This window comes from Clostridium drakei (genome assembly GCF_000633595.2).
Taxonomy (GTDB): domain Bacteria; phylum Bacillota; class Clostridia; order Clostridiales; family Clostridiaceae; genus Clostridium_AM; species Clostridium_AM drakei.
Window position 1 is genome coordinate 1 of the sequence record NZ_JIBU02000008.1, and the last position, 57,671, is coordinate 57,671.

General features: G+C 30.4%; 51 protein-coding genes, 1 tRNA gene, 1 pseudogene, 3 riboswitches and 1 other annotated feature (1 of these 57 running past the window's edge). Of the genes and pseudogenes, 45 read left to right on the forward strand and 8 right to left on the reverse strand.

Annotated features, from left to right (window positions below):
* The first annotated feature begins 219 nt into the window (after nucleotides 1–219).
* Complete coding sequence (locus EG57_RS0204020; protein ID WP_032076000.1) at nucleotides 220–1,245, forward strand: branched-chain amino acid aminotransferase; 1,026 nt, start codon at nucleotides 220–222, stop codon at nucleotides 1,243–1,245.
* 138 nt (nucleotides 1,246–1,383) lie between these two features.
* Here EG57_RS0204020 and EG57_RS0204025 read toward each other — a convergent pair whose 3' ends face one another.
* Entirely contained in the window at nucleotides 1,384–1,983 is a 600-nt protein-coding gene (locus EG57_RS0204025; RefSeq protein ID WP_032076001.1) for a hypothetical protein, read from the reverse strand.
* 152 nt (nucleotides 1,984–2,135) lie between these two features.
* Between EG57_RS0204025 and EG57_RS0204030 the strand changes: the two genes are divergently transcribed.
* Nucleotides 2,136–2,630 carry a hypothetical protein gene (locus EG57_RS0204030; RefSeq protein WP_032076002.1) on the forward strand — a complete coding sequence of 165 codons (495 nt, stop codon included), beginning with the start codon at nucleotides 2,136–2,138 and terminating at the stop codon, nucleotides 2,628–2,630.
* Nucleotides 2,631–2,713: 83 nt separating this feature from the next.
* On the opposite strand, the gene fba is transcribed toward EG57_RS0204030, so the two are convergent.
* The 3 genes from fba to EG57_RS0204045 form a co-directional block, all read right to left on the reverse strand.
* Nucleotides 2,714–3,646 (reverse strand): class II fructose-1,6-bisphosphate aldolase, encoded by a 933-nt coding sequence (gene fba / locus EG57_RS0204035; protein WP_032076003.1) that lies wholly within the window; start codon nucleotides 3,644–3,646, stop codon nucleotides 2,714–2,716.
* Between the two features lie 193 nt (nucleotides 3,647–3,839).
* Nucleotides 3,840–4,220: a DUF4363 family protein gene (locus EG57_RS0204040; protein WP_032076004.1), complete on the reverse strand. Its 381-nt coding sequence runs from the start codon at nucleotides 4,218–4,220 to the stop codon at nucleotides 3,840–3,842.
* Nucleotides 4,221–4,236: 16 nt separating this feature from the next.
* The gene (locus EG57_RS0204045) at nucleotides 4,237–4,908 is read right to left on the reverse strand and encodes a DUF421 domain-containing protein (RefSeq protein ID WP_029159172.1); all 672 of its coding nucleotides are present in this window, start codon (nucleotides 4,906–4,908) and stop codon (nucleotides 4,237–4,239) included.
* Nucleotides 4,909–5,078: 170 nt separating this feature from the next.
* Between EG57_RS0204045 and EG57_RS0204050 the strand changes: the two genes are divergently transcribed.
* The 4 genes from EG57_RS0204050 (at nucleotide 5,079) to EG57_RS0204065 (ending at nucleotide 9,684) form a co-directional block, all read left to right on the forward strand.
* Nucleotides 5,079–6,734, forward strand: a complete 1,656-nt coding sequence (locus EG57_RS0204050; protein ID WP_032076005.1) for a nucleoside kinase — start codon at nucleotides 5,079–5,081, stop codon at nucleotides 6,732–6,734.
* A 440-nt stretch (nucleotides 6,735–7,174) separates the two neighbouring features.
* Nucleotides 7,175–7,855 (forward strand): L-serine ammonia-lyase, iron-sulfur-dependent subunit beta, encoded by a 681-nt coding sequence (gene sdaAB / locus EG57_RS0204055; RefSeq protein ID WP_032076006.1) that lies wholly within the window; start codon nucleotides 7,175–7,177, stop codon nucleotides 7,853–7,855.
* Nucleotides 7,856–7,859: 4 nt separating this feature from the next.
* Complete coding sequence (gene sdaAA / locus EG57_RS0204060) at nucleotides 7,860–8,732, forward strand: L-serine ammonia-lyase, iron-sulfur-dependent, subunit alpha (RefSeq protein WP_032076007.1); 873 nt, start codon at nucleotides 7,860–7,862, stop codon at nucleotides 8,730–8,732.
* 409 nt (nucleotides 8,733–9,141) lie between these two features.
* Nucleotides 9,142–9,684 carry a hypothetical protein gene (locus tag EG57_RS0204065; protein ID WP_032076008.1) on the forward strand — a complete coding sequence of 181 codons (543 nt, stop codon included), beginning with the start codon at nucleotides 9,142–9,144 and terminating at the stop codon, nucleotides 9,682–9,684.
* A gap of 12 nt (nucleotides 9,685–9,696) precedes the next feature.
* Here EG57_RS0204065 and pssA read toward each other — a convergent pair whose 3' ends face one another.
* Entirely contained in the window at nucleotides 9,697–10,218 is a 522-nt protein-coding gene (gene pssA, locus EG57_RS0204070; protein ID WP_032076009.1) for a CDP-diacylglycerol--serine O-phosphatidyltransferase, read from the reverse strand.
* 185 nt (nucleotides 10,219–10,403) lie between these two features.
* On the opposite strand from pssA, the gene EG57_RS0204075 reads away from it, so the two are divergent.
* The 4 genes from EG57_RS0204075 to EG57_RS0204090 all read left to right on the forward strand — a co-directional run bounded on the left by EG57_RS0204075 (nucleotide 10,404) and on the right by EG57_RS0204090 (nucleotide 13,425).
* Nucleotides 10,404–11,069, forward strand: a complete 666-nt coding sequence (locus tag EG57_RS0204075) for a TVP38/TMEM64 family protein (protein ID WP_032076010.1) — start codon at nucleotides 10,404–10,406, stop codon at nucleotides 11,067–11,069.
* A gap of 91 nt (nucleotides 11,070–11,160) precedes the next feature.
* Nucleotides 11,161–11,589, forward strand: a complete 429-nt coding sequence (locus EG57_RS0204080) for a CBS domain-containing protein (RefSeq protein WP_032076011.1) — start codon at nucleotides 11,161–11,163, stop codon at nucleotides 11,587–11,589.
* A 180-nt stretch (nucleotides 11,590–11,769) separates the two neighbouring features.
* Complete coding sequence (locus EG57_RS0204085; RefSeq protein WP_032076012.1) at nucleotides 11,770–12,675, forward strand: YegS/Rv2252/BmrU family lipid kinase; 906 nt, start codon at nucleotides 11,770–11,772, stop codon at nucleotides 12,673–12,675.
* A gap of 99 nt (nucleotides 12,676–12,774) precedes the next feature.
* Nucleotides 12,775–13,425 (forward strand): hypothetical protein, encoded by a 651-nt coding sequence (locus EG57_RS0204090; RefSeq protein ID WP_032076013.1) that lies wholly within the window; start codon nucleotides 12,775–12,777, stop codon nucleotides 13,423–13,425.
* 136 nt (nucleotides 13,426–13,561) lie between these two features.
* On the opposite strand, the gene EG57_RS0204095 is transcribed toward EG57_RS0204090, so the two are convergent.
* A complete protein-coding gene (locus tag EG57_RS0204095) occupies nucleotides 13,562–15,496 on the reverse strand; it encodes a YgiQ family radical SAM protein (protein ID WP_200880527.1) in 1,935 nt (644 codons plus the stop codon).
* Nucleotides 15,497–15,897: 401 nt separating this feature from the next.
* Nucleotides 15,898–16,067, forward strand: a riboswitch (M-box (ykoK) riboswitch).
* Between the two features lie 223 nt (nucleotides 16,068–16,290).
* On the opposite strand from EG57_RS0204095, the gene EG57_RS0204100 reads away from it, so the two are divergent.
* The 9 genes from EG57_RS0204100 (at nucleotide 16,291) to EG57_RS0204140 (ending at nucleotide 25,412) form a co-directional block, all read left to right on the forward strand.
* Nucleotides 16,291–17,553 carry a magnesium transporter gene (locus EG57_RS0204100; RefSeq protein WP_032076015.1) on the forward strand — a complete coding sequence of 421 codons (1,263 nt, stop codon included), beginning with the start codon at nucleotides 16,291–16,293 and terminating at the stop codon, nucleotides 17,551–17,553.
* 41 nt (nucleotides 17,554–17,594) lie between these two features.
* Complete coding sequence (locus EG57_RS0204105; protein ID WP_052037745.1) at nucleotides 17,595–18,794, forward strand: Nramp family divalent metal transporter; 1,200 nt, start codon at nucleotides 17,595–17,597, stop codon at nucleotides 18,792–18,794.
* Between the two features lie 128 nt (nucleotides 18,795–18,922).
* Entirely contained in the window at nucleotides 18,923–19,630 is a 708-nt protein-coding gene (gene sleB / locus EG57_RS0204110) for a spore cortex-lytic enzyme (RefSeq protein WP_032076017.1), read from the forward strand.
* A 90-nt stretch (nucleotides 19,631–19,720) separates the two neighbouring features.
* Nucleotides 19,721–19,956: a binding site (T-box leader), on the forward strand.
* Nucleotides 19,957–20,086: 130 nt separating this feature from the next.
* Complete coding sequence (gene cysK / locus EG57_RS0204115; RefSeq protein WP_032076018.1) at nucleotides 20,087–20,995, forward strand: cysteine synthase A; 909 nt, start codon at nucleotides 20,087–20,089, stop codon at nucleotides 20,993–20,995.
* Nucleotides 20,996–21,012: 17 nt separating this feature from the next.
* Nucleotides 21,013–21,603, forward strand: a complete 591-nt coding sequence (gene epsC / locus EG57_RS0204120) for a serine O-acetyltransferase EpsC (RefSeq protein ID WP_032076019.1) — start codon at nucleotides 21,013–21,015, stop codon at nucleotides 21,601–21,603.
* Between the two features lie 59 nt (nucleotides 21,604–21,662).
* Nucleotides 21,663–22,637 carry a tRNA epoxyqueuosine(34) reductase QueG gene (gene queG, locus EG57_RS0204125; RefSeq protein ID WP_032076020.1) on the forward strand — a complete coding sequence of 325 codons (975 nt, stop codon included), beginning with the start codon at nucleotides 21,663–21,665 and terminating at the stop codon, nucleotides 22,635–22,637.
* Nucleotides 22,638–22,675: 38 nt separating this feature from the next.
* Nucleotides 22,676–23,371 (forward strand): lysophospholipid acyltransferase family protein, encoded by a 696-nt coding sequence (locus tag EG57_RS0204130; protein ID WP_032076021.1) that lies wholly within the window; start codon nucleotides 22,676–22,678, stop codon nucleotides 23,369–23,371.
* A gap of 178 nt (nucleotides 23,372–23,549) precedes the next feature.
* Nucleotides 23,550–24,188, forward strand: a complete 639-nt coding sequence (nth, locus tag EG57_RS0204135) for an endonuclease III (RefSeq protein WP_032076022.1) — start codon at nucleotides 23,550–23,552, stop codon at nucleotides 24,186–24,188.
* 51 nt (nucleotides 24,189–24,239) lie between these two features.
* Nucleotides 24,240–25,412 (forward strand): NAD(P)-dependent malic enzyme, encoded by a 1,173-nt coding sequence (locus EG57_RS0204140; protein WP_032076023.1) that lies wholly within the window; start codon nucleotides 24,240–24,242, stop codon nucleotides 25,410–25,412.
* A gap of 86 nt (nucleotides 25,413–25,498) precedes the next feature.
* On the opposite strand, the pseudogene EG57_RS0204145 reads toward EG57_RS0204140, so the two are convergent.
* Nucleotides 25,499–26,026: pseudogene (locus EG57_RS0204145) on the reverse strand (nicotinamide-nucleotide amidohydrolase family protein); the annotation flags it as partial.
* A gap of 22 nt (nucleotides 26,027–26,048) precedes the next feature.
* Complete coding sequence (locus tag EG57_RS0204150) at nucleotides 26,049–27,041, reverse strand: alpha/beta hydrolase (RefSeq protein WP_032076025.1); 993 nt, start codon at nucleotides 27,039–27,041, stop codon at nucleotides 26,049–26,051.
* A gap of 275 nt (nucleotides 27,042–27,316) precedes the next feature.
* Here EG57_RS0204150 and EG57_RS0204155 point away from each other — a divergent pair, with 275 nt between their 5' ends.
* The 26 genes from EG57_RS0204155 to eno all read left to right on the forward strand — a co-directional run.
* The gene (locus EG57_RS0204155; protein ID WP_032076026.1) at nucleotides 27,317–28,465 is read left to right on the forward strand and encodes a VanW family protein; all 1,149 of its coding nucleotides are present in this window, start codon (nucleotides 27,317–27,319) and stop codon (nucleotides 28,463–28,465) included.
* A 179-nt stretch (nucleotides 28,466–28,644) separates the two neighbouring features.
* The gene (locus EG57_RS0204160) at nucleotides 28,645–30,114 is read left to right on the forward strand and encodes a VanW family protein (RefSeq protein ID WP_032076027.1); all 1,470 of its coding nucleotides are present in this window, start codon (nucleotides 28,645–28,647) and stop codon (nucleotides 30,112–30,114) included.
* 357 nt (nucleotides 30,115–30,471) lie between these two features.
* Nucleotides 30,472–30,553 (forward strand) — tRNA-Leu (locus EG57_RS0204165).
* Nucleotides 30,554–30,845: 292 nt separating this feature from the next.
* Nucleotides 30,846–31,592 (forward strand): N-acetylmuramoyl-L-alanine amidase family protein, encoded by a 747-nt coding sequence (locus tag EG57_RS0204170; RefSeq protein WP_032076028.1) that lies wholly within the window; start codon nucleotides 30,846–30,848, stop codon nucleotides 31,590–31,592.
* 321 nt (nucleotides 31,593–31,913) lie between these two features.
* Nucleotides 31,914–32,381 (forward strand): tRNA (cytidine(34)-2'-O)-methyltransferase, encoded by a 468-nt coding sequence (locus EG57_RS0204175; RefSeq protein WP_032076174.1) that lies wholly within the window; start codon nucleotides 31,914–31,916, stop codon nucleotides 32,379–32,381.
* Between the two features lie 14 nt (nucleotides 32,382–32,395).
* Nucleotides 32,396–33,235: a DegV family protein gene (locus tag EG57_RS0204180; RefSeq protein ID WP_032076029.1), complete on the forward strand. Its 840-nt coding sequence runs from the start codon at nucleotides 32,396–32,398 to the stop codon at nucleotides 33,233–33,235.
* A gap of 117 nt (nucleotides 33,236–33,352) precedes the next feature.
* Nucleotides 33,353–33,453: riboswitch (glycine riboswitch) on the forward strand.
* A 126-nt stretch (nucleotides 33,454–33,579) separates the two neighbouring features.
* On the forward strand, nucleotides 33,580–34,686 hold the full coding sequence (gcvT, locus tag EG57_RS0204185) for a glycine cleavage system aminomethyltransferase GcvT (RefSeq protein ID WP_032076030.1): 1,107 nt from the start codon (nucleotides 33,580–33,582) through the stop codon (nucleotides 34,684–34,686).
* Between the two features lie 64 nt (nucleotides 34,687–34,750).
* On the forward strand, nucleotides 34,751–35,134 hold the full coding sequence (gene gcvH / locus EG57_RS0204190; RefSeq protein WP_032076031.1) for a glycine cleavage system protein GcvH: 384 nt from the start codon (nucleotides 34,751–34,753) through the stop codon (nucleotides 35,132–35,134).
* Nucleotide 35,135: 1 nt separating this feature from the next.
* Complete coding sequence (gcvPA, locus tag EG57_RS0204195; RefSeq protein ID WP_032076032.1) at nucleotides 35,136–36,476, forward strand: aminomethyl-transferring glycine dehydrogenase subunit GcvPA; 1,341 nt, start codon at nucleotides 35,136–35,138, stop codon at nucleotides 36,474–36,476.
* Complete coding sequence (gene gcvPB / locus EG57_RS0204200; protein WP_032076033.1) at nucleotides 36,477–37,937, forward strand: aminomethyl-transferring glycine dehydrogenase subunit GcvPB; 1,461 nt, start codon at nucleotides 36,477–36,479, stop codon at nucleotides 37,935–37,937.
* A 391-nt stretch (nucleotides 37,938–38,328) separates the two neighbouring features.
* Nucleotides 38,329–38,496, forward strand: a riboswitch (glycine riboswitch).
* Between the two features lie 160 nt (nucleotides 38,497–38,656).
* Nucleotides 38,657–39,019 (forward strand): GrdX family protein, encoded by a 363-nt coding sequence (locus EG57_RS0204205; RefSeq protein ID WP_414629339.1) that lies wholly within the window; start codon nucleotides 38,657–38,659, stop codon nucleotides 39,017–39,019.
* A gap of 73 nt (nucleotides 39,020–39,092) precedes the next feature.
* Nucleotides 39,093–40,013 carry a thioredoxin-disulfide reductase gene (gene trxB, locus EG57_RS0204210; protein WP_032076034.1) on the forward strand — a complete coding sequence of 307 codons (921 nt, stop codon included), beginning with the start codon at nucleotides 39,093–39,095 and terminating at the stop codon, nucleotides 40,011–40,013.
* Nucleotides 40,014–40,035: 22 nt separating this feature from the next.
* Nucleotides 40,036–40,368 (forward strand): thioredoxin TrxA, encoded by a 333-nt coding sequence (gene trxA, locus EG57_RS0204215; protein WP_032076035.1) that lies wholly within the window; start codon nucleotides 40,036–40,038, stop codon nucleotides 40,366–40,368.
* Nucleotides 40,369–40,576: 208 nt separating this feature from the next.
* Entirely contained in the window at nucleotides 40,577–41,863 is a 1,287-nt protein-coding gene (locus EG57_RS0204220; protein ID WP_032076036.1) for a glycine/sarcosine/betaine reductase component B subunit, read from the forward strand.
* Nucleotides 41,864–41,929: 66 nt separating this feature from the next.
* Nucleotides 41,930–42,394, forward strand: coding sequence for a glycine/sarcosine/betaine reductase complex selenoprotein A (gene grdA / locus EG57_RS0204230; protein ID WP_082085123.1), 465 nt, complete (start codon nucleotides 41,930–41,932; stop codon nucleotides 42,392–42,394).
* A 74-nt stretch (nucleotides 42,395–42,468) separates the two neighbouring features.
* Nucleotides 42,469–43,776: a glycine reductase complex selenoprotein B gene (gene grdB, locus EG57_RS0204235; RefSeq protein ID WP_084572154.1), complete on the forward strand. Its 1,308-nt coding sequence runs from the start codon at nucleotides 42,469–42,471 to the stop codon at nucleotides 43,774–43,776.
* Between the two features lie 726 nt (nucleotides 43,777–44,502).
* Nucleotides 44,503–46,035, forward strand: a complete 1,533-nt coding sequence (gene grdC / locus EG57_RS0204245; protein WP_032076039.1) for a glycine/sarcosine/betaine reductase complex component C subunit beta — start codon at nucleotides 44,503–44,505, stop codon at nucleotides 46,033–46,035.
* A gap of 16 nt (nucleotides 46,036–46,051) precedes the next feature.
* A complete protein-coding gene (gene grdD / locus EG57_RS0204250; protein ID WP_032076040.1) occupies nucleotides 46,052–47,203 on the forward strand; it encodes a glycine/sarcosine/betaine reductase complex component C subunit alpha in 1,152 nt (383 codons plus the stop codon).
* Between the two features lie 312 nt (nucleotides 47,204–47,515).
* On the forward strand, nucleotides 47,516–48,586 hold the full coding sequence (locus tag EG57_RS0204255) for a BMP family lipoprotein (protein WP_032076041.1): 1,071 nt from the start codon (nucleotides 47,516–47,518) through the stop codon (nucleotides 48,584–48,586).
* A 365-nt stretch (nucleotides 48,587–48,951) separates the two neighbouring features.
* Entirely contained in the window at nucleotides 48,952–50,313 is a 1,362-nt protein-coding gene (rpoN, locus tag EG57_RS0204260; protein ID WP_200880529.1) for an RNA polymerase factor sigma-54, read from the forward strand.
* 133 nt (nucleotides 50,314–50,446) lie between these two features.
* Nucleotides 50,447–51,472 carry a sugar-binding transcriptional regulator gene (locus EG57_RS0204265; protein WP_032076043.1) on the forward strand — a complete coding sequence of 342 codons (1,026 nt, stop codon included), beginning with the start codon at nucleotides 50,447–50,449 and terminating at the stop codon, nucleotides 51,470–51,472.
* A 60-nt stretch (nucleotides 51,473–51,532) separates the two neighbouring features.
* Nucleotides 51,533–52,543, forward strand: a complete 1,011-nt coding sequence (gene gap / locus EG57_RS0204270) for a type I glyceraldehyde-3-phosphate dehydrogenase (protein ID WP_032076044.1) — start codon at nucleotides 51,533–51,535, stop codon at nucleotides 52,541–52,543.
* Between the two features lie 243 nt (nucleotides 52,544–52,786).
* A complete protein-coding gene (locus EG57_RS0204275) occupies nucleotides 52,787–53,980 on the forward strand; it encodes a phosphoglycerate kinase (RefSeq protein ID WP_032076045.1) in 1,194 nt (397 codons plus the stop codon).
* A 31-nt stretch (nucleotides 53,981–54,011) separates the two neighbouring features.
* Nucleotides 54,012–54,758: a triose-phosphate isomerase gene (gene tpiA, locus EG57_RS0204280; RefSeq protein ID WP_032076046.1), complete on the forward strand. Its 747-nt coding sequence runs from the start codon at nucleotides 54,012–54,014 to the stop codon at nucleotides 54,756–54,758.
* Between the two features lie 106 nt (nucleotides 54,759–54,864).
* Complete coding sequence (gene gpmI, locus EG57_RS0204285; protein ID WP_032076047.1) at nucleotides 54,865–56,388, forward strand: 2,3-bisphosphoglycerate-independent phosphoglycerate mutase; 1,524 nt, start codon at nucleotides 54,865–54,867, stop codon at nucleotides 56,386–56,388.
* A 233-nt stretch (nucleotides 56,389–56,621) separates the two neighbouring features.
* Nucleotides 56,622–57,671: the 5' portion of a phosphopyruvate hydratase gene (eno, locus tag EG57_RS0204290; RefSeq protein ID WP_032076048.1), read on the forward strand. The gene runs 246 nt beyond the window's last position; only the first 1,050 of its 1,296 coding nucleotides appear in the window; it begins with the start codon at nucleotides 56,622–56,624; its stop codon lies off the right edge, out of view.

Genomic DNA, 57,671 nt, shown 5'->3' on the forward strand with positions numbered 1-57,671 from the left:
TGAGCAAAGCTCCAAAAGTTATCCACATTTTTCAACTTTCAATTCTGCAATCATCTAAAATAATACTTTTAATTTGAATTATAACATAAAATTTTATTATATGTGTAAAGGTATTTATATAAATGTTGAAATTATTAAAAATTTAAATATTTATATAATATTGAGGAATAATAGTAGAGGATTTTTACACACTTATTATTTCTATTTGGAGGTGTTTTAATGAGTAAAGAAGCAAATATTGATTGGGGAAGCTTGGGATTTAATTATATTAAAACAGATTTACGATATATATCAAGATGGAAGGATGGAAAATGGGATGATGGACAGTTAGTTCAAGATAATATGCTTAGTATAAGTGAATCTTCTACGGCTCTTCATTATGGACAGCAGTGTTTTGAAGGATTAAAGGCCTATCGTACAAAAAATGGGAGGATACAGTTATTTAGACCAGATAAGAATGCAAAACGTATGCAAGATAGTTGTAGGCGTATTTTAATGCCTGAGGTATCTGTAGAAAAATTTATAGATGCATGTATTAAAGTTGTTAAGGCAAATGAACAGTATGTACCACCATATGAAACTGGTGCAACTCTTTATCTTAGACCTTTTGTAATAGGGGTAGGAGATAATATTGGTGTTAAACCAGCCTCAGAATTTATATTTTCTGTGTTTTGTATACCTGTAGGACCTTATTTTAAAGGAGGAATGATTCCTGTAAACTTTAATGTATCAGAATATGATAGAGCTGCACCCTATGGTACAGGTGCAGCAAAAGTTGGAGGTAATTATGCTGGTAGTCTTTATCCACATGAATTAGCAGTGAAAAAAGGTTTTGCAGATTGTGTTTATCTTGATCCAGCAACTCATACTAAGATAGAAGAAGTTGGAGCTGCTAATTTCTTTGGAATAACAAAGGATAATAAATTTATTACTCCAAAATCTCCATCCATACTTCCAAGTATAACTAAGTATTCATTATTGCAGATAGCAAAAGAATATTTAAAAATGGAAGTAGAAGAAAGAGATGTTTTGATTGATAACTTAGATGAATTTAAAGAAGCGGGTGCTTGTGGAACTGCAGCAGTGATAACTCCAATTGGTGGAATAGAATATAAAGGGGATTTGCATGTATTTCATAGTGAAAAAGAAGTAGGGCCTGTAACTAAAAAGTTTTATAATACGCTTTATGGAATTCAATTTGGGGATATAGAAGCTCCAGAAGGCTGGATTGTAGAAGTTAAATAATACTAAATAATATTTGAGCCATACTTTGATGATGCTTTAATATTTTAGTAAAAGATATTAAAGTATCATCAAAATATGACTCAATGTACTATTAAGTGATTCTTAAACTCAGGTAGAGTTTTCTTAAAGGGGATACTTCTAAGTATTAGAAGATAAAAAATTAGAACTAATGTCATTTTGTAAAATCTCTTTTAGTATTTTTTCAGTTATGGAATTAATACTGTCTTTAAAATCATTTTCGATAATAATATCAGCATTATGTATTACTTCACTTGCAGATTTTTTTACAATATTGTTTTGTGAGTTTTTCATCATTATAAAGATTCCAGGGTTAACAACGGTACGCAAGCTATTAGATTCACAGATTATTAAGGTATTCACAGGGACTTGTAATATAAATTCTTCAATAGCAGGTTTAATATGTGATTTTAAACATTTCAACCAATAGACTTTTTTGGCACCTGACGATAGTAAAAGAGAAGTATCTTTGTTAGCATTTATGTTTGTTTCTTCCAATAATTCAAAGCTTCCCTTCATATTAGAACAAGTTCCACAACCTTCTCCGCCTCTGGGACATTTACTATTTTTTTGTTGTATGGTAGTTATTTTTAATCCGATAATGGTAAATCTATTTTTTAATTGTTTAATTAGTTCTGTAGCAATAGCAGTTTTACCACTGTTGCGGCTTGATGAACCAATTAGGATCATCTGAGGTACACTTAGTAATTCTATATCCATTTTAACTCACTCCCTAAAATATGTGGTGTAGTTTAGATATTTAAGTAAATTTATTATACAATATTCAATGATAATTTATCAAATATCATTGAATAAATTGTGATACAATAATAACAGGGAATTATTATGTAATGTTTAGGGGAGGAGAATAGATGAATAATTATAAGCAATTGGTTGCTACTTATAAAACAGTTCAATATAAATCTTTATCATCAGTTACAGTTGTAGGACTTATATTAGCATTAATTATGGTTGTGACATATCAAATGATTCCAGCAGTGGTATTAGTAGTAGTATCCTTTGGAACCGCATATTTTAAAAGGTATTTATATGTTGAATATGAATATGAATTTGATAAAGAAGAAATAAGTATACATAAAATAATTGGCAAGGTTAACAGAAAAAAGTGTATAAATTTTAATATAAAGGATATAGAAATTTTAGCAGCACAAAATAGTAAGCATTTAAATTCTATTAATAATTTGCCTAAAAAGAAGATGAAGCTTTATCCATCTACTTCTAGAGAATTAATCTATTCAGCAGTCTTGAAACACAATGAGGAAAGAATTCAAGTAAGATTTGTACCAGATAATAAGTTTATAGATTTATGTTATAAGCATAATCCCAATTGTGTTAAAAAGAATTAGTAAATTTTCATAGTATGATTATATTTTGCAAATAAAAATTCCTTAAAGAAGAATTAAATCTTTCTTTAAGGAATTTTTCAGTATTATTTTAAAGAATCAGCTGAACCAAGTACATCAGAAATTTTGTTTTCAACAACTTTTTGAATATAATCTCTTCCAGCTCCACAATATTTTCTTGGATCGAATTCCTTTGGATTATCTCCAAAAGTTTTTCTTATAGCGGCAGTCATTGCTAGTCTTAAATCAGTGTCCATATTAATTTTACATACAGCCATAGAAGATGCTTTTCTAAGCATATCTACAGGAATACCTTTGGCACCAGCTATATTTCCGCCGTATTTATTACAAGTTGCAACAGCTTCTGGGTCAACAGCTGAAGCTCCATGAAGAACTATTGGGAAACCTGGTAATTTTTCTTGTATTTTTTCTAATATATCAAATCTTAGTTTAGGTTTAAAATCTAGTGGAAATTTGAAAGCACCATGTGAAGTTCCAATAGCTATAGCTAAAGAATCAACACCTGTTCTATTAACAAAATCTACAGCTTGATCTGGATCAGTATATATATGTTCAGCAGCAACGACATCATCTTCTACGCCTGCTAGAACTCCAAGTTCAGCTTCTACAACAACACCTTTAGAATGTGCGTAGTCAACAACTTCTTTTGTTTTGGCTACATTTTCTTCATATTCATAGTGTGAACCGTCAAACATAACTGAAGTAAATCCAGCATCAATAACTTCTTTTACAGTTTTAAAATCTGGACCATGATCTAGATGTAAAGCAATATCGATTCCAGTCTCTTCTATAGCAGCATCTACCATAGCTTTTAAATATTTTGCACCAGCATATTTTATTGCTCCTGCAGAGCATTGAAGAATAACTGCTGAGTTTTTAGCTTTTGCGCCTTTGACAACACCTTGAATTATTTCCATATTGTTAATGTTGAAAGCACCTATTGCATATTTGCCTTCATAAGCTTTTTTGAACATTTCCTTAGTAGTAACTAATGCCATTTTGTATTCCACCTTCCAAACTTTTAATATTTTAATGATATATGAATGAGAAAACATTCATATTCTTTAATAGCTAAACATTCAATGAATAGGGACAAATCAAGACCCGGCGGGACTTATTTGCTATGTATACATTATAATTCATTGAGTTTGTATTTGCCATAGTTTAATTATAAATTATTTTGTGAGATTTTTAAAATATATTTTGTATATTTACTTTTTCCATGTTAAGTATATGTTTGAGCAAAAATTTTATTACGTGGTTAGAAGCTAAAGCTTCATCTTTTGTATGGCATTTAGTATATTGGGTAAGTTTCCATATTTCATTGTTAATATTGTCTATCTCTGCATGGTTTACAAAAATAGAAATTTTACGAGTACAATTATCCCAGTTATCTAAGAGCTTTAAGGATTTGTTATAAGCTTCATCCCAAGAGTTAGATTCTATAGATTTTTCTATTTGTATGTTAAGAGTATCTAATTTACTACAAGTTTGATTTAAATAATTTATAGAAAATACTAATGATAAAAACATAGAAATAAAAATTACTAAAGCAGCAAATAAATTCCGCATTTAAACACATCCCTTTTTATACCTTTTTTTGATAATAAAAACTACCTTGAGAGTCTATAAGAGCTATAAAAACTTCTTTAGGGGAATCTATATTAAATCTCTTTAGTTTCTCATTAAGCCAGTTTTCATCTTTATTTAGTATTTTTAAATTATCATGATTTATGCTTCCATCTAAAATTAAAGTAACAGGAATTGTATCTTGCTTAAATGGTACCTTTAAATCACCTTTGGTAGCAGGGGCAAGGTTAGTTTTAGGTATAATAGATAATTGACCGCTAGTTTCAAGAATGGCAAAGTGTATATCATCCAAGTTAAAATAACCTTGAAGTCTAAGCTCTTCCATTAGATCATTTATATTAAATTGTTGACGTCGTAACTCCTTAATATCTATTTTTCCATTATTGATTAAGATACTTGGTTTGCCATTTAGAAGAAGCCTAATTTTTTCACTTTTAAGTTCGAATACAGATAAAATTGTTTGAATTAACAATAGTGTAATAATTGCTATAACTCCATGTATAATTGGGATTCTAGTATCTTGCATAGGAAAAGAAGCTAATTCAGAAATCATTATAGTAATAGCAAGTTCAAAAGGCTGCAATTCTCCTATTTGCTTTTTACCCATTAAACGCATAGATATAATAACCAAAAAATACAATATAGCTGTTCTGATAAGTACAGTAAACATTTAAATACCTCCGTTAGAGTTAGATTTTATTAAATTTTAAAGTTAAAATTTAATTTTTTTGATCCTGTAATATATTTTCTGTATAATATAAAAAAATATAACTGAATTTGAACATTTTTAGTAAAATGACGTATAATAATAGTACACAAAAAAAATGGGGGGCATGGAATATGTCTAAGTTAAAAGTTAAAATAAATGATAAAGAATTATCTATAGAAAAAGGAACAACTTTATATGATGCAATTAAAAAAAGTGGTTATGAAGAAAAAATTCCTATAGTACTTGGGAAAATAAGCGGAGAATATTATGAGCTCACATCTACCATAGAAGAAAATTCAGAAATAGAAGTTGTAAATATCACTGATAAACTAGGAAGTAAAACCTTTATAAGAACTTTGCAGTTTATTCTTATTAAATCTGTTTTTGATTTATTTCCTGAAGCTCAAATAACTATAGAGCATTCTTTGAGTAAAGGTTTATTTGGAGAAATCCATAAAGATACCCCACTAACAGAAGAAGATATTCATAAAATAAAGATAAGAATGAATGAAATAATACAAAAAAATATTGAGATAAAAAAGGTAAGTATGGATAGAAAAAAGGCTATAGAAATATTTTCTATGTATAAAATGGAAGATAAGGTAAGGTTGCTTAATCATGTAAATACAGCTACTGTTAAACTTTATGAACTAGATGGAAGATATGACTACTTTTATGGGTCCATGGCTTATTCCACAGGTATAATAAATTTATTTGATCTAGAATATTATGAACCAGGTTTTCTACTTAAGTATCCAATAGAGACAGATCCTTTTAATATACCTAGATCAGCAGAATATAAAAAGTTAAGTAAAATATTTCGTGAAACAGAGCAATGGGGAAATATATTGGATGTAGGAGATGTTGGATCGTTAAATGATAAAGTTGAAGACAATGAAATTATAGATATAATAAGAGTAGCAGAAGCGCTTCATGAAAAAAAGATAGCTTATATAGCAGATATGATAAGTGAGAGAAAAAATGTAAAAATAGTATTAATAGCAGGACCATCATCTTCTGGTAAAACTACATTTGCTAGAAGGCTTGGAATACAACTTAGAGTTAATGGGCTTATGCCAATTCCTATATCACTAGATGATTATTTTGTGGACAGGGAGCATACCCCTAAAGATGGTAATGGAGAGTATGATTTTGAGTCCATATATGCCTTAGATTTAAAGTTGTTTAATAAGAATCTAGAGCAGTTGCTTAATTATGAAGAAATAGAGATACCTTCTTTTAATTTTAAAACAGGAAGTAGAGAATGGACAAATCAAAAAATTAAACTTCCTAGTAATGGAGTACTGATAATAGAGGGAATACATGGGTTAAATGAAATGCTTACTAATGTTATACCAAAAGAAAGCAAATTTAAGATATATATAAGTGCACTTACACAATTAAATGTAGACAATCATAATAGAATAGCAACTACAGATGTGAGAATTATAAGAAGAATAGTAAGAGATTATCTTTCAAGAGGATATGGTGGAGAAGATACTTTAAAAATGTGGCCTTCAATAAAACGAGGAGAAGAAAAAAATATATTTGTATTTCAAGAGAATGCAGATGTTATGTTTAATTCTACTTTAGTTTATGAGCTATGTGTTTTGAAGCAGTATGCGTTAAAAGAACTGGAAAAGATAAGTTCTCAAAGTCCTGTTTATTATGAAGCTTTAAGATTAAAAAGTTTTCTTCACTTTTTTAAAAGTGTAGACATGGAATTAGTACCAGACAACTCTATACTAAGGGAATTTATAGGTGGAAGTTGTTTTTATAAATATTAATATGAAAGTCTAATAACAAACTCAAGTTTCCATTGTTCAACTGTAAATTAATTTTCCGTCGCAATTTGCTTATTATAAAGTTAAAATTTTGCTGTTTTAGCATATGAGAAGAGAACTTTATCAGAGTTCTCTTTTTTATGTACAGCAAATCTTAAAATTTATATAAATATGGTAAAAATAGAATAATTTAATTCAATGATCAAGATTTAATAAATCAATAAAGAATTTTTCCATTTAAATTTTATTAATTTATACAAAAAAACTTTCAAAAAATATATAAAAAAAATGAAAGTTATTGTATAATTAAGTTGTGATAAATTTATTATTACCGTGATAGATTTATTATTACTGTAATAAACTTTTATTGTTGTGATAAATTTATTATTATATTCAGTTTTATGATTTTATAGAAATAATTAAATGGAAGGTTGTGCTATAAAATGAGAGAATACAGTGCTTTTGATATTTTAGGACCTATAATGATAGGGCCATCAAGTTCTCATACTGCAGGAGCAGCAAGATTAGGAAAGGTTGCAAAGACTATAGCCGATGGCAAAATAAAGAAAGTAAAATTTTTCCTGCATGGATCTTTTGCAAGCACGTATAAAGGACATGGTACTGATAAAGCTTTAGTGGCAGGAATATTAGGAATGAATCCATGGGATGAAGGATTAAAAACTTCTATGGATAAAGCAAAAGAAAAAGGTATAGAAATAGAATTCATACCAACAGACCTTGGTGATGTACATCCTAATACAGTTAAATTTGAAATAACAAAAACTGATAATAAGGTAGTAGAGGTAATAGGTTCATCAATAGGTGGAGGAAATATAATAATAACAGGAATAGATGGAGAAAATATAGAATTTACAGGAGCATATCCTACTATATTAATAAATCATATAGATTTACCAGGAATGGTTGCTAGAGTAAGTGCTGTATTATATTATTACAGAATAAATATTGCTTTTATGAGAGTTTACAGAAGTGGAAAGGGATCAGCTGCAGCAATGGTATTTGAAGTAGATGATTTTATATCTCAAGAGTTAATAGATGAAATAAGAAAAATACCTAATATAAAAAATGCAAGAGCTATAAATCCTATAAAGGAGGATAAATAGAACTATGGTTAATTATGGACATGAACTTATAAAAGTATGTAAAGAGAAAAAATTAAGTATATGGGAATATACTCTTAAGGAAGAAGCAAAAGAAACAAATCTTACTGTTGAAGAAGTTTTTGAAAAAATGAGAAAAAATTTAGTTGTAATGCAAAATTCAGCAGAATATGGATTGAAAAATAAAGTAATATCAGTAAGTGGTCTTATAGGTGGAGATGCTTATAAATTAAATGATTATTCGCAGTCCGGGAAAACGTTGACAGGGGACTTTATGGTTAAGGCAATGGCAAGAGCTCTTTCCTGTTCAGAGGTAAACGCAGCTATGGGAAAAATAGTAGCAGCACCTACAGCAGGTTCTTGTGGAATAATGCCAGCAACTATAATAAGTGCTGGAGAAAAATTAAATAAAACAGAAGATGAATTAGTTAAAGCCTTATTTACAGCTACAGGCATAGGCATAATAATAGCTAAAAATGCTACTATGGCAGGCGCAGAAGGTGGATGTCAAGCAGAATGTGGATCAGCAGCAGCTATGGCTTCAGCAGCAGTAGTAGAAATGATGGGTGGAACTCCAGAACAAGCATTAAATGCAGCAGCTATAGTAATAAAAAATATATTGGGATTAGTCTGTGACCCTATAGCTGGACTAGTAGAAGTACCTTGTGCAAAAAGAAATGCTTCAGGTACAGTTAGTGCGTTAACTACAGCAGATATGGTCATGGGTGGAGTTTGCAGTAAAATACCTTTTGATGATACAGTATCAGCTATGTACAAGGTTGGAAAACAGCTTCCTTGTGAATTAAGAGAAACAGCGCTTGGAGGATTAGCAATTACAGAAACAGGCTTAAAGTTGAAAAAACAAGTACTTGGAGAATAAGAAGTATATTTTTTATAGATATTAAAACTTAAACTTTTGTATTATAAAAATAATGCGATGCAATATTTTTAAGAGGACAGAGGACAATTGACAGAGGACAATGAAGGATGGTTTTTCTCCGCTACACTACGAAAAATCTTCAATTAAATTTTTGATGGCTCGTTTCGCTAAAGCGAAACATTGCTGATTTATATAAATTTAAAGATTCTTTTGCGTTAGCAAAAAATCAACCTTCACTGTACTCTGTCCTCTGTCAATTGTCCTCTTAAAAAAGTTGCGTCGCATTATGCTTATATTAAGTGAAAATTTTCTATGTAAGAAAGTTTGGTTAAATTTCAATAGTTTGAATTAATTTAGTTAAAGTTAAATATATTAGTATTGGTATCAAATTTTACGTGGTGGAGTATTTATGACATGTAGAAAAGTTATGGAAGATTATTATAATGATATAAATAACTTGTCTGATTTTTTGGCGAAATTGGTCAATTCATACAGGCTTATAGTAGGGGGAGCAGGAGAACTAAATGGCATAGCATTAGCACATAAGAAGGATGTAAGAAACGCTATAAAAACGTCTAATGATCTTTTAAAAGTGATAAATGAAGTTATATGTATGTTAGAAAAGACAAGTTGTGGGTATATGGATTTTTGCAATGTAAGATCACAAGTAATGCAGTCCAGAATGCAAGTTCAATATATACAAACGGAAATTGATAATGAATTAAAATTACAAAATTCCCAAGGTGATACTCCAAATAGTAAAGAGGATACTGTTAGTGATGAAAGAGATGTTTTTAATGAGGAGAAAGATGATTCTAATAATGCAAAGGATGTTAGTAGTAACGTAAAAGATACCCAAGATAACAAAAAAGATAGTGGTAGCAGCGAAAAGGATTCTAGTGATAATGCAAATGATGATAACTCAAATGATGATAATGGAAAAGAGGTGTGAAAACCACACCTCTTAAAATTTCTTAAATCTGTGTTTACATACCATAAGGTAAGATAAAGCTATTATCAATATAACTGTAACTTGTACCGGTGCTAAAAAATTCATTGTAATTAAACAATAAATAGCCATAAACATACCTGCAAAAGTTATTGGTATACCGAAAAATTCTCCATCAAATTCAGTAACGTTAAATCTAGCAAGTCTATAAGCACCAGCTATAGGTAATAGTAATACTAAAGAATATCCTAAAAGTCCGAAATTAGTTAAACCATAAAGGTTAAATGCAAGGATAGAAGGTGCTACTCCAAAAGAAACTAAGTCTGCAAGAGAATCTAATTCTTTTCCCAAAGTACTAGATACATTTAAAAATCTTGCTACTCTTCCGTCATATCTATCAGCTAGACATGCAAGTAGTACAAAAATACCAGCCCATTTGTAATTTTCTTGGAAAGTCATCATTAGGGACATTACACCGCAACCTAAGTTTGCAAATGTAAAAATGTTAGGTACTGCACTTTTAGCTATTTTAGCCATTATAATCACTCCTAATATTATAATAATGTTAAATTGAACATAAAATCAAATTACGTATTAGAACTATTATAACTCATTTTTGTAAAATATTTAAGTGCATATTTGAGATTTTTGGTGGAAAAATTATAAATTTTTTGTTAAAATAGACTTACAAAAGAATTAAAAGTAGAGAGTTGAGGATCTTAATGAAAGAAAATAAAAAAAAGATACTGCAGTATTTCATTGGAGCACTATTGATCATTGTATTTGTGTATTTCATGATGAAGTATGGAAAAAGATTGACTCACTTAAGGATAAAACATGTTAGACATTATATTTTAAGTTATGGTAAATTTGCTTCTATAGCTTTTGTACTACTATATTCCTTAAAACCTGTAGCTTTAATAGTTCCAGTTTCACTTTTATCCATTGTAGCAGGAAGTGTTTTTGGACCTTATAAAGCACTTTTGCTTAGTATGATAGGTTGTTTTACATCAGGTACTTTAGCATTTTTTCTAGCAAGATTTTTAGGTAGATCTTTTGTAGATAAACTTTTAAAAGGTAAAGCTATGAAATTAGATTCGAGTATTGAAAAACATGGAACTGAAATAATGTGCATAATGAGGTTGTCATTCATATTTCCATATGATCCATTAAGCTATGCAGCAGGACTTACTAAAATGAAATATAGAAGTTTTATTATAGGAACTATGATAGGTGTTTTTCCAGAAATGGTTTCTTATTCATTTATAGGGAAGAGTTTGGAACACCCTTTTTCAATTAAGTTTTTTATTCCAATAATATTCATAGTAGTTGTAGCAGTAATTGCGTTAGGCATATACAAGTCGTCGAAAAAGACAAAAAGTTTATAAAAGCATTTTTTCTATAAATTTACGCTTATATTCAAGGAAATATAGGGACACAATAGTTTTACAGTGTAAATTTTGAAGAGAGGTGTTTTTTATGAAAGTTCAAGATATTATGACTAAATGTGTTGTTAGCTTAAATGCCGAAGATAATGTTGAAAGAGCGGCACAACTTATGAAAAAACATAATATAGGAGCAATTCCTGTATGTAATGGAGACAAAGTTATAGGAATAGTTACAGATAGGGATATAGCTGTAAGATCTTCAGCTGAAGGACAGAATTCTCAAAAGCAAACAGTTAGAGAAATCATGTCATCAAATCCAGTTGTAGGTGATCCTGGTATGGATATTGAAGATGCATCTAGAATTATGAGTGAAAGACAAATAAGAAGATTGCCTATAATGGAATCTAATAATCTAGTTGGATTAGTATCCTTAGGAGACATAGCTGTTGAGCCTAATCTTCAAGAAAAAGCAGAAGAAGCACTTAGTAATATTTCTGAACAGACTGCACCAGAAATTTAAAATTTAATAATTTATGAATAAATCCACAAGATTCTTTCATAATCTTGTGGATTTGTTGTATAAGGTGTTATAATATAGTAGGTAATCATAAAATTAGAATTTTTTAATGAATGTATTATATTTTATAATTTTAATATTACTTTAAGTAATAAGGTTTATTAAAAATAGGAGAGTTTTTGTATGAAGAAAGTAAGGTTTATATATAATCCGTATTCTGGAGAAAATACTATAATAAGTGGTATTGACAAGGTTATAAGAGTGCATCAAAAATATGGATATGAAGTTGTACCTTTTAGAATTAGTTTTGAATATAGTATAAGCGAAGCCTTTGAAGGTATAGATAAAACTTATGAATATATTTTAATAGCTGGTGGAGATGGAACAATTGATGAAGCTGTGAATCACATGAAAAATCTAGACCTTGATATTCCTATAGCAATACTTCCAGTAGGTACTGCTAATGATTTCGCAAAATTTATTGGAATTCCTGAAGATATAGAAGAAGCTTGTGAACAAATATTGAATAGTAAACCTAGAAAGTTAGATTTAGGAAAAATAAATGATAAATATTTTTTGAATGTGGCAAGTACAGGACTTTTTACAGATGTATCACAAAGAACAGATGTGAACTTAAAAAATACAATAGGAAAGCTTGCTTATTATATTAAAGCATTAGAACAATTGCCTAGTCTTAGAAAACTTAAAATAAGAGTATCATCTGAAAATGATGTATTTGATGATTATATGTACTTGATGTTAGTATTTAACGGACAGACTGCTGGAAATTTAAAGTTTGCATATAAAGCAGAGGTTGACGATGGAATGTTAGATGTAATAATAATAAAAGCAGGAATGATAAAGGATATGATATCACTTTTTATAAAAATGTTTAAAGGTGAACATTTAGAAGGTACAGAAGGACTTGTATATTTTAAATCTAATAGAATAGAGATAGAATGTCATGAAAATATAGTAACAGATATAGATGGAGAGAGAGGACCGGATTTCCCATTAGTTATAGAATGTATAAAAGGTGGAATAGAAATTTTAGGTATAAATATACCTGAGAAGATGCTTTTAAGTTAAGTATATGGAATCATATATTTAATTTAAAAGCATTTTTTAGTAATATAAATTTGAATTTTATAATAAATATAAGATAGTAGTAATGTATTAGGAGGTAGTATGTTAAAATTCTATATCTATATTTCTTTGCTACTTATTACAATAATGCTTTTATTTAAATGCTTTTATTTAGATTTGTATTCGCCTAAAAAAGTTAAGACAATAGCATTAATTACCATACTGGTTATGAGTTTAAGATATGCTGTACTTTTAATATTATTTTTGGTTAGTAACATAAAATATCTTTATTTGCTAAAACCTTTATTTTTTATGAATCTAATTGGTGTTCCCTTAATAATTTTGATTGTACTATATATATTTATGAAGGGTCATATTATAAATTTTTCTTATATTTTTATAATAGCAGGAGTGATAATAGCATTGTATATTGCTATAATGTTAAAATGTACATGCTTTCTTCAAAATTCTAATAATATTGGTTATACTATGGTATTTTCTCAAGATACTTATATATATTGGGTGTATATTGGAATAAATACTATAACATTTTTTTTAGCTATAAGTCTTATTAATAAAACTTATACAAATAGAATAGGGATGAGTATAGTGATTTTAGCTTCAATTGTAACTATAATAGAATATATAGTATGGATAACTGGAATTGTTTTGATTACAGAGAATATTATAGGAGATATGTTATGGATAATAGCGCTAATGTATGCTTTAAATAGGGTAAAAAAGAAAGCTTGAAAAAATGCGAAGCATTTTTTAGAGGACAATTGACAGAGGACAGAGGACAGTCAATATCCTCTGTCAATTGTCCTCTGTCCTCTAAAAAAGTTGCATCGCAATGTGCTTAAAAGATGAAAGCTGGAATAACATCAGTTTATTTTTTTAACTTATTTTTAAATGATTTTTTGGATGCTCCATTTAAATTTCCAATTTTATTTTTATGTTTATGAGAACTTTCATTTTTTGATTTAGCTGTAGTAGATGAATTATTATGAAAAGTTCTCCTTTTAGGTGCTGTTTCGTGAATAAGACAATTGGAACCATTTCCTATTAAATCTTCACGATGAGCCTTAATTAAAGCTTCTTTTACAAGGTTATAGTTTTCAGGAACAGAAAATTGAAGCAAAGCTCGCTGCATATTTTTCTCCTTTTGTTCCTTAGGAATATAAACTTTTTCATTGGTTAAAGGGTTAATTCCAGTATAATACATTGTAGTTGATAGACTTCCTGGAGTAGGATAAAAATCTTGAACTTGTTCAGGAATATATCCCATATTTTTAATATATAAAGCTAATTCTATGGCAGCATTTAAATCACTACCAGGATGGCTAGACATAAGATAAGGCACTAAATATTGTTTTTTATTTAATTTTTTATTTATTTCAAAATATTTTTTCGAAAACCTATCATATACTTTACTGCTAGGCTTTCCCATTTGCTTAAGAACTTTATCGCTTATATGTTCTGGTGCTACCTTAAGTTGACCACTTATGTGATGTTTGCAAAGCTCTTCAAAAAAATCAGTATTTTTGTCATAAATAAGATAATCATATCTTATTCCAGAACGTATAAAAACTTTTTTTATACCAGGAATTTGTCTCATTTGTTTTAAAAGATTTAAATATTCTCTATGATCAACTATTAGATTTTTACAAGGATTAGGTGAAAGACATAATCTATTTTTACAAACTCCGCGAGTTTCTTGAGCTTTACATGCTTTATGTCTAAAGTTTGCAGTAGGTCCACCTACATCATGTATATAGCCTTTAAAATCATTTAATGTAGTTAAAAGTTTTGCTTCATCTAAAATAGAGTTTTCACTTCTAGCTTGAATAGTCCTTCCTTGATGAAAAGTAAGAGCACAGAAGGAACAAGCTCCAAAACAACCTCTATGACTAGTAATAGAAAACTTAACTTCTTTTATAGCAGGAATACCACCTTCAGACTCATATATAGGGTGATATGTTCTAGTATAAGGAAGATTATATACTATATCCATCTCCTCTTCAGTTAAAGTAAATTGAGGAGGATTTTGAACAATGTAATGATCACCATGCTGTTGAATTAAGGTTTTTCCAATTATAGCATCCTGTTCATAGTATTCTGTTTTATAAGCTTCTGCATAGCTTTTTTTATCATCAGACACTTTCTCAAAAGAAGGAAGTTCTATAAAATCTTTTAAATTATCAATTTCTCTGCATGAATATAATGTTCCTCTTACATTTGTAAGCTTATTAATTTCCATACCATATTTAAGAAGGTTAGCTATTTGAACTACGGTCTTTTCACCCATTCCATACATTAAAAGATCTGCTTTAGAATCAACTAATATACTTCTTCTAACTTTATTATCCCAGTAATCATAATGAGCAAATCTTCTTAAGCTTGCCTCGATACCACCAATCATAATTGGTACATTTTTATAAGCTTCTCTAGCTCTGTTACAATATACAATGAGAGCTCTATCAGGTCTGTGACCACTTTTTCCACCTGGAGAATATAAGTCATCATGACGCTTTTTCTTTGAAGCGGTATAATGATTTACCATTGAGTCTATATTACCAGAGTTTACAAGAAACCCAAGCTTAGGTTTTCCAAGACGTTTAAAATCTTCGACATTATTCCAATCAGGTTGAGCTATGATTCCAACAGTGAAACCTTCATTTTCTAAAACTCTAGATATTATAGCGGTGCCAAAAGAAGGGTGATCAACATAAGCATCACCTGTAATTATTATAAAATCTAATTGGTCTATATTATGTTTTTTCATATCTTCTTTACTAATAGGTAAAAATTCTTTATTTATTATCATTTAAATGCTCCATTCAGTTACAATTTTTCTAAATCCTATATTAGCATAACCAGAACAAAATATGAATATGAAACTGAAAATACTTCTATTAACTTTTATATAAATAGAGCTCTTATATGTGAATATTTCAATGATTCATTTATGAAAAATATTAATTTTACATGGAATTCACATTAACTTAAGGATAAGTCAATGCATATAATATAATGTAATGATATATTATGTATATATGACCTTATGATTCTTTAGAAAATAGTAAAAATTCTTTAAAAACCATAGAAAAACGAATTAACAGAGAACTAAAATAATTAAACACTCAAATTTAAATAAATTTACTGTTTAATGGTTGCATTTTTATAAATTTGTACTATAATTAATAATGTAAAATGAAATTATAAGTTTACTTATGTTAGGTGAGGCTCCTATATAGATATACGCTACTGCCCGGAAACATCGAGAGATGCCAATGGGTCAACAGGTATTACCGAATCAAGGTTTTACTTAATGTAGCTGGACTTAATAAAAGTCTAAAGCTATATAGTGCTAAAACTCGTACGAAGAAGTTTTAGTTTATTGGAGGAGTCTTTTGGACTCCTTTATTTTATTTTAAGGTGGTGCGATACATGGAAAGTGGCCCTTATAGTGGTCGGTCAAATTCAAAAGTAAAACTAAATATAGTTGTATATAGAGGGACATTTATATTAAAATCATAATGAAATTAGTATTTTCATTTCTAAAATTCTTATGACTTTTCCGTAAATATCTCTCTATATGAGTGAGGAGGAATATTTATGAAAAAGTTATCTGCATTCTTTCTAAGCAAAATTCTTCATAAAAAAATTTATGATGAATTTAACGATTCGATAGGAAAACTTTGTGATATTTATGTAACTACTGAAGATGGACTTCCAAGAGCAATAGGTTACAAAATAAAAAAAGATGGAGAAGTTTTAAACTGTGAATTCAGAAATATTACATTTTATGAGGATGATGATAGGATAATAATAAAAGGTGAAGGTGTAAGAGAAATAATATTGCAAAGATATTCATATCTCCTATCTAAGCATCTATTGGATAGACAAATTGTAGATATCAATGGAAAAAAGCTTGTAAGAGTTAATGATTTAAGAATTGCTGAGATAGCAGGGGAATTTAGAGTAGTAGCAGTAGATACCGGAGTTTTAGCTTTAGGTAGAAGACTTGGTGTGGAAAATATGGTTAAAAGCTGCTATAAGTTATTTAATAAAAAACCAGCAGATAGTCTCATTATTTGGGATAATGTTGAGTCGCTAGAGATGGTCAATAACAATTTAAAGTTATCTGTTACCTATAAAAAATTATCAAAACTCCATCCTGCTGATTTAGCAGATATTTTTGAGGATATGGATATAAATTATAGAAAAAAGGTTTTTGAAAGCTTAGATCAAAATCTTGCAGCGGATATTTTAGAAGAAATTGAACCAGATGTTCAAGCCGATATTATTGAAAATTTGAGTCAATCTAAGAGAGATGAAGTATTAGATAATATGCCAAATGATGAAATTGCAGATATATTAGATGAAGTTGATGAGGAAATTGCTGAAAAGATTCTTTTATCTATGGAGAAAGAAGATGCTGATGAAGTAAGAATACTTATGCAATATGAAGATGAAACTGTAGGAAGCATAATGAATAAAGACTTTATAGATTTTAATATAAACATAACTGTTGAAGAAACTATAGAACTTTTAAGAGAAACAAATCCAGAGGATGAAGTCTCACATTATATATATATTACAGATCAGCAAGAAAGACTTCAAGGAGTAGTGTCATTAAAGGCCCTTATAATGTCAGAACCTAAAAATAGACTTAGAGAAATAATGTTAACTAGTATAGTAAAGATAAATGATAATGAAAACATAGATGAAGCCATAGAAATGTGTTCGAAATATGATCTTCTCTCTTTACCTGTAGTGGACAGTAATGAAAAGCTGTGCGGTGTAGTTATAATGAGCGATATAGTAGAAGATATACTAATTCCGACATGGAGAAAGAGATTTAAAAAGGTAGGATAAAGAGAAGGTGTTTGAATTTGAAAAATAGAAATAAATTTTTAATGATACTAGGAATAATAGGGCCAGGGCTTATTACAGCAAATGCAGGAAATGATGCAGGTGGAGTAGCCACTTATTCTGTAGTAGGAGCTCACTATGGTTACTCCATGCTTTGGGGAATGTTTGTAATAGCTATAGGTCTTGCAGTAATTCAAGAAATGAATGCAAGAATGGCTGTAGTTACAGGAAAAGGACTTTCAGATTTAATAAGAGAAAGGTTTGGAGTAAAATGGGCCTTTTTCGCCATGATCGTACTTATAATTGCAAATTTAGGAGTATGTATAGGTGATTTTGCTGGAATTGCTGCTAGTTTAGAGTTGTTTAATATAAGTAAATATATAACAATTCCAATATTTGCAGTAGTTATGTGGTTTATGTTAACTAAAGGAAGTTATTCAAAAGCCGAGAAGATATTTTTGATTCTTACACTTACGTTTTTGGGATATGTTGTAACTGCATTCTTAGTGAAACCTAACTGGGGGCATGTTATAACAAGTATTGTAAAACCACAGGCTAAGCTTGATAAAGGGTATTTTTTAGTGCTTATAGGAATGATAGGAACTACTATAACACCTTATATGCAATTTTATTTACAATCATCTATAGTAGATAAAGGGATATCCTTAAAAGAGTATAAATATGAGAAAATGGATGTTTATGTGGGAACTATTTGGGCAATATTAACTGCACTTTTTATAACTGTATGTACTGCAGAAACTTTATTTAAAGCAGGTATAAGTATAGATAGTGCGCAGGATGCAGCATCAGCATTAAGACCATTAGCAGGAAATTATTCATTTATGCTATTTGCCATTGGACTTTTTGGTGCATCGTTTTTAGCATGTTGTGTTATACCTTTATGCACAGCTTATGCCGTATGTGAGGCATTTGGATTCGAAAGTGGTATTGACAATAAAATAAAGGAAGCACCTGTGTTTTTTGGTTTATTTTTATTTATGATTGTCATAAGTGCAGTAATAGTTTTACTTCCTAATATTTCCTTGATTAATATAATATTAGTAACTCAGCAGTTGGCCGGAGTATTATGTCCTGTGGTACTTATATTTATGATAAAACTTGTAAATGATACTGAAGTAATGGGCAAATATGTTAATAGTACAATACAAAACTTTATTGCAAAAGCTACAGTAGTACTTATAATAGTACTTACAATATTGGCTTTTGGTGGAAACTTTATATAGATATGTTTTTAAATGTTATGCAAATTTAACTCCAAAAAAGTTCAGTGTATTTTTTATAATTTAGTGAGCAAACTAAACTTATAAAATCATAAATTGTAGCTTTATACTGAATCAAGGAGTGAGTTGGTATGACAAAAAAGATTTTAAAGATTAGGCGAGAAGCGATTTGTGCACTTATGATTATAATTACATATGTTTCCACTACATTATATGTGGCTCCTTATAATAATGCTGTAAATGCAGTAGCTTACTACTATGGATCTAAAGGTGGAGTAGTTTCACAAATACAAAGTAAGCTTAAGGCATGGTATTATTATGATGGTGGTGTTGATGGTGTATATGGATATAAGACTTTTACAGCTGTTAAAAAATTTCAATCTAAAAATGGATTGAAAGTAGATGGTGTTGTAGGAGATTCTACCCTTAAAGCATTAGGTATATATAGTGTTAAGGCGGCATCAGCAGGAAATAGTAATAGTTCAAGTAATCAGGATGTAACATTGCTTTCCAGACTGATAAATGGAGAGGCTAGAGGAGAACCTTACGAAGGTCAAGTGGCAGTAGGAGCAGTAATTTTGAATAGAACAAGAGATCCAAAATTTCCTTCTACAATAGCAGGGGTTATTTACCAACCAGGTGCTTTTACAGCTATAGTAGATGGTCAAATACATGCAAATATGGAACAAAGTTCTATAAATGCAGCTAGGGATGCCTTGAACGGATGGGATCCTTCAGGTGGAGCAATATATTACTTTAATCCATCTACAGCAACTAGTGCTTGGATATGGTCAAGACCATTAATTAAGGTTATAGGAAGTCATAGATTTTGTAAATAGAAAAAAATTATATGAATTAGCTTAAAAAGTGTATTGACAAAATTGAAAATAATAATATAATAGAAATATAGAAATCATAGTAAAACACTCAGAAATACTTTGAAAAAGGAAAGTAACTTAAATGAAATTTTAAAGAGAGGAAGCCATAGCTGAAAGGTTTCTAAAGGAATTTTAAGCGAAGTGCCCTTTGGAGTAGTGTACCGAATTAAGTAGGCTGCACCGGGTTTGCCCGTTATAGTGATAGAGCATAGCGCTGTGCTTGAAAAAGGTGAGATTTTTGTTAATCTAATTAGAGTGGAACCGCGGAGTTAAACTTCGTCTCTTTTATATAGAGATGGAGTTTTTTTGTATTCAAAATAAGATTTGAACTTGAATTATAAGATTATATACTACTTTGATGTAAATTTAAAACAAATAAGTAAAAAAATAAAAATAAGATTAATGGGGGTAGAAAAAATGATTTATAATAATGCAATAGAAATGATAGGTGGAACACCTTTATTTAAACTTAATAATATAGTTGATGAAAATTCAGCAGAGGTATATGTAAAGCTTGAAAAATTCAATCCGGGAGCAAGCATTAAGGATAGAGCAGCATTAGGTATGATAGAAAAAGCAGAGAAAGAAGGACTTATAAAAAAAGGTGATACTATAGTTGAACCTACTAGTGGAAATATGGGAATTGGACTTGCAATGATAGGTAAATTAAAAGGTTATAAGGTTATAATTGTAATGCCTGAAACTATGAGTGTAGAAAGAAGAAACACCATAAAGGCTTATGGAGCAGAGCTGGTTCTTACAGAAGGAGCTAAAGGAATGAAAGGTGCTATAGAAAAAGCCTCAGAAATAGTTAAAGGAAAAGAAGGATATTATATACCTCAACAATTTATAAATGAAGCAAATCCATTAAAGCATTATGAAACTACTGCAGATGAAATAATTAAAGATTTAAATAGTGTAGATGTATTTACTGCTGGTGTAGGTACAGGTGGAACTTTAATAGGAGTAGGAAAAAGATTAAAGGAAATAGATAAAACTATAAAAATAATTGCAGTAGAGCCTGAAAAATCACCTGTAATATCAGGAGGTCAAGCATCTCCACATAAGATACAAGGAATAGGAGCTGGCTTTGTTCCAGATATCTACAAAAAAGAGTTTGTAGATGAAGTTATGACTATATCTGATGAAGAAGCTTTTGAATATGCAAGACTTATGGCAAGGGAAGAGGGAATTTTAGTAGGAATATCTTCTGGAGCAAATATAGCAGCAGCTATAAAGCTTGCTAAGAAGTTAGGGAAAGGTAAAAAAGTAGCTACTGTTGCACCAGATGGAGGAGAAAAATATCTATCTATGGGACTATATTAAAAAAGGGAGTGTTAAAAGTGAATCCATTTAAATCGCTTAAATATGATTTAGAAAGTGCAATGAAGAATGACCCTGCAGCAAGAAATCCAGTAGAAGTATTTATCCTTTACCCATGTATCCATGCTTTTATACACCATAGAATGGCTCACTTTTTATATAAAAAGAAGTTTTTCTTTATGGCTAGACTAATATCACAGTTATCTAGGTTTTTTACTGGGATAGAAATACACCCTGGAGCTCAAATTGGAAAGGGAATGTTTATAGATCATGGAATGGGTGTAGTTATAGGAGAAACTGCTGAAGTAGGTGATAATGTTACTCTTTACCACGGAGTAACTTTAGGTGGAACAGGTAAAGATAAAGGAAAAAGACATCCAACTGTAGGCAGTAATGTTACAATAGGAGCAGGAGCTAAGATTTTAGGACCTATAACTATTGGAGATGATGTAAAAATAGGAGCTAACTCAGTGGTGTTAAAAAATGTTCCTTCAAATACAACAGCAGTTGGAATACCAGCTAGAATTATATATAATAAGGCTAATCCTATAATAGAAATAAAAGACTACCAAGGGCAAAGAAAAAAGATATATAATGAAATGGTAATATAACAATAGAGTACAGATTTATCTGTACTCTATTATATTGATCAAAAAGGATGTGTTAATATTTGAATTATAAAAGCATGATTATAAATTATTGTAAGGACATAGGATTAGATACAATAGGATTTACAAAATGTAGAGTTTTTGAAGAGCTAAAGCATTATTTTGAACATAGAAAAAGTATGTCATTAATCAATGAATTTGAAGAGCAAGATATAAATAAAAAAATTAATCCATTTATGTATATGAAAGATGGAAAAACTATAATTTCTATTGCATTCCCTTATCTTTTTAATAATGATTTTCAGCAGCAAGTAGGTTTTTCTAAATATACTCAGGGAAGGGATTATCATGTAGTAGTATCTGAGTATTTGAAAAATATATGTAGCCTTATAGAAAAGGAGATGTCAGGTAAGGCTGTTTATTTTGTGGATAGTAATTCCCTACCAGAAAGGTATATAGCTAAACTCTGTGGTATAGGATTTATAGGGAAAAATAATATGATTATTACAGAGAAATATGGGTCTTATGTATTTTTGGGAGAAATAATAACTAATATATCAATAGAAGAAGATGAACCTATGGAGTGTAAATGTGAAGACTGTGATTTGTGTCAAAAATCGTGTCCCACAGGAGCTATAAGAAATGAGAATAATTCTAATATATGTCTTTCGTATATTAGCCAGAAAAAAGAAATAGATGATGAATGGTTTAATAAATTAAAAGGAAGAATTTTTGGATGTGATACTTGTCAGAGAATATGTCCTTTTAATAAAAAAGCTAGTTTTTCTAATATAGAAGAATTTAGACCCTATGATTTTATGGAAGTAATAAATTTAGAAGAATTGGCAAATATAGATAAAAGAATCTTTTTAAACAAATATTCAAAAAGTTCATGTGGATGGAGAGGAAAAAATGTACTGCAAAGAAATGCATTAATTAATATAATAAGTATGAAGAGGAATATAAATATAAAAGAAATTAATTCTCTTTATGTAAAAAATTATTATAATAGACTTTTATACCATTTCAAACTATAATTTATAGTATGTAGATAATATGAAAGGTGGACTTTATTATGATTTCTCCTGGAATGGCTAAAATTATAAGCTATCTTCCTAAAGGACTTTTAGAACGTTTATGTAAAAAACTGATATATGGCTATGTTGAAAAATATGCAAATATTCAAATTAATGGTATGGAAAATTTGAAAGATGTAAAAAGACCTATATTATTTATATGTAATCATTTGAGTAATTCGGATGCATTAGTTATAAACAAATACCTTAAAGAAGAGGATATAACCTTTGTAGCAGGCATAAAGCTTTCAAAAAACCCTTTAACGAATTTAGGAATGAGCATGACTAAAACTATACCTATAAGACCTAATACAGCAGATAAAGACTCTATATCTAAAATCGTAAAGACTCTAAAGGCAGGTAATAATGTACTTATATTTCCTGAGGGTACAAGAAGTAGAACTTTTACTATGATAGAAGCTAAGAGAGGTGTTTTTTTAGTACAAAAACTAAGTAAGGCATCTATAATACCTTTAGGAATTCACGGAACAGAAAAATTATTACCTATACAACAAGATATGGGATCAGAGAGATTTAACTATGCTAAAGTTACATTAAATATAGGAAAACAAATCGAAGTTCCAGAAAAGATGGAAAACGAAGATAAACATACTTATGAAGAAAGATCTGTAAGTTTTATGATGAAGAAAATTGCAGAACTTCTTCCTGAGTCTTATAGAGGTGTCTATCGTTAAAATGTTAAGTTTAATTTACATAGATTAAACATTTGACGAGCTTTGCTTTGGCAAGAGGTATTCCTCATAAATAAGCTCTACCTGAGTCTAAGAATCACTTGATGAATAATCTATATCTTTAAAGTATTAAAGACATAGATTATTTTTTCACAAAATTCACTAAGTGTAGGTGATAGATATGAATAAAAAAAATATAAATAAAGTCTTGGAAATATTAAGTAAAACATATCCTGATGCAAAGTGTGCACTTAATTTTAAATCACCATATGAATTACTTATTTCCACAATATTATCAGCCCAATGTACTGATGTAAGAGTGAACATGGTAACAGGAAAATTATATGAAAAATATAATACTCCTGAAGCAATGATAACTTTAACAGAAGAAGAATTATCAGAGAAAATTAGAAGTTGTGGTTTTTATAAGAATAAAAGTAAGAATATATTAGGTGCTACTAAAGCTATTTTAGAAAATGGGGGAAAAGTGCCAGACACCATGGAAGAACTCCTAAAGCTTCCAGGGGTTGGGAGAAAAACTGCTAATGTAGTTTTGTCCAATGCATTTGGAGTACCAGCTATAGCTGTAGATACGCATGTGTTTAGAGTATCTAACAGACTTGGGATTGCAAAGGGAGATACCCCAGAACAAGTAGAACAGGGACTTATGAAAAATGTTCCAAGAGATATGTGGAGTGATACTCACCATTATCTGATATGGCATGGAAGACTTATTTGCAAATCTAGAAAACCCAATTGCAAAAAATGTCCATTGGCACCTTACTGTGAGCATTTTAGTGGAGGAGACACAAGTGCTTAAGGGTAATAAAGCTAGTTTTATAAATTTTGAGTTTGAGAGGAGTAACATAAAATGAACATTAAAGAAAAAGCATTGGAAATGCACAAAGCAAACAGAGGAAAATTAGAAGTAAAGAGCAAGGTTCAGTTAAAAACTAAAGAGGATTTATCAATAGCATATACTCCAGGTGTTGCAGAACCTTGTCTTAAAATAGCTGAGAATGAAGATGCTGCCTATGATTATACTATGAAAGTTAATACTGTAGCTGTAGTAACTAATGGAAGTGCAGTGCTTGGTTTAGGTAACATAGGTGCAGCAGCAGGATTACCTGTCATGGAAGGAAAGGCTTTATTATTTAAAGAGTTCGGTGGTATAGATGCATTTCCTATATGCTTAGATAGTAAAGATCCAGATGAAATAGTGAATATTGTAAAAGCAATGGCACCTACTTTTGGAGGAATAAATCTTGAGGACATAAAAGCACCAGAGTGCTTTTACATAGAAGAAAAGTTGAAAAAAGAACTTGATATACCTGTCTTTCATGATGATCAACATGGAACTGCTATAATAGTTCTTGCAGGACTTTATAATGCCTTAAAGCTTGTAGAAAAGAAACTTGAAGAAGTTCAAATAGTAATAAATGGAGCAGGCTCAGCAGGAATTGCTATATGTAAGCTTCTTTTAAAAGCAGGAGCTCAAAATATAACTATGTGTGATAAAAATGGAGCATTAGTGGAAGGAAATTCTAAATTAAATCCAGCACAGCAAGCCATAGCTAAAGTTACAAATAGAAATAAGAAACAAGGCACTCTTGCAGAAGTAATAAGAGGAAAAGATGTATTTGTAGGTGTATCAGCAGCAGGAGCACTTACTATGGAAATGGCTCAATCAATGGATAAAGATGGTATAGTTTTTGCAATGGCTAATCCAACACCGGAAATAATGCCAGATGCTGCAAAAGAAGCTGGAATAAGAGTAATTGCTACAGGACGTTCAGATTTTCCAAATCAAATAAATAATGTTTTAGTATTCCCTGGAATATTTAAGGGAGCTCTAGAAGTAAGGTCAAAGATCATAAATGATGAAATGAAACTAGCAGCAGCAAGAGGTATAGCTAGTTTAATAAAAGATGAGGAATTAACAGAAGATTATATAATTCCAGATGCTTTTGATAAGAGAGTGTGTAAATCTGTAGCAGAAGAAGTGAAAAGAATAGCTAGAGAAATGAAAGTAGCAAGAATTTAATAGAATTTATAATAGTTAATTTGGATAAAGCTAGAAGGTAAATGAAAATACCTTCTAGCTTTAATTTTTTTATTGCTGCAGATTGATTAGTGTATCTGTAGTTCTATTCTTAGTAAATCTAGGGCTGTTATGGTAGCTTGTGTTCTGACCATTTGCCTATCCCCATCACATAGAAGTTTTTTTACCTTAATTTCTCCATTTATATAAAGTCCTATATAAACTAATCCCACAGGCTTTTCTTTTGTTCCACCTCCAGGACCTGCAATACCCGTAGTGGACAATCCTATATTGGTATCAGAAGTTTTTGCAATACCTTCTGCCATTTCGGCAGCTGTTTCTTTACTTACTGCACCAAATTTATCTAAAGTTTCTTTACTTACATTTATTCTATTCATTTTAGCTTCATTACTATAGGTTACAGCACCTTCCATAAATACGGAGGAAATACCAGGATAGTTTACTAATTTAGCAGCTATTAATCCACCAGTGCAAGATTCAGCAGTAGATATAGTAAGTTTTTTATCTGTAAGTAATTTCCCTATAATATCTTCAAGATTAACTGAATCTTTGCTATATATATCATCTTCAACTTTTTGGTGTATTTTGTTTTCCATTTTTAAGCCTCCAAACATATATTCATTTTATATTTTTATTCAAAAAGTCATAAACTTTTTGTGTATATTCTTTCTTATTATATAGGTATGATTGAGCATGTCCGCTATAAGGTGCTATGTATATAGCTTTTTTACCAGGTTTTACATAATACATATCATTACTCATTGAAAAAGGAATAAAACTATCACTATCTCCATGTACAAACATTATAGGGGTTTTTACATCCTTAATAGAGTTTATTGGTGATACTTGAGAAAATGTAAATCCAGAACGTGCGTAAGCAATTATATTTGTATATGTAACGATTATTGATTCAAGATATTTGTTTTTTATGCCATAATCCTCTTTAAGCCTAAACATTAAAAGATTTCCTAGGTCAGAATAGGCACAATCAGATACATAGAAACTAACCAATTTGCTTTGTTCATTAAGTTTTGAATGAAGTAGTGCAGTTGCGCCACCCATGGACTCACCATGAACACCTATTATACCATTAGGATTTTTACTATGTACCCACTTTATCCATTCATTTAAATCATATTTTTCGTAAAAACCAAAGCTTATGTCATTTCCACCGCTTTCACCACTAAATCTAGAATCATAAACAACCGCATTAAATCCTTTGTTTAAATAGATATCAGCATATTTCAATGATTCCCATCGACTGCCTCTTATACCATGTACAATTACTACTGTATTTTCTGTTTTTACAGGATTGAGTATATAAGTACCACTTAGTTTATATCCATATTTAGAATTTATAACTACATTTTCCTTGGGAAGTTTTAAAAATCTATTGTTATCAAAGGTATTTTTATATATTTCATGTAAATTAGCTACACCCTTACTAGTTTGTTCAAGGCAGGCTTTAGTATAAATTAAATTGCCTATAAATAGTCCAGCTGAGTTAACTATAGTAAAAGTAATAAATATTATAATTATAATGATTGTTTTTATTCGATTTGATTTGATTTTGACTTTAGTTTCATTTTGTATATTAGAAACTTCATGCATTTTATAAAGGCTTCCTCCGTTAATATATAATTATTGAATTTCTGAGAGTGTTAAAATCATTACAAATATAACATACTTTAAACAAAAATAATGAATAATTTATTATTAAATTATAACACTTTAATTTTATTATGTTAAATTGGAATTTTTGAATTTTTTTAACAATGTGTTATCAATATTAAAAAGTTTTTATTTAATAATGACATTATAAAAATACAAAAATCAATAATTCTATAGTATAATAACAGTGGAAAATTGTGTGGGGGAGGATAACCATGAGAAGAAATAGGAGAGGTAGAAAAAGAGCCAGAAAAAGTAAACTTGCAGTGCCCTTTATGATATTTGCAATACTTTTATTATCTGCTGCTTGTGGGTATATAACTTATAATTATAATTATATAAAATATTGGAATGGATTGATGTATCCTGGAGTAACAATAGGGGGAGTAAATGTTTCAGAAAAAACTAGGGATGAAGCTAAAGAGATATTGAAACATAATTTTTCAGAACAAATAATTAAAAAAAATATAAATATAAATGTAGAAGGTAAAGTTTATACTTTAAATTATTCAAAAATATCTCCCAAATATAATATTGATGATGTGATAAATACTGCTTTTAATTATGGAAAAAGTTCAAATATATTTGTACAATATATAATGTTAAAAATGAGTAAAGATAAAAATTTTGATTTGAAATTTTATTATGATGAAAAACCAGTAAAAGAATTAATTAATAATATTCAATCAGAAGTTAATAAAGATCCTGTTAATGCATCATTAGAAATAGGTAAAGGTAATTTAAATGTGATTTCTGAAGTGAATGGAAAAAAGTTAGAAAAGGATAAATTAGAAAAAGAAACTTTTAGTAAAATGAATGGAAGTATAGTGCAGGATGTTAATGTCACTGCATTGGTTAAACAAATACCTGCAAAGATAAAAGGAGAATCTTTAAAAAGCATAGATGCCTTAATTGGGACATACTCTACTAATTATGCAGCTTCTTCATCAGAAAGAGCTAATAATATAGCATTAGCAACTAATAGTATAAATGGGAAAATACTTATGCCTGGTGAAGTATTTAGTTTTAATGATACAGTTGGTGAAAGGACAGAAGAAAGAGGTTATGAACCGGCGCCTGTAATTATAGGCAATAAGCTAGAATCAGGATTAGGAGGAGGAATATGTCAGGTATCTACTACATTATATAATGCAGTAAATAGATCTGGAATGACTTCTATAGAGAGAGAACATCATACTATGCCAGTACATTATGTTCCGCAAGGTATGGATGCTACAGTTGATTATGGAAACATAGATTATAAATTTAAGAATATATATCAGTATCCTGTATACATTCAAGCGTATATATCTAGTAGAAATATAATATTTAATCTATATTCTAATTCTTCTATGAAAAACTAATTCAAATTAAGTGATTTTTATAGTATAATTAAAATATGTGTGAATAAAACTTACTTAAGATAGGAAAGACCTACGTAATATGGATTCTACCTTAAGATTAGTTAAAATTATTAAAAACTTAGCTTACACTTATTATAGAATATTAGTATAAGTTATGTAGTAGATTAAGAGGTGATTCCATGGTAAAAAGCAATGATAGTATGAAAAAAAACAACATATTATCAAAAGTGCTAATTGGTGCGGCAGTAATAGTAGGTATGATAATATTTACAATATATCAGTACAATACTGCAAAAGCCTGGAGTAATCGAATATATCCAGGAGTAAAAATTGAAAATCAGGATTTGTCAGGAAAAACAAAGGGGGAAGCTAAAAGTATAATAGAAAAAAAATATAAAGTTGGAATTATAAAAAAGAAATTAAATATTAAGACGGATGCAAGGAATTATACATTAGATTTTTCAAAAATAAATCCTAAATATGATATTGATGGTGCTATAAATCAAGCTTTCAATTATGGTAAGGATAGAAATCTGTTAAAAAAATACCAACTTATAAAACTTTCATCTACTAAGAAGTTTGATTTAAAGCTTGTGTATGATGATAAACCTGTAAATGAATTTATAGATAGTATTGAAAAAGAGGTAAATAAAGCACCTGTAGATGCAACTTTGAATATTAGTCAAGGGAATATTAAAGTAGTTCCAGAGAAGAAGGGTGAAACACTTCAGAAGGACAAACTAAAGAAGGAACTTTCATCTAAAATTAATGGAGAAATTGATCATGATATTGATATAAAAGCACCTATGCAGGCAGTAAATGCAAAAATAACAGGTGATAAAATTTCTAGTATAAATTATAAAATAGGTGAGTTTAGTACAGAGTACGGAAGTATATCTTCACCTGAAAGGGAAAACAATATAGTTTTAGCCACAAAAAGCATAAATGGAAAAATACTCATGCCAGGAGATATCTTTAGCTTTAACGATATAGTAGGAGAGAGAACTGCAGAAAGAGGATATGAGGCTGCACCTATAATTGTAGGAGATAAAGTGGATTCAGGCTTGGGTGGAGGCATATGTCAGGTTTCAAGTACTTTGTATAATGCGGTGATTAGAGCAAATATAAAATCAGTAGAGAGAACTCATCACTCATTACCATCTCATTACGTAAAATTGGGTATGGATGCCACAGTAGATTATGGTAACTTGGATTACAAGTTTAAAAATACATTAAAATACCCTATATACATAGAAGGGGATGCTTCAGGTGGAGTTGTTTTATTTAATGTGTACTCCAATAATTCTTTAGCAGGCACAGTAACAGAGTTAAGTTCAAATGTTTATCAAACAGTAGAACCAAATATCAAATATCAAGATGATGCTACTTTACCAGAAGGAAAAACAGAAGTTGAAAAACCTTTTTCAACAGGTTATAAGGTTAAAGTAACAAAAACTACAACACAAGATGGAAAATTAATTAGCAGAGAAACAATTACAGATGATTATTATGAGCCAGTAGAAGGAATAATAAAAAGAGGAATTAAAAAGCCAGAAACCACGCCAGTTATTCCGCCAGCAGTACCAGCTGCAACACCACCAACACCATCTGCTCAGCCAAGTACTACACCAAGTGCTCCTAAAAATTAATGGGTGTCATAAGATTATTTATGTAGCTATAAATAATCTTGTGACACTTTTAATATATAAAATATCTTTAAACTATATAAACTTCATTACTAAATGGTTAATAATTTAAAAATATTGCGAAGCAACTTTTTTTAGCTAATAGTTAAAAATGAAGAATTAATAATTAATGTGGATTTTTTTTCCGTTACACTAAAAAAATCTTTAATTAAATTCCTGGAGGCTCGTTTTGCTTCGCGTTATGCTTATTATGTAAAATTTAAATAGCTATCTATAAATACAAATTATATAGTGAGTATTCTTAAATTGACATAAAATGCTTATATATGGTAAAATGAGGTTGTTGTTCTAAAGATGTGAGCGGGTATGGCGAAATGGCAGACGCGCTAGATTCAGGTTCTAGTGAGAAATCATGCAGGTTCGAATCCTGTTACCCGCACCATGAAATATTTGTAATCAAAAGATCACTATGGTATAAACATATATTTTGAAATATAATAAAGAAAATTCTATACACCAGAACTTAAAAATTGTTTGAGTGGCTGGTGCACTTTTTATTTAATTCATAAATTTATTGTTAAATTAATGGAATAATTTAGCAATAGATGTTATAATATAAATACTTGATACTCAATTTATAAGTTATAAATATTTTATATTCCAATGGTTACAAAGAAAAAATACATATTTATTTATTGATAACTATGAATTAAAAAGTATAAGGAGATTAAAACATGAGAATTGCAAATAGAAAAAAATTCACATTTTCTTGTATTTTTTTTACCTTATTTATGTTATTATTTGACAGAACTGTAATAAATGTGAATAAAGGTCAATTGTCACAAGTTCAACCTGTAGTAATGGCTGTAGATAAAGGTGAAACAAAAAAATCAGCTGCTACTAATATAAATAAAAATATAAGCAAAGATGTAATAGTATTAGATGCAGGACATGGTGGAATTGATAATGGTACAAGCTATAAAAATTTGTATGAAAAAGACTTAACTTTAAAGATGGTAAAATATGCAGAAGCATATTTAAAAAGCAAAGGATATACAGTAGTTCTTACAAGAAATAAGGATGAGCTTATACCTTTAAAGGAAATTGGAAGAAGGGTGAATGCATCATCTGGAACTGTATTTGTATCTATTCATGTAAATTCTATTAGTGATGCAAACTTTAAAGGAATAACTACTTTGTATTATGATGTACAAGATTACCAAAAAGATGAAAGAATAAAATTGGCAAATATTTTAGAGAAGGAAGCTGTAAAAAGTGATAAATGGGAAAGCAAGGGGATAAAAAAGCAGAATGTTGCAATATTAAGATATAGTAAAATACCTTGTGCATTAGTAGAATGTGGTTTTATAACTAATAGTGAAGATAGGGACAAGCTATCTAAAGATGAAGTTTTAAAAAGATTATCTGAAAACATATCAAATGGTATAATAAAATATTTAAAACAAAGTTCAGATTCATAAAGGTTTTACTTAGAAACTTAGCTTTATCATATATAAAATTAAGTATTATATTTACACCTTTTTGTTCTTGTGTTATTATGAGATAATATATTCATATAAAACTATTAAATTCCGATTATTTAAGGGGATTTTAAAGCAATTTGCAATTAATATTGGATAGTAAGAGAACATAATAAGATTGAGATGACTTTTCTAACTATCTACTATTTGCTTTCAACTAAGAAATATTGTAATTTTAAAAGTGAAAGGTAGGTGGAAACCCAATTTTCAGCTTTGAATAGAGACAATTTGAGTTATGCTGTACAGAAGTTGGGTAATGTTTTGAATTTAAATATAGTATTATTTCAACCAGAAATACCACAAAATACAGGTAATATAGCGAGAACCTGTGTGCTTACAAATTGTAAGCTTCATTTGATAAAACCTTTAGGATTTAGTCTTGACGAGAAACATTTAAGAAGAGCAGGATTGGATTATTGGAAATACCTAGATCTTAACGTATATGAATCCTATGAAGAATTAAGAGAAAAATATAAGGATTCAAATTTTTATTTTTCTACTACACATGGTGATAATTTTTATCATGAGGTAGAATATAAAGAAGGAGATTTTATTGTATTTGGCAGGGAATCTTGTGGACTTCCAGATTATATAAGAGAAAGTGATCCTAAAAGATGTATAAGAGTACCTATGATAAATACTACAACTCGATCATTAAATTTGTCTAATACAGTAGCTGTTGTTGCGTATGAGGCATTAAGACAAATGGATTTTCCAACCATGAAGTAGGAGGAAGTTAAGGTATGGAAAAAATAAAGATAATAACGGATAGTACATCAGATCTACCAATGTATATAATAGAAAAATATGATATTGAAGTACTTCCACTCCTTGTTAGCTTTGGTGAAGAAACTTATCAAGATGGTGTGGGAATAAATTTACATACACTGTTGTCTAAAATGGATGGAAATAAAGATTTTCCAACAACAGCACAGGTAAATCCACAAAGATTTATGGAGTGTTATAAAAAATATCTTGATCAAGGATATAAGATAGTATCAATACATATTTCGTCAAAATTAAGTGGTACTTATCAATCAGCTTGTATAGCCAAAGATACATTAGAAACAGAAGATATTGTAGTAATAGATGGCTTCAATGTTACATCAGGGCTTGGAATTTTAGTAATGAAGTCAGCTGAACTAAAAGAAAAAGGTTTAGGAATATATGATATAGAAACAGAAATTAAAAATTTAATTCCTCATGTAAAAAGTGTATTGGCATTTGGAACAATGGACAATCTGATTAAAGGTGGTAGAATATCTAAAACTGCAGGGACTATAGCAAATATCTTAGGAATAAAACCAATAATTTCCATAGAAAATGGAGAATTGATTGTAATAGATAAAGTAAGAGGAAGTAAAAAAGCTATAAGATTTATACTAGATTATTTAGATAAAAAGGGTATAAAGCAGGGGGAAACCTCTGTACTTTTGCATGTAGAAAATAAAGATATTTTAGATAATCTAAGAGAAGATTTGAAAGAAAAAAATAATAAGTTTATTGAATGTGAAGTTGGATGTGTAGTTGGAGTATATGCAGGAGCAGGTGCTTGTGGTGTGTTTTTTATAGAAGATTTTTAATTAGAAACTTAAATTTGAAATTTATAACAAATAAGTTAAAAGCTATTGAAAAAAGCATAGCTATATAATATAATGTAATAGAAGCTATAAAGTTTGTTTATAATTAAATAAAGACAGATGAAGGTATAAAGAGATATCTTTAAGTGGATAGCCGTCGGGGAAATATAAAAAGAAGTATTTTTATAAAAACTCTCAGGCAAAGGGATTTATACTGGATGGAACTCTGAATAGTGAGTATATATTTTCCTAAGATTGTATTACACAACTAACAGTGTTAAACAGAGGCATGATGATAGAAGTATCATTATGTCTTTTTTTATATATAATTCAAGGAGGGGTTAATTATGGGGGATTTGAAGAAAACACCATTGTTTGATGTCTATCCAAGGTATGGAGGCAAAATTATAGATTTTGCTGGATGGGCACTTCCAGTTCAATATCAAGGTATAGTTGCTGAACATGAAGCAGTACGAAATGCAGCAGGTATTTTTGATGTATCACATATGGGAGAAGTAGAAGTTAAAGGCAAAGATGCTCTGAAATTTGTACAAAACATAATTACTAATGATGCTTCCATATTAGAAAATAATCAGGCACTCTATAGCCCAATATGTTATGAAAATGGAGGAACAGTAGATGACATATTAGTGTATAAATATGCTGATGATTATTTTTATATAGTTATTAATGCAGGTAATATAGATAAAGATTTTAAATGGATGATGGATCACAAATATAATTTAGATGTAGATATTGTAAACATATCTCCAGATATTTGTGAATTTGCTGTTCAAGGTCCAAAAGCCCAGATGATATTACAGAAGATTGTAAATATAGATTTAGAAAAGATAAAGTTTTTTTACTGTGAAAGAAATGTAAAAGTCAATAATATTGATTGTATGGTATCAAGAACGGGGTACACAGGGGAAGATGGCTTTGAAATATTTTGTAATGCTAAAGACGGGGAAAGCATATGGGTTAAACTTCTAGAGGTTGGAAAAGAGGATGGACTCATACCTGTGGGACTTGGATGTAGAGATACTTTGAGATTTGAAGCAAGTTTGCCTTTGTATGGCAATGAACTTACGGAGGATATAAGCCCTTTGGAAGCAGGAATTGGTTTTTTTGTAAAGTTAAATAAGGATGAATTTATAGGCAAGGAAGCATTGATGAAACAAAAATCTCAAGGATTAAAAAGAAAAATTGTTGGATTTGAAATGAAGGATAGAGGAATTCCAAGACATGGTTATAAGGTTCAAGTAAATGATGAGGAAATTGGATTTGTTACTACAGGATATAAATCACCTTCTTTAAATAAAAATATAGGACTTGCTCTTGTAAAAGCAGAATATGCAAATTTGGGAAAAGAAATAGAAATTATAATTAGAAATAAGGGTGTTAAGGCTGAAATAATAGATAAGAAATTTTATAAAAAGAATTATAAAAAGTAAGTTGATTAATGTTGGTTAAAACATAGAAATATTAAAAAAATTATATTAGGTAGGGGGAATAAGTATGAAAATTTTAGAAAATTTAAAGTACAGTAAGGATCACGAATGGGTGAAAGTTGAAGGAGATAAGGCATATATAGGTATTACAGATTTTGCTCAGCACTCTTTAGGGGATATTGTATTTGTTGAACTTCCAGAAGTTGATTCAGAATTAAATTCAGGAGAGGTGTTTGGAGTAGTTGAATCTGTAAAAGCAGCATCAGACATATATATGCCTATAAGCGGAAAAATAGTTAAAGTAAATGAAGACTTGGTTGATTCACCTGAATTAGTAAATGAAGATCCTTATAAGAATTGGATAATAATGATTAGCATTTCAGATACAGTACAGCTAAATGATTTAATAGATAGCAAGGCTTATGAAGACTTGTGTGGTAAGGAGGAATAGTATGTTTCCATATATACCTGTCACTCCTGAAGATGAAAAGGAAATGCTAAATAGTATTGGTTTAAATTCATTAGATGAACTTTTTTCAGATATTCCAGAAAGCATAAAACTTAAAAGGAGTTTAAGTTTACCAGGGGGATTATCAGAATTAGAACTTTTAAGATATTTAGATACCTTAGCTAATAAGAACTTAAGCACAAGTGAACTTACTTGCTTTTTAGGTGCAGGTGCTTATGATCATTACATTCCAGCTTTAATTAAACATATAGTTTCAAAATCAGAATTTTATACTGCATATACACCTTACCAGGCAGAAATAAGCCAAGGGACATTACAGTGCATATTTGAATATCAAAGTATGATTTGTGAACTTACAGGACTTGATGCTGCTAATGCTTCTATGTATGATGGAGCAACTGCTTGTACAGAAGCAGCTTTAATGGCAGTAGATAGTACAAGGAAGAAGAAAATATTAGTATCCAAAACTGTTCATCCAGAAACTAGAAAGGTAGTAGAAACTTATACAAAATTTAAAGATATAGAATTGATAGAAATAGATATGGAGGATGGAGTCACTGATTTAGAAAAATTAAAATCAGCTATAGATAACAAAACAGCTGGAGTTATATTACAAAATCCTAATTTCTTTGGAATAATAGAGGAGGTTAAAGAATTAGAAAAAATTACTCATGACAATAAGGCATTACTTATTATGAGTGTGGACCCTATATCTCTTGGCATATTGAAATCTCCAGGAGAATTAGGTGCAGATATAGCAGTTGGTGAAGGACAAAGCTTAGGAAATAATATGAGTTTTGGAGGTCCATATGTTGGCTTTATGGCAACTAAAGCAAAGCTTATGCGTAAAATGCCAGGAAGAATAGTAGGACAGACCCAAGACTTGGATGGAAGAAGAGGCTTTGTTTTAACTTTGCAAGCAAGGGAACAGCATATAAGAAGGGAAAAAGCAACTTCTAATATATGTTCAAATGAAGCTTTAAATGCCTTGGCTGCAGCGATATATCTTACTACTATGGGTAAAAAAGGAATCAAGGAAGTAGCTTATCAAAGCACACAAAAAGCTCATTATGCCTTTAATAAAGTTATTAATTCAGGAAAGTTTAAACCTTTATTTAATAAACCTTTCTTTAAGGAATTTGCATTAGTAAGTGAAAAGGAACCGGCAATTATAAATGGTGAATTGCTGAAAAATAAAATACTTGGAGGTTATCCTTTGAGTAGAGATTATGCTTCCTATAAAAATGCACTTCTTTTCTGCGTAACAGAGAAAAGGACAGCTCAGGAGATTGATAAATTAGTAAGTGTAATGGAGGGAGTATAAATGAAGGAATACAATAAATTGATTTTTGAAATTTCAAAGTCAGGAAGAGTTGCTTATACGCTTCCTAAATGTGATGTAGAATGTGAGGCTGTTGAAAATTTAATTCCTAAAGATATGCTAAAGACTAGTGATGTAGAACTCCCAGAAGTCAGTGAACCAGATGTAATAAGACATTTTACGCTTCTTGGGAATAAAAACTATGGAGTAGATAATGGCTTTTATCCTCTAGGCTCCTGTACAATGAAATACAACCCCAAAATAAATGAAGATATAGCTTCTAATCCACAATTTTTAAATATTCATCCATATCAAAGTGAGGATACCGTGCAAGGAGCACTTGAAATAATGTATGATTTGAGCAGTAAACTTTCAGAAATAGCTGGTATGGATTATGTTACACTTCAGCCAGCAGCAGGTGCTCATGGAGAGCTTACAGGACTTATGATAATTAAATCTTATCATAAAAAAAGGGGAGACTTGAAAAGAACAAAAATCATAGTTCCTGATTCTGCCCATGGAACAAATCCTGCTAGTGCTAATGTGGCTGGTTTCACTATAGTTGAAGTAAAATCTGATAAAAAAGGACTTGTGGATATAGAATCCTTAAAATCTGTATTAAATGATGAAATAGCAGGATTAATGTTAACAAATCCAAATACATTAGGCCTTTTTGATTCAAATATTAAATTGATATCAGATATGGTACATGAAGCAGGAGGACTTGTTTACTACGATGGTGCAAATTTAAATGCTATTATGGGAGAAGCAAGACCTGGAGATATGGGATTTGATGTAGTTCATATGAATCTTCATAAAACATTTTCAACACCACATGGAGGTGGAGGTCCAGGAAGTGGTCCTGTAGGAGTAAAAGAGAGGTTAGCTGAATTTTTGCCTATACCTATTATAGAAAAGAAAAAGGAAAAATATACTTTGAATTATGACAGGCCTTATTCTATTGGAAAAGTTAAAAGTTTTTATGGTAATTTTAATGTTATAGTAAAAGCTTACTCCTATGTGCTTACAATGGGAGCAGAAGGACTTAAAAAAGCTAGTGACATAGCTGTATTAAATGCCAATTATATAAAAAGTAAATTAAAGGATTATTATAATCAACCTATAGATAATATATGTAAACATGAATTTGTAATGGCAGGTTTAAAAGATGCACCTGAAGGTGTTAGTACTCTTGATGTAGCTAAAAGATTATTAGATTATGGATATCATCCACCAACAATATATTTTCCTTTAATTATTGATAGTGCATTGATGATAGAGCCTACAGAGACAGAAAGTAAGGAAACTTTGGATGGCTTCATAGATTCTATGATAAAAATAGCTGAAGAAGCTAGAGAAAATCCTGAAATATTAGTAAATGCACCACATAACACACCAATTAAAAGATTAGATGAAGTAAAAGCTGCTAGGAATCCTGTGATCAAATATAGTAAGAAAGCTTAGGTAATATACCCTAAATAGTCCACATTAAATAAGATTATAATATAAAATTGTTAAAAAAATAATTACTAATAATAATTAATAATCTATAAATAGCATTTATTTGTAAATTTAATTTCAAATAAATGCTATTTTGCTATGTTGCAATGTATAGCATTTTAACTGATAATGTGAATTTACTTATTCATATATCAGAAAATGGATCAAGCAATAGTCAGTAAATACAGATAATTGCATAATATTTGGATTAAAATGGATATCATGTATCCAAAAACGGAATAAATGCTATAAATAAATACAATAGTAAATGTTTTCAAAAATTATAGAAAAAAATGTGCCTATAATATATAATGATAATTGAAAAGAAGATTATTAAAAAACTTAATATATTAGGATGATGTTTTCGGGAGATTAAGTATAAAACTTAACAAAGTTTTGCTTTAAGAGTTTGCTTAGCTATATATTTTAAATATATAGTATCCTTTAATGGATAGCCGAAGGAGTAAGTATTGTTTTACCGTAATAATATGAACCTCTCAGGCAAAAGGACCGAAAACGGACAAATCTCTGGGAAGCGTTAAGCACCGAAGGAGTAAATCTCTCAGGTTAAAGGACAGAGACATAAAACGGAAGTTTTATGTCTCTGTTTTTATTTTTGTAAAGTAAAGCTTTACTCATGTTCAATTTTTATAAAAGGAGAGTAAAAAGTGGTGGAAGCAGTTATGATTATTACAAATAATCCCATGAGTAACAGTAAATTAGGTGATGCACATGAGGTAGATTTCATAGATGGTACCACTATGGATGTGTACACAAAGGTTAGAGATTATATCCATAAAGGACATGAATTATTGACTCATCCTTTAATGAGTAGTATTAAACCTAATGAAACTCCATATAGAACAGTGGTTATATCTAAGAATAGCCACAGTGTGGTGGATATGAAATCCTTAGGGTATATAGAAGAAGCTGTGCATACTACTGAAAAATTTTTAAAAAATTATGGAATACCCAATTGGACTAAGCAGGTAATAGAAGATTTTCAGCTTATAGATTATGATTTAGTGCAGCATGCACTGATGTAATTTTAATAGCTAAATTTGTTTTTAAATATTGAAGATTTTCTGTATTAACTTTAAAAAGGTAGGAGGTAATTTTATGGCACAAATTTATGAAACTATAATAATAGGAGGTGGACCAGCAGGATTATCAGCAGGGCTTTATGCAGCAAGATCTAGAATGGATACTTTAATTATTGAAAGAGCAAAGTATGGTGGACAGGCAACAACTACAGATGAATTAGAAAATTATCCAGGTTCCATAGAGGAATGTACAGGAACAACTTTAAGTAAGAGAATGAAAAAACAGGCAGAAGATTTTGGAACAAAATTTACAAAGGATGAAATAATAGAAGTAGATTTAGAAGGTGACATAAAAGTTGTAAAAGGTAAAAAGGAAACTTATGAAGCAAAAACTATAATAATAGCTACAGGAGCAAATCCTAAACTTTCAGGCTTTAAAAATGAAATTGAACTTAGAGGAAAAGGAATTTCTTATTGTGCAACTTGTGATGCTGACTTTTTTACAGAGCTAGATGTAGCTGTTATAGGAGGAGGAGATTCCGCAATAACAGAAGCAATATATCTTACAAAATTTGCAGAAAAGGTTACAGTAATTCATAGAAGAGATGCACTAAGAGCAGCAAAATCATTACAAGAAAAAGCTTTTGCTAATCCTAAAATAGAATTTATTTGGAATTCAACTATAGAAGAGGCTGTAGGTGATGAAATATTAGAAAAACTTATATTAAAAAATAAATTAACAGGTGAAACTAGTGAATTAAAAGTAGATGGATGCTTTGTATTTGTAGGATATGATCCAATATCATCTCTATTTGAAGGAAAATTAAATATGGAGAATGGCTATATTGTAACAGATGAAGATATGCAAACTAGTGTAGATGGAGTTTTTGCAGCAGGAGATGTAAGAAAAAAATCATTAAGGCAGGTAATAACTGCAGCAGCAGATGGAGCTATAGCAGCAACTATCGCTGAGCGTTATTTAGAAGAACATAAATAAAATATTTAGGAGGTCAAGAAAAATGATTGAATTAAACAAAGAGAATTTTGAAAGCGAAGTTTTAACTTACACTGAAAAACCAGTATTTGTTGATTTCTGGGGAGACAAATGTGAAATATGTAAAGAACTTATGCCAGGAGTACATGGTCTAGAAGAAAAGTATGGAGATAAAATAAAGTTTTCAAGCTTAAATATAAGCACTGCAAGAAGACTTGCTATAGGACAAAAAGTATTGGGTCTACCAACAATGATAATTTATAAAGATGGAGAGAAAGCAAATACAATTACTGCTGATAAAATTACTTCATTAGAAGATGTGGAAAGTTTTATAAAAACATATTATGACACATTATAATAAAAAAGGACAAGATTTAGATGAAATATCACCATCACCTTGTCAAAAATTAAGTAACGTTCATTAAAATCCTAATATATATAGATAAAAAATACAAGTAAAATTTAATACTATTAAAAATTAAAATAGTTAACAATTATAACAATTAATATTATTGATAGCAATAGGAAATTTTGTACCTATTGAAATAAATTTGGAGGTGAATACTTTGCGTTTAGAAGTTGGAAAAATTTATGTGAAGGACATTCAATTTGGAGCTGAAACAAAAGTTGAAAGTGGAATTCTTTATGTAAACAAGGAAGAGCTGTTAAAAGAAGTAGGTGGAGATGAAAGACTTAAAAGTATTGAGTTTGACATTGCAAAACCAGGCGAAGAAACAAGAATAATACCTGTAAAAGATGTTATCGAGCCAAGAGTTAAGGTAGAAGGTAAAGGTGGTATATTCCCAGGATTTATAAGCAAAGTAGATATGGTTGGTTCGGGAAGAACTCATGTGTTAAAGGGTGCAGCTATAGTAACTACTGGAAAAATAGTTGGATTCCAAGAAGGCATTATAGATATGAGTGGTGAAGGAGCAAAATATACTCCATTTTCAAAGACAAATAACCTAGTAATAACTTGTGAACCAAAGGAAGGCATTAATCAGCATGAGCATGAAGAAGCAGTAAGAATGGTTGGATTTAAAGCTGCTACTTATATTGGACAAGCTGGAAAGGACATAAAACCAGATGAAATTAAGACATATGAAACATTGCCATTATTAGAACAAGTTAAGCAATATCCTAATCTTCCAAAAGTAATATATGTTTATATGCTCCAAAGTCAAGGACTTTTACATGACACATATGTTTATGGAGTAGATGCAAAGAAAATAATACCAACATTTATATATCCAACAGAAATGTTTGATGGAGCTATTGTAAGTGGAAACTGTGTATCTGCTTGCGATAAGAATCCAAGTTATGTTCATATGAATCATCCAGTAATTGAAGACTTATATGAGCATCATGGAAAAGATTATAATTTCTTAGGGTGTATCGTAACAAATGAGAATGTTTACCTTGCAGATAAGGAAAGATCTTCAAATTATACTGCTAAGTTAGTAGAGTATCTAGGAGCTGATGCAGTAATTATATCAGAAGAAGGCTTTGGTAATCCGGATGCAGATTTAGTTATGAATTGTAACAAGATAAGCGATTTAGGTGTGAAAACTGTATTGATTACAGATGAATATGCAGGACAAGATGGAAGTTCACAATCATTAGCTGATTCAACACCAAAAGGTGATGCAGTAGTTACTGGGGGAAATGCTAATGAAGTTGTTGTATTACCACCAATGAAAAAAATAATAGGACATCCAGAAGTAGCAAATGTAATAGCTGGAGGACATGTAGGAAGTTTAAGAGAAGACGGTTCTATAGAAGCTGAAATTCAAGTTATAACTGGAGCTACTAGTGAAGTTGGATTTAATAAATTAACAGCTAAAGGATTCTAAATTTTAAAAATTACTAATTTAAGTAATAGGCTTTATATAAAATTATTGAAAGAAGGGTGATTATATATGTTACAAGGGAAAAAAGTTATAGCAGTAGGAGATAGAGATGGAATACCAGGACCAGCTATTGAAGCTTGTGTTAAATCAGCTGGAGCAGAAGTGGTTTTTGCATCAACAGAGTGCTTTGTTTGAACAGCCGCAGGTGCTATGGATCTGGAGATCCAACAAAGAGTAAAAGATTTAACTGAAAAACATGGTGCAGAAAATGTAGTTGTAGTAATTGGAGGAGCTGAGGCAGAAGCTTCAGGACTTTCAGCAGAAACAGTAAGTGCTGGAGACCCAACATTTGCAGGTCCACTTGCTGGAGTAGAGCTAGGATTGGCAGTTTACCATATAGTTGAACCAGAAATAAAAGATGAATGTGATGCTGCTGTTTATGATGAACAGTGTGGAATGATGGAAATGGTTCTTGATGTGGATGCTATTATTGGAGAAGTTAAAACTGTAAGAGAACAATATTCAAAATTTTAATTAGTAAAAATAATTGATCTTTAATAAAAAATAGTCTAAATATGTGAAAGTGCTAAAAAGGAGGGGAATATTAGATGCTTAAAGTTGTTCATTATATAAATCAGTTTTATGGAGGCATAGGTGGAGAAGAAAAAGCAGATGTAAAACCAGAAATTAGGGAAGGTTTTGTAGGTCCTGGAATGGGGCTTAATGGATTGTTAAAAAAAGGTGATGCTGAAATTGTCGCTACAGTAGTGTGCGGTGATTCTTATTATAACGAAAATGAAAAAGAGGCTAAGGCCGAAGTATTAGACATGATTAAAAAATACAATCCAGATTTATTTATAGCAGGACCTGCATTTAATGCTGGAAGATATGGTGTTGCTTGTGGTTCTATAGCTAAAGAGGTTTCAGAAAAGTTAAATATGCCAGTAGTTTCAGCTATGTATATTGAAAATCCAGGGGCGGATATGTATAAAAAAGATATATATATAGTAGAAACTAAAAATAGTGCTGCTGGTATGAGAGATGCTCTTCCTAAAATAGTAAACTTGGCATTAAAGCTTGCTAAAGGTGAAGAAATAGGATCACCTGAAGAAGAACATTTTATAGAAAGAGGAATAAGAAAAAATTATTTTCATGAAGAAAGAGGCTCAAAAAGAGCTGTTGATATGCTTATAAAGAAAATAAATGGAGAAAAATTTGTTACAGAATTTAAAATGCCTGTATTTGATAGAGTAGATCCTGTTGCTCCAGTGGCAGATGTTTCAAAGGCAAAAATAGCTATAGTAACATCTGGTGGTATAGTTCCAAAGGGAAATCCAGATCATATTGAATCATCAAGTGCTTCAAAGTTTGGAAAGTATGATATAGAAGGAATTGAAAACTTAACAGATGAAACTAACGAAACAGCACATGGAGGATATGATCCGACTTATGCTAATGCTGATTCAGATAGAGTTCTTCCAGTGGATGTTCTAAGAAAGATGGAGAAAGAAGGAAAAATAGGCTCTCTTCACAGATATTATTATTCCACTGTTGGAAATGGAACAGCTGTGGCTTCTTCCAAAAAATTTGGAGAAAATATAGCTAAAGAATTAATAGCTGACGGAGTTGATGCAGTTATATTAACGTCTACTTGAGGAACTTGTACACGTTGCGGTGCAACAATGGTAAAAGAAATTGAACGTGCTGGACTTCCAATAGTTCACATGTGTACAGTAGTTCCAATATCTTTAACAGTAGGAGCAAACAGAATAGTTCCTACAATAGCAATACCTCATCCACTTGGAAATCCATCATTAGATGATAAGGATGAGTTTGAATTAAGATATCATTTGGTAGAGAGAGCATTAAAAGCTCTACAAACACCAGTAGACAAACAAACGGTCTTTGAAAAATAAAAAGAGACTAGGTACTTGAAATAAGCATATTGCAACACAAGTGAATGTAAGCGAAGTAACTTTCAACTGCATTCCGGCTGATATATGCTGTGAAGGAAAACTCACTTCATTAAGAAGTTCTAATGCTTGAGATATTCAAAAATTTGTTCGAATCTTCCTTCACAACATATATCAGTCTCCATACAGTTGAAAGTTACTTCTTAGTACATTGCGTGTACACATAATACATATTATTGTATGACTTCCAATAAAAAGCTCAGCTTTCATAATACCTATTATCTAGATTATTTATATTTCAGCTATTTTAATAATAATCTATGGTGTAGTTTGCAAAAACAATAAATTTGTTAATTATTACCTTGTAATTATGTGTGTACACTTGAATTTGATAGTTTTGATTTTAACTTTTATGCAGTGATATATGATAAGTGTGGCATCACATTAGCTAAATTGTTTTAGTATTATTCTTAGTTCTAAGTTTTGGAAAGCCTTAGAACTTTAGTCTTGTTTGAGGGAACCGAGTTTGACAAAGTTCTTAGGCTTTCCAAAACTTAGAACTTTAGAATAATTAAAATATTTAGCCGTGATGACACACTTATCATATATCACGGAGTAAAAGTTAAAATCAAAACTTCCACTGTATCTTGTGTAGCATAATTTTTAAAATATAGCTATTAATTAGTCTAATTTTATAGATTTCAATTAGAAATAAGGAGGGGTTTATAAATGAGTTTTCCAGTTGTAAAAAAAGCTTCTTATATTTTGGTAAATACACCAGATATGGTAATACACAATGGTACTACTCAAACTTTAGAAAGGGAAACAAATCCAGATTCAGATTATTTGAAGGGATTAAAAGATCATCTAAGATCTTTTGAAGATGCAGTAGGTTATGCACCAAATCAAACATACATAGGAAATTTAACTCCAGAGCAATTAGGTGAATTAAAAAGGCCATGGCATGGTAGCAATATTGAAGGCGCATCAAGGTTTGGAAAATTTGGCGAAATAATGCCTCAAGATGAGTTCTATGGACTTTTAAAAATTTCAGATGTATTTGATTTGGTAATTCTCGAAAAGTCTTTTACTGAAACAGTTAAGGAAAAGTTTAAAGCACATCCAATTTTAAATACAAAGGTAGAAGAATTAAAACAGGGAGAAGATGGAGCTGTTATAGAGAAGCTGGTAGATGACAAGGTAGCAGAAGGTTTGTATGAAAATGGTAAAATTGTAGGTTGCATTAAGAGAGCACACGAATTTGATACCAATCTTTCCTCCCATGTAATGCTTGAAAATCTTGTAGTTAAGGCATCAGGAGTTTTGGCATTAGTACATCTTGTAAAAAATTCTGGAGTAGATGTAAATGAAGTAGGTTATTTGATAGAATGTTCAGAAGAAGCTATTGGTGATATGAATCAAAGAGGTGGCGGAAATGTAGCTAAAGCTTGTGGAGAAATAGCAGGAATAAGTGGTGCTACAGGAGTTGATATGAGAGGATTCTGTGCAGGGCCAAGCCATGCATTAATAACAGCATCTGCTCTTGTAAAGTCAGGAATATATAAGAATGTAATAATATTTGCAGGAGGATGTACTGCAAAGCTTGGTATGAATGGTAAAGATCATATAAAGAAAGGAATACCAGTTCTTGAAGATTGTATAGGTGGATTTGCAGTACTTGTATCAGAAAATGATGGCGTAAGTCCAGTACTTAGAACCGATATAATAGGAAGACATACTATAGGTCACGGTGCAGCACCTCAAGCTGTAATAGAAGCTTTAGTTTTAAATCCTTTAACAAGTAATGGAATGAAAATTACAGATGTAGATAAATATGCTCCAGAAATGCAAACACCTGATATAACTGAACCAGCAGGTGCAGGTGATGTTCCAACACAAAATTATAAAATGATAGGAGCTTTGGCAGTTAAGAGTGGACAGTTAGATAGAAAAGAATTGCCTAATTTTGTAAAACAACATGGATATCCAGGATTTGCTCCTACTCAAGGACATATTCCATCTGGAGTTCCAATAATAGGACATGGTATAGAGCATATAATGAATGGAACCTTAAAGAATTTCATGGTTATAGGAAAAGGAAGTCTTTTCTTAGGAAGAATGACAAATTTATTTGATGGAGTTTCAATACTTGTAGAGAAAAATACAGGCTTAGTGGAAGAGAGCAGTAGTGCTTCTAAGGAAGAAATCAAAAAAATGATAGCAGAAGAAATGAAAAAATTTGCAGAACAGCTTATGAAATAAAAAGGGGGTGAGTACCTTGGATAGCACAAAAAAAATAATAGCTGAAGTCTTTAATGAAATAGCAGAAGGTATTGAAAGTGGAAATTTTTCAAAAAAAGTTAAAATAGGACTTACAACTTTTGGATCAGAGCATGGCGTAGAAGAAATGATAAAGGCAGCTGAAATGGCTAAGAGTAAGTATGGAGATTTTGATGTTGTGCTTATAGGATCTAAAATTGATTGTGACTTAGAAGTAGTAGAAGCTGAAGATGCAGAAGATGGACATAAAAAAATGGTAGAACTGCTAGAAAAAAAGCAATTGGATGGTTGTGTAACTCAACATTTTGATTTCCCAATAGGGGTTTCTACAGTTGGAAAACTAGTGACACCAGCTTTAGGAAAAGAATTAATCCTTGCAACAACTACAGGAACTACATCTACAAATAGAGTAGAAGGTATGATAAAGAATGCTATATCTGGAATTGCAGTAGCAAAGGCAGTAGGTATAAAAGAGCCTACTGTAGGAATACTTAATATAGATGGAGCAAGAACTGTAGAAAGATCATTAATGGAACTTCAACATGGGGGATATGATATTAAATTTGCAGAATCCTTAAGAGCAGATGGTGGAGCGGTAATGAGAGGCAATGATATTTTAACAGGAACACCAGATGTTATGATATGTGATTCTTTAACAGGAAATCTCATGGTTAAGATATTTTCATCATTTACAACTGGAGGAAATTATGAGACTTTAGGCTATGGATATGGACCAGGAATAGGTGAAAATTATGATAAACTTATAAATATAGTTTCTCGTGCTTCAGGAGCACCACTTATATGTGAAGCATTAAGATATTGTGCAACTTGTGCTAAAAACCATGTGCTTATAAAAGCATCAACTGAGTTTAAATTAGCGAATACAGCAGGTTTAAATAATATTATAGATAAATTATTAGCAAAGGATAAACCAGCAGTATCAGAAAAAGTTGAAATTCCAACTAAAAAGGTAGTTACCTTTGCTATACCAGGAATAGATATATTGGATCTTGATGATGCATGTAAGGCATTATGGAGAGAAGATATATATTCAGAAAGCGGTATGGGATGCACAGGCCCTGTGATATTGGTAAATGAACAGGATGGAGATAAGGCTATAGAAGTATTGAAGAAAACAGGATATAAATAATTTGCAATTTTAAGGCTTTATAGTAATAAAATTTCTATAAGGCCTTATTATTTAGCTTTAAAATTGGTATAATATACATGTTTGATTTATGAATTTTAGTATAAGCTATGCTAAATAGTCATAAGATATTAATATGTGCTATTATATTTATAAATAATTGTTTAAATTGCAAGTTGTGGTTTTAGTTCCCTTATAATGTAATTTATTTGATGAAAATTATATTATTAAAAAGCAGGGAAAGTTTAACCTTTTGTAGAATATTTTATCACATATATAAAACAAATATATCTTAATTTTAGGAGGAGTTTTTAAATGAATAAGAAAAAGTTAACAGCATTATGTGTAAGTGCTATAATGGCAGTTTCATTATTTGCAGGCTGTGGTTCAAGTCAGCAGCAAGGGGGATCTGGATCATCAACAGCAAAAACAGTTAAAGTAGGTCTTGCAACTGATGAAGGTGGATTAAATGATAAATCATTTAACCAAGCAGCTGATGAAGGAATAAAGAAGGCTAAAGATGAACTAAAAACTATAGACTATAAAGCTATTGAATCAAAGAAAAAGGATGAATATCAACCTAACCTTCAAGCTTTAGTAGATAATAAGTCAGATATAATATTTGGAGTTGGATATCAAATGGGAGATGCTATGACTGACATAGCTAAAAAATATCCAGACAAGAAATTTGCTATAATAGACTCAGAAGTTAAGTTGAAAAATGTTGCTTCACTTACTTTTAAAGAAGAAGAAGGTTCTTTTTTAGTAGGCCTCATAGCTGGTAAAACAACGAAATCAAATAAGATAGGATTTATTGGTGGAAAAGATTTTGAATTAATCAATAAATTTGCAGCTGGATATATGGCTGGAGCTAAAACTGTAAATCCAAATGTACAATTTGATATAAGATATGCAAATGACTATGCTAATCCAACTAAAGGTGAAGAGCTTGCAACTAGCATGTACAATGGTGGATGCGATGTAATTTACCATGCAGCAGGTGGTACTGGTCTTGGATTATTTAAAGCTACTAAGAGTATGACTAAGGCAGATAAGAAACTTTGGGCTATAGGAGTTGACCAAGATCAAGCTGTTAAAGTACCAGAATATGCAGATGTTATACTTAGTAGTATGATGAAGAGAGTTGATACTGCAACTTATGATACAGTTAAGGGTATTGCTAAAGATTCAAAATTTGCTGGTGGAACAACTAAGGTATATGGTTTAAAAGAAAATGGTGTTGATATAGCTCCAAGTTCAAACAAGAACGTACCAAAAGATATATTGGATTTAGTTGCAAAATACAAGACTGCTATAATAGATGGAAAAGTAAAAGTACCAACAACTAAAGACGAAGCAGCAAAATTTGTAGCACCAACAATATAGTAATATAATGAGAGCTAAGTTGCATTGCTTAGCTCTTTTTTCATATGCAATATTTTTAAGAGGACAGAGGACAATTGACAGAGGACAGTGAAGGAGGATTTTTCTCCGTCACACTACGAAAAACCTTTAATTAAATTTTTAATGGTTCGTTTCGCTAAAGCGAAACATTGCTGACTTATATAAATTTAAAGATTCTTTTGCGTTAGCAAAAAATCAACCTTCATTGTCCTCTGTCCTTTGTCAATTGTCCTCTCAAAAAAGTTGAGTTTTTAATATTTGAAGTTATTTTTTATATCTCGATTTTTTCATGGTATAATAATATTGATAAACTTAAAACATAAAAGAAATGGGGTGGAGATATGAATATGGATTTCAGCTTGAATTTAACTCAGGAACAAAAATTAATAATGACTCAAGAAATGCAATTATCGGTTAAATTGCTTCAAATGTCTAGTTTTGAGCTCCAAGAATATGTTGAAAAAGAAGTCCAGGAAAATCCAGTATTGGATGCTAAAGTTGGTACACAAAGCAATGAAGACCATAAAGAAATTGATTATAAACAGTTAATTAAGTATTTTGAATTTGACAACTACAGCCACCATAACTATGAAAAGAATGACGATGATGAAGTTTCTCCATTTAATTTTATATCAGAAAAGAAGTCTCTTAAAGAATATTTGCAGGAGCAGATAAGAGATTTAAATGAAAAGGATTACGTAAAAGCTGTTTGTTTGTATATAGTTGAGAATATAGATGCAAGAGGGTATTTGGATGTTTCGGATAAGGAAATAATAGAAGAACTTAAAATATCAAAGAAGCTTGCAGATTATTCTATAAAAACAATACAATCATTAGAGCCTGATGGCATAGGTGCAAAAGATTTAAAGGATTGTTTAAAGATACAAATAAATAAAAAAGGATTAGAAGATGAGAATATATATAAAATAATTGATGAATATCTGGAACTTCTAGCAGAAAATAAATATAATGTTATAGCAAAATATTTAAATATAGATGTAAAAAAAGCGCAGGAGTATGGTGATATAATAAAATCTTTAAGACCAAGGCCTTCTAGTGGTTTTTATACTGGAGAAGATGTAAAATACATAGTACCAGATGCTCAAATTAGAAAAATAGATAACGAATATTACATAATTATGAATGAAGATGCTGCACCTAAGCTTAGCATAAATGCAATGTATAAAGAAATTATTCAAAATGAAAATGATAAAAATGCAGTGGATTATGTGAAAGAAAAATTGAATAGTGCTATTTTTTTAATAAAAAGTATACAGCATAGAAAAAGTACTATATATAGAGTTTTGGAAAAAATATTAGAACTTCAAAGAGATTACTTTGAATATGGAGATAAATATTTAAAACCTATGACATTAAAAGAAATTTCAGAAAGCTTAGAGATGCATGAATCAACTGTTAGTAGGGCAATAAGAGATAAATATATATATACCAATAATGGTACCATAAAGATTAAAGATTTATTTACTACTGGATTATCTAAATCTAGTACAGGCGAAGATGTATCTACAAGAATAATAAAAGATGCTATAAAAGATTTAATAGATAAAGAAAATAAGGAGAAACCTTTATCAGATCAAGCTATATGTGATATATTAACTGGTAAAGGTATGAATATTTCAAGAAGAACTGTAGCAAAATATAGAGAGGAAATTGGAATAAAGTCATCAAAAGGGAGAAAAAGATTCTAAATTCTCCCTATTGTTCACGATTTATTCACACTTTTTTTAAAAATACTATTTAAAAAATTATTTATTTATTTTATAATATAAGTGGGACATAAATCAAAGCACTGGGACATAAGATGACCAGAGGGGTGTTTATATGGAGCAATTATTAAAATTACAACAAAAGATAGTACCAGAACTTATAGAATTACTTGAGAAAAGATATAACATACTTAGAACTATATACTATAATCAGCCTATTGGAAGAAGAGTATTAGCTAATAATTTAGGAATAGGAGAAAGAATAGTAAGGACAGAAATAAATTTCCTAAAAAATCAAAATTTTATTGAGATAAATACTCCAGGTATGAGTATAACAAAAAATGGTGAAGAAATAATTGATAAACTTAAGGATTTTATTCATGAAATAAAAGGTTTATCAGATATCGAAAATGCTATAAAAGAAAGCTTAAAATTAAAGGATGTCATAATTGTTCCAGGAGATGTATATGAAGATAAAACTGTAATGAATGAACTTGGAAGGACAGCAGCTTCATATTTAAAAAATGCTATTAAGTCTGATAGCATAATTGGTGTTACTGGTGGTTTTACTATTAAAGAAGTAATAGATAACATGCCTAAAATTACACATGTAAAAAATGTAATGGTAGTTCCTGCTAGAGGTGGACTTGGAAGAAATGTGGAAATTCAAGCAAATACATTAGCAGCAAAGCTCTCAGATAAGATAGAAGGAACTTATAAATTACTTCATGTTCCTGAGAATTTAAGTGATAAAGCTATGAGTGCTATGATGGAAGAAGAAGATATAAAAAGTATACTAAGTATTATACATAATGCCAATATGCTAATATATGGAATCGGAAGAGCTGATCAAATGGCTCAAAGAAGAGGGCTTTCTAGCGAAGAAATACAAAAAATAGAAGAAGTTGGAGCTGTAGGAGAAGCTTTTGGATATTACTTTAATAAAAAAGGTGATATTGTTTATGCTACTTCAAGTATAGGAGCTAGAATTGATGATATTTCCAATATTGAAACTCGTATAGCTGTATCTGGCGGAAAAAATAAAGCAGAAGCTATAATTTCTACAGAAATAAACAATAATAATAGTGTACTTATTACTGACGAAGGAGCAGCAAGAGAAATACTAAGTATTATAAAATAGTCAACAAATTTTAACTTATATTATATATAAAAGAATTTATAAATTTAGGAGGAATTATTAATGATTAAAGTAGCTATTAATGGTTTTGGAAGAATAGGAAGACTAGCATTCAGACAGATGTTCGGTGCAGAAGGATATGATGTTGTTGCAATCAACGATTTAACAGATCCTAAAATGCTAGCACACTTATTAAAATATGATTCATCTCAAGGTAGATATCAAGGAACAGTAGAAGCTAAAGAATCTTCTATTGTTGTTAATGGAAAAGAAATTAAAATATATGCAGAAGCTGATGCTTCAAAACTTCCATGGGGAAAACTTGGAGTAGATGTAGTACTTGAATGTACTGGTTTCTACGTATCTAAAGCAAAATCTCAAGCACACATCAATGCAGGTGCTAAGAAAGTTGTTATTTCAGCCCCAGCTGGTAACGATCTTCCAACAGTTGTATACAATGTAAACCATGATATAGTAACTGCTGAAGATCACATAATTTCAGCTGCATCATGTACAACTAACTGTTTAGCTCCAATGGCTAAAGCACTTAACGATTATGCTCCAATTCAATCTGGTATAATGTCAACAATTCATGCTTATACTGGAGATCAAATGGTATTAGACGGACCACACAGAAAAGGTGATTTCAGACGTGCTAGAGCAGCAGCTGTAAATATAGTTCCAAACTCAACAGGAGCTGCAAAGGCTATTGGGTTAGTTATTCCAGAATTAAAAGGAAAATTGATTGGTTCTGCACAAAGAGTTCCAGTTCCAACTGGTTCAACAACAATCTTAGTTTCAGTTGTTAAAGGAAAAGACGTTACAGTTGAAGGAATCAATGCGGCTATGAAAGCTGCTTCAAATGAATCTTTCGGTTATACTGAAGAACAATTAGTATCTTCTGATATCGTTGGAATCACTTATGGTTCTTTATTTGATGCAACTCAAACAATGGTTTCTAAAATAGGAGAAGATTTATATCAAGTTCAAACAGTTGCATGGTATGATAATGAAAATTCATACACTAGCCAAATGGTTAGAACTATAAAGCATTTTGCTAATTTCTTAAAGTAATTTAAGTATTTGAATGGTATCAAGTGATTCTTAAGTTCAGATGGAGTTTGCTTACAAGAATGACTTTCTCTAGATGAACTTTAGTAGCTTAAATTAAGATAAATAGGTCTGGTTTTGTAGTTTGGGCTATAAGGCCGGGCCTATTTTAATTAAATGAAGAATTGATATTTGACAGCTAAATAGATATTGTGAGAAAATTAAATGTTCAGTATATATACAAATCAAAAGAGAGAGGTGTATTAAATGGCTTTTAACAAAAAGACAATTGAAGATGTAGAAGTAAAGGGAAAAAGAGTACTAGTGAGATGTGACTTCAATGTGCCACTAAAGGATGGAGCTATAACTGATGAAAATAGATTGGTTGGAGCAATGCCAACTATAAAATATTTAGTAGAAAAAGGAGCTAAAGTTATACTTTGCTCACATCTTGGAAAAGCTAAAGGACCAGATCCAAAATTGACATTAGCTCCAGTAGCTAAGAGATTATCAGAAGTGCTTGGAAAAGAAGTAGTTTTTGCTGCTGATGATACAGTTGTTGGTGAAAATGCTAAAAAAGCAGTAGCTGGAATGAAAGATGGAGATGTAGTTTTACTAGAAAACACAAGATTCAGAAAAGAAGAAGGAAAAAATGAAGAAGCATTTTCAAAAGATTTAGCTTCTCTTGCTGATATATATGTAAATGATGCATTTGGAACTGCACATAGGGCTCACTGTTCAACAGTTGGAGTTACCCAATTTGTTGATACTGCTGTATGTGGATATTTAATTCAAAAAGAATTGAAATTCTTGGGAGAAGCTGTAAATACTCCACAAAGACCATTTGTTGCAATACTTGGTGGAGCTAAGGTATCAGATAAAATCAATGTTATAAACAATTTACTTGAAAAAGTAAATACATTAATAATTGGTGGAGGAATGGCTTATACATTCTTAAAAGCTCAAGGATATACTATTGGAACTTCACTTCTTGAAGCAGATAAAGTAGATTATGCTAAAGAAATGATGGAAAAAGCTGAAGTTAAGGGAGTTAAGTTATTACTTCCAATAGATAATGTAGTTGGAGAAAAATTTGCAGCAGATACAGCTCCAGTTACAACTGAAGATGCTAATATTCCTGAAGGATACATGGGATTAGATATTGGACCAAAGACTTCAAAAATTTATGCAGATGCTATTAAAGATGCTAAAACAGTAGTTTGGAATGGACCAATGGGAGTTTTCGAATTTGAAAACTTTGCAAAAGGAACTATTGCAGTTGCTAAAGCTATGGCTGATGCAGATGCTACAACTGTTATAGGTGGGGGAGATAGTGCTGCAGCTGTAAATACATTAGGTTTCGGAGACAAAATGACTCATATTTCAACTGGTGGTGGAGCTTCACTTGAATTCTTAGAAGGAAAAGCTTTGCCAGGAATAGAAGCTCTTAATGATAAATAATAAAATAAAAAAAGGATAGGGGTAATTTGTAATGAGAAAAGCAATAATAGCAGGAAATTGGAAAATGAATAATACTGTAGAAGAAGGCTTGAAACTAGTTGAAGAATTAAAAGGTCTTGTAAAGAATGCTAAATGTGATGTAGTTGTATGCCCTAGTTTTGTATGCTTAGATGCTGTACTAAAAGCGGTTAAAGGAAGCAATATAAAAGTTGGCGCACAAAATATGTACTTTGAAGAAAAAGGAGCATTTACAGGAGAAGTAGCACCTTCAATGCTTGAAAAAATGGGAGTAAATTATGTAATAATCGGACACAGTGAAAGAAGACAATATTTTAATGAAACAGATGAAACTGTAAATAAAAAAGTTAAAAAAGCATTCGAACATAATTTAATTCCAATAGTTTGTTGTGGAGAAACTTTAGAGGAAAGAGAAAAGGATGTAACTAAAGAAGTTTTAGGAAGACAAATAAAATTAGATTTAGAAGGACTCACAAATGAACAAGTTGAAACATTAGTTGTTGCTTATGAGCCAATTTGGGCTATAGGAACTGGTAAAACAGCTACAGATGAGCAAGCTAATGAAACAATAGCTTACATTAGAAGTGTAATTGCTGCAATGTATGGAAAAGAAACAGCAGAAAAAACAAGAATTCAATACGGCGGATCAGTAAAACCAGCTACAATTAAAGCACAAATGGCAAAGTCTGATATAGACGGTGCTTTAGTTGGAGGAGCAAGCTTAAAATCAGCAGATTTTGCAGCAATAGTAAACTATTAGAATTAATAATTAAGAACTTAGCTTTTTAGAGGACAAGAGGATATTAGCTGTCAATTGTCCTCTCAAAAAAGTTCAGTTATTAATTTAATAAGTTTTGGAGGTAAATATGAATAAAAAACCAGTAATGTTAATGATACTTGATGGTTTTGGTCTTACAGATAGAGAAGATGGAAATGCTATTAAAGCAGCAAATAAACCAAATTTTGATAAATTATATAGTAATTATCCTCATACAGAATTAGGAGCTAGTGGATTAAGTGTTGGTCTTCCAGAAGGACAAATGGGAAACTCAGAAGTTGGACACCTAAATATAGGTGCAGGAAGAATAATATATCAAGCATTAACTAGAATAACTAAATCTATAAGTGATGGAGACTTTTTTGAAAATAAAGCATTAAATAAAGCTTTGGATAATGCATTGAAAAATGATTCAACTCTTCACTTAATGGGTCTTTTATCACCAGGTGGTGTTCATTCTCATACAGATCACTTAAAGGGAATTTTACAACTTGCAAAGAAAAAAGGTGTACAAAAAGTATATCTTCATGCATTTCTTGATGGAAGAGATGTTCCACCTTCTTCAGCAAAAGAATATATAGAAGATATAGAAAGTTATATGAAAGAACTTGGAGTAGGTAAAATAGCTACAGTATCAGGTAGATATTATGCTATGGACAGAGATAAAAGATGGGAAAGAGTTCAACTTGCATATAATGCATTAGTGATTGGAAAAGGTGAAGAAGCAAGTAGTGCCTTGGAAGCTGTTGATAAATCTTATAATGATAACAAGACAGATGAATTTGTACTTCCAACAGTTATTGAAAAGAGTTCAGAAGCTCGTATAAAGAGTAAGGATTCAGTAATATTCTTCAACTTTAGACCAGATAGAGCAAGAGAAATTACAAGAGCTATCAATGATAAAGTATTTGATGGATTTTCAAGAGAGGCTTTAGATCTTACATTTGTAACTATGACTCAATATGATGTTACTTTGGAAGGTGTTGAAGTTGCTTTTTCAAATGAAACCTACAAAAACACTTTAGGTGAATATGTAAGTAATCTTGGTAAGAATCAACTAAGAATAGCTGAAACTGAAAAATATGCTCATGTAACATTCTTCTTTAATGGAGGAGTGGAAGAAGAAAACAAGAATGAAGATAGGGCACTTATACCATCTCCAAAGGTTGCAACTTATGATTTACAACCAGAAATGAGTGCTTATAAAGTAACAGATGAACTTTTAAAGAGGATAGATGAAGATAAATATGATATGATAATATTAAACTTTGCAAATCCTGATATGGTAGGACATACAGGTGTATTTGAAGCAGCTAAAAAAGCTGTAGAAGCTGTGGATGTATGCTTAGGAAAGGTTGTAGATAAAATATTAGGTAAGGATGGTACTGTATTCATAACTGCAGACCATGGCAATGCAGAACAAATGATAGATTATTCTACAGGAAAACCTATGACAGCACATACAACTGATGCAGTTCCATTCTTATATGTAGCATCAGATGCTAAATCACTTAGAGATAGTGGCATACTAGCTGATATAGCACCAACTATGCTTCAAGTTATGGGACTTGAAGTGCCTAAAGAAATGACAGGGAAAAGTCTTATTAAATAATATATATAAGTTATATGCAAATGAAAGCTATGAATTAGGGTATTAAACCTATAATTCATAGTTTTTTTAGTATAAGCCTGATTTTTAAAAGGACGGAGGACAATTGTCCTCTGAAAAGTTGTGTCGTATTATTTTTATGTTAAGTTAAAATTTCGTATATATGAAGTGATATAATAAATATGTTATGTGGATATATTAATAAGGAAATATTAATAATTCTGGAGGTGTTTTTTATGAAAAATTATATTGAAATTGTAGATGTAGTTGGAAGACAAATACTTGATTCTAGATGTATGCCTACAGTAGAGGTAGAGGTTGTGCTTGAAGATGGAACTATAGGGAGAGCGGCAGTACCATCAGGAGCTTCTACAGGTATGTTTGAAGCAGTAGAATTAAGAGATGAAGATAAGTCAAAATATCTTGGTAAAGGTGTTCTAAAAGCTGTAGATAATGTAAATACATATATAGCAGGAGAACTCATAGGAATGAATGTATTTGATCAAGTACTAATAGATAAAATCATGATAGAGTTGGATGGCACAAAGAATAAAAGTAAATTAGGAGCTAATGCAATGCTTGGAGTGTCTTTGGCTTGTGCTAGAGCTGCGGCTGAAAGCTTGGGATTAAATTTATATCAATATGTTGGAGGAGTAAATGCAAAAGTGCTTCCAGTACCAATGATGAACATAATAAATGGAGGGAAGCATGCTGATAATAACGTAGACCTTCAAGAATTCATGATAATGCCAGTAGGGGCGCCTTCTTTTAGTGAAGCTTTGAGAATGAGTGCAGAAGTTTATCATTCCTTGAAAGCTCTTTTAAAAGCTAAAGGTTATGATACTGGTGTAGGAGATGAAGGAGGGTTTGCTCCAAATTTAAAGTCAAATGAAGAAGCAATACAAGTAATAGTAGAAGCTATAGAAAAGGCAGGATATACGCCAGGAAAGGAAATTTTTATAGCATTAGATCCTGCATCTTCTGAAATATATGAAAATGGAAAATATAATTTAGCAGGAGAAGGAAAGGTCTTATCACCAGCAGAAATGGTTGATTATTATGCTAATTTAGTTGAAAAATACCCTATAATATCTATAGAAGATGGTATGGCAGAAGAAGATTGGGAAGGTTGGAAGCTAATTACAGATAGGATTGGAAACAAGGTTCAATTAGTAGGTGATGATTTGTTTGTAACTAATACAGAGAGATTGAAAACTGGTATAGAGAAAAAAGTAGCAAATTCTATACTTATAAAGTTAAATCAAATAGGAACACTAACAGAAACT

Bases quoted from the DNA above. Each gene is read 5' to 3' on its own strand.
- rpoN (WP_200880529.1), top strand. From the start codon at position 48,952: ATGGATTTCAGCTTGAATTTAACTCAGGAACAAAAATTAATAATGACT.
- EG57_RS0204030 (WP_032076002.1), top strand. From the start codon at position 2,136: ATGAATAATTATAAGCAATTGGTTGCTACTTATAAAACAGTTCAATAT.
- pssA (WP_032076009.1), bottom strand. From the start codon at position 10,218: ATGGCTAAAATAGCTAAAAGTGCAGTACCTAACATTTTTACATTTGCA.
- EG57_RS0204170 (WP_032076028.1), top strand. From the start codon at position 30,846: ATGAGAATTGCAAATAGAAAAAAATTCACATTTTCTTGTATTTTTTTT.
- EG57_RS0204065 (WP_032076008.1), top strand. From the start codon at position 9,142: ATGACATGTAGAAAAGTTATGGAAGATTATTATAATGATATAAATAAC.
- gcvH (WP_032076031.1), top strand. From the start codon at position 34,751: ATGAAAATTTTAGAAAATTTAAAGTACAGTAAGGATCACGAATGGGTG.
- grdC (WP_032076039.1), top strand. From the start codon at position 44,503: ATGAGTTTTCCAGTTGTAAAAAAAGCTTCTTATATTTTGGTAAATACA.
- EG57_RS0204020 (WP_032076000.1), top strand. From the start codon at position 220: ATGAGTAAAGAAGCAAATATTGATTGGGGAAGCTTGGGATTTAATTAT.
- EG57_RS0204205 (WP_414629339.1), top strand. From the start codon at position 38,657: ATGATTATTACAAATAATCCCATGAGTAACAGTAAATTAGGTGATGCA.
- EG57_RS0204025 (WP_032076001.1), bottom strand. From the start codon at position 1,983: ATGGATATAGAATTACTAAGTGTACCTCAGATGATCCTAATTGGTTCA.
- EG57_RS0204050 (WP_032076005.1), top strand. From the start codon at position 5,079: ATGTCTAAGTTAAAAGTTAAAATAAATGATAAAGAATTATCTATAGAA.
- EG57_RS0204130 (WP_032076021.1), top strand. From the start codon at position 22,676: ATGATTTCTCCTGGAATGGCTAAAATTATAAGCTATCTTCCTAAAGGA.
- gcvPA (WP_032076032.1), top strand. From the start codon at position 35,136: ATGTTTCCATATATACCTGTCACTCCTGAAGATGAAAAGGAAATGCTA.
- trxB (WP_032076034.1), top strand. From the start codon at position 39,093: ATGGCACAAATTTATGAAACTATAATAATAGGAGGTGGACCAGCAGGA.
- tpiA (WP_032076046.1), top strand. From the start codon at position 54,012: ATGAGAAAAGCAATAATAGCAGGAAATTGGAAAATGAATAATACTGTA.
- gcvPB (WP_032076033.1), top strand. From the start codon at position 36,477: ATGAAGGAATACAATAAATTGATTTTTGAAATTTCAAAGTCAGGAAGA.
- EG57_RS0204140 (WP_032076023.1), top strand. From the start codon at position 24,240: ATGAACATTAAAGAAAAAGCATTGGAAATGCACAAAGCAAACAGAGGA.
- EG57_RS0204265 (WP_032076043.1), top strand. From the start codon at position 50,447: ATGGAGCAATTATTAAAATTACAACAAAAGATAGTACCAGAACTTATA.
- EG57_RS0204100 (WP_032076015.1), top strand. From the start codon at position 16,291: ATGAAAAAGTTATCTGCATTCTTTCTAAGCAAAATTCTTCATAAAAAA.
- fba (WP_032076003.1), bottom strand. From the start codon at position 3,646: ATGGCATTAGTTACTACTAAGGAAATGTTCAAAAAAGCTTATGAAGGC.
- EG57_RS0204075 (WP_032076010.1), top strand. From the start codon at position 10,404: ATGAAAGAAAATAAAAAAAAGATACTGCAGTATTTCATTGGAGCACTA.
- EG57_RS0204150 (WP_032076025.1), bottom strand. From the start codon at position 27,041: ATGCATGAAGTTTCTAATATACAAAATGAAACTAAAGTCAAAATCAAA.
- EG57_RS0204255 (WP_032076041.1), top strand. From the start codon at position 47,516: ATGAATAAGAAAAAGTTAACAGCATTATGTGTAAGTGCTATAATGGCA.
- EG57_RS0204155 (WP_032076026.1), top strand. From the start codon at position 27,317: ATGAGAAGAAATAGGAGAGGTAGAAAAAGAGCCAGAAAAAGTAAACTT.
- EG57_RS0204085 (WP_032076012.1), top strand. From the start codon at position 11,770: ATGAAGAAAGTAAGGTTTATATATAATCCGTATTCTGGAGAAAATACT.
- gap (WP_032076044.1), top strand. From the start codon at position 51,533: ATGATTAAAGTAGCTATTAATGGTTTTGGAAGAATAGGAAGACTAGCA.
- EG57_RS0204275 (WP_032076045.1), top strand. From the start codon at position 52,787: ATGGCTTTTAACAAAAAGACAATTGAAGATGTAGAAGTAAAGGGAAAA.
- EG57_RS0204105 (WP_052037745.1), top strand. From the start codon at position 17,595: ATGATACTAGGAATAATAGGGCCAGGGCTTATTACAGCAAATGCAGGA.
- trxA (WP_032076035.1), top strand. From the start codon at position 40,036: ATGATTGAATTAAACAAAGAGAATTTTGAAAGCGAAGTTTTAACTTAC.
- sdaAB (WP_032076006.1), top strand. From the start codon at position 7,175: ATGAGAGAATACAGTGCTTTTGATATTTTAGGACCTATAATGATAGGG.
- EG57_RS0204080 (WP_032076011.1), top strand. From the start codon at position 11,161: ATGAAAGTTCAAGATATTATGACTAAATGTGTTGTTAGCTTAAATGCC.
- sleB (WP_032076017.1), top strand. From the start codon at position 18,923: ATGACAAAAAAGATTTTAAAGATTAGGCGAGAAGCGATTTGTGCACTT.
- EG57_RS0204160 (WP_032076027.1), top strand. From the start codon at position 28,645: ATGGTAAAAAGCAATGATAGTATGAAAAAAAACAACATATTATCAAAA.
- EG57_RS0204045 (WP_029159172.1), bottom strand. From the start codon at position 4,908: ATGTTTACTGTACTTATCAGAACAGCTATATTGTATTTTTTGGTTATT.
- EG57_RS0204180 (WP_032076029.1), top strand. From the start codon at position 32,396: ATGGAAAAAATAAAGATAATAACGGATAGTACATCAGATCTACCAATG.
- cysK (WP_032076018.1), top strand. From the start codon at position 20,087: ATGATTTATAATAATGCAATAGAAATGATAGGTGGAACACCTTTATTT.
- gpmI (WP_032076047.1), top strand. From the start codon at position 54,865: ATGAATAAAAAACCAGTAATGTTAATGATACTTGATGGTTTTGGTCTT.
- gcvT (WP_032076030.1), top strand. From the start codon at position 33,580: ATGGGGGATTTGAAGAAAACACCATTGTTTGATGTCTATCCAAGGTAT.
- EG57_RS0204040 (WP_032076004.1), bottom strand. From the start codon at position 4,220: ATGCGGAATTTATTTGCTGCTTTAGTAATTTTTATTTCTATGTTTTTA.
- EG57_RS0204090 (WP_032076013.1), top strand. From the start codon at position 12,775: ATGTTAAAATTCTATATCTATATTTCTTTGCTACTTATTACAATAATG.
- sdaAA (WP_032076007.1), top strand. From the start codon at position 7,860: ATGGTTAATTATGGACATGAACTTATAAAAGTATGTAAAGAGAAAAAA.
- nth (WP_032076022.1), top strand. From the start codon at position 23,550: ATGAATAAAAAAAATATAAATAAAGTCTTGGAAATATTAAGTAAAACA.